Origin of the sequence: Pseudomonas sp. PDM19, assembly GCF_014852215.1 — a bacterium.
Taxonomy (GTDB): domain Bacteria; phylum Pseudomonadota; class Gammaproteobacteria; order Pseudomonadales; family Pseudomonadaceae; genus Pseudomonas.
In genome coordinates this window covers 221569-277862 of sequence record NZ_JACVBG010000003.1, presented here as the reverse complement: position 1 = coordinate 277862, position 56294 = coordinate 221569, and the positions used below count along the sequence as shown (strand labels likewise).

Genomic DNA, 56294 nt, shown 5'->3' with positions numbered 1-56294 from the left:
GGTCCACCTCGCCGGCCTTCACCGCTGCCAGCACCTCTTCCCAGGTGTTGTAGAGCACCGGCTGAACCTTCATCCCCAGGCGCTCGGACAGCAACTGCAGGTAATCGGCGCTGATGCCGTGGAACTGGTCGAACTCGTCGATCACCTCGAACGGCGGCCAGCCGGCGCGGAACAGGCCGACGCGGATCGGCTCGTGGGCTGAGATGAAGGCTCGCTCCTGTTCGCTCAGCGCCAGGCTCGCGGCACGGGCCTGGGCGCTCAGCGCGAGCAGCAGCAGAAGGCAGCACAGACAGAATCGGCGCAAGGACATGGGGTCTTCTTCAGGGAATACCCAGCAAGCGTAGCCCCTGCCGCCGCGCTTCGAGTTTGAAAACGCGATGCGGATTGCTGCACTTCGTGTCGGGACGGACAATCGCCCCAACAGTCATTGCCCCGGAGAGCTGCCATGACGACCACCCGACTTGACCCCGAGCGCTGCTGGCAGGCGGTCTGCGAGCGCGATGAGCGCTACGAAGGGCGCTTCGTCTTCAGCGTGCGCTCCACCGGTGTGTACTGCCGGCCGAACTGCCCGGCGCGCCGGCCATCAAGGGAGAACGTGGCCTTCCACGCGGCCCCCGAAGCCGCCGAAGCCGCCGGCTTCCGCCCCTGCAAGCGTTGTTCGCCGCGCGGCCCGAGCCCGCGCGAACAACTGGATGCGCTGGTCGCCGCGGCCTGCGAGCTGCTCGACAAGGCCGAGAAACCGCTGACGCTGGAGGAGCTGGCCGGACGCATCGGCCTGTCCGCCTCGCACCTGGCCCGCGCCTTCAAGGCCCGCACCGGCCTCACGCCACGGGCCTGGGCGGAATCCCGCCGCGAGCAGCGCCTGGCCGCTGCCCTGCCGCAAGCGCGCTCGGTGCTCGACGCCGCGCTGGAAGCCGGCTACTCCGGGACCCGCGCCCTCTATGAAAACGCCACACCGCTGAGCCCCGCGCAACGCCGGCAGAAAGGCGCCGGTGAGCGGCTGCGCTATGCCATCGCGCCCTGCCCGCTCGGACTGGTGCTGCTGGCGGCTACCGACAAGGGCGTGTGCGCCCTGCTCTTCGCCGACGATGCAGGCGAACTGGAGCGCCAGCTGGCAGAACGCTTCACTGCCGCCGAACGCAGCCGCGACGACGCCGGCCTGGGCGACTGGTTGCGCAAGGTGATCACCCAGCTGGAGGAACCCGAACAGGCCGCGCACCTGCCGCTGGACCTGCACGGCAGCGCCTTCCAGCTGCGCGTCTGGCGCGCCCTCACGCGCATTCCCAGTGGCGAGACGCGGCGCTATGGCGAACTGGCCGAACAGTTGGGCACGCACCCACGCGCCATCGCCCGTGCCTGCGCCAGCAATAATGTCGGCCTGCTGGTGCCCTGCCACCGCGTGGTTGGCGGCACTGGCGAAGGAGGTTATCGCTGGGGCCTGCCGCGCAAGCGCGAACTGCTGCGCCGCGAAGGTGGCTCAGGCGACGCCGGCGAACTCCGCCACCGAGCCAATCACGATCAGCACCCAAAGTAGGCCGCCGACGATCAGGAACGGCACGTTGTAGCGGGTGATCGAGGCATTGCCCTGGCCCAGCGGATCACCGCTGGCCTCATTGGCGCGGCGCTGGATGTTCGTCAGCGGAATGAGCGGCACCAGCCCCAGGACGATGAACGGCAGGCTGTAGTGGCTGAGCTCGGGAATGCGGCTGGTCAGCTTGTCGGCGACATTGGAGACGATCAGCAGCACGACCGCCCAGGTGGCATCGCTGCTGTAGCTCCAGCCCTTGCGCTGCTCTTCGGGCAAGGCCTCGTGCACGCGCCGGGCGAGGGAGTGGATATAGAAGATCATGAACAGGCTGCGCAGCGGCGGGTTGATCTTGCCCGGCATGTGCGGCTTCTGGATCGACCAGTGCTTGTACATCCAGTACAGGTTGAACAGCCCCAGCGTCGCCACGTAGAGCACGATCATCTTGGTGATGGAGATGACGAAGAATCGATTGGCCTGCGCGGCACCGGTACGCTCCTCGACCAGCGGGGCTTCCGGGGCGCGGTAGGGGTTTTCCATTTCCATGGCAGGCATTCCTGAGGGCTGAGGCCGACATTGTGGGCCAGCACCCGGATCACGGCCAAGGGGCACATCCCGTCGCCTGGAGACCAGTGACGGTGCCGGCCTGTGCTACCGTTGCCAGCCTTCGTCCCCCCATCCGACGCCCCATGACCTTCTGGCCCCTGATCACCCGCCTCGGCGACAGCTCCCTGCTGGCGCCCGCCGCCGTGTTCGTCTTCTGCTGGCTGCTGTACCGCCGCGAGACCGCCAAGGCCGGGCTGTGGGCGCTGCTGTTCGGATTCTCGACCGCGCTGGTGGTGGGTTCGAAGCTGGCCTTCATGGGCTGGGGAATCGGAATTCCGAACCTCAACTTCACCGGCATCTCCGGCCACAGCATGATGGCCGGCGCCGTGCTGCCGACCCTGGCCGCGCAGTTGTTCAGCTCGCGGCGCGCCGGCCTCGCCGCCGCCGGGCTGGCGGCGCTGGTCGCGGTGCTGGTGGGTCTCTCGCGGCTGGCGATCAACGTTCACTCGCCGACCGAGGTCTACGCCGGCCTGGCGCTGGGCCTGGGCACCAGCGCAGCCTTCCTCGGCGCCACGCGCATCCACCTGCCGGCCTTCCAGCCCGCGCTTCTGCTGCTGGTCATCGCGCTGGGGCTGGGCCAGGCGGTCACCGGCGTGCGCGCCCCCACGCACCAGCTGCTGGAGCGCATCGCCGCGCACCTGGCCGATCGCGACCAGCCGTATCAGCGCGGCCAGTGGGCCGGCCAGCCGGACGTCTGAGCGGGCGATTCGTTCGGATTTCCGAACGAGAATTCCACGAATATCCGGATGACCGAACGAGGCGTTGCTTCACTACGCCCAAAGAAAAACAATTAATCCTTATAATTCAATAAGTTACCAAAACAGGAAAAGCTTGGCACGGAGCCTGCTCTGCTCCACCTCGAACATGCGACCGGCCTGGAGTGAGCCTCGTCGGCGCAGGACTGAATAACAAACACAACCAGTCGAGGTAGTCTCCATGCGTTTCGCACCCCGTGCGTTGGGCGTCGCCATTGTCGCGGCCCTGCTCGCCACTCCCGTCGTCGCCGAAGAACTCACCGGTACCCTGAAGAAGATCAAGGACTCCGGCACCATCGTCCTCGGCCACCGTGACGCCTCCATCCCCTTCTCCTACCTCGGCAGCGATCCGCGTCAGCCGGAAGGTTATTCCCACGACCTGCAGATCAAGGTCGTCGAAGCCCTGAAGAAAGAGCTGAACGCTCCCGACCTCAAGGTCCGCTACAACCTGGTGACCTCCCAGACCCGTATCCCGCTGGTGCAGAACGGCACCGTGGACATCGAGTGCGGCTCCACCACCAACAACCTCGAGCGCCAGAAGCAGGTCGACTTCTCCGTCGGCATCTTCGAGGTCGGCACCCGCCTGCTGACCAAGACCAGCTCGGGCATCAACGACTTCCCGGACCTCAAGGGCAAGAACGTGGTGACCACCGCCGGCACCACCTCCGAGCGCCTGCTCAAGCAGATGAACGCCGACCAGAAGATGGGCATGAACATCATCTCGGCCAAGGACCATGGCGAGTCCTTCCTGATGCTCGAATCCGGCCGCGCCGTGGCCTTCATGATGGACGACGCGCTGCTCTACGGCGAAATGGCCAAGGCCAAGAAGCCCGACGACTGGCACGTGGTCGGCAAGCCGCAGTCCTACGAGATCTACGCGTGCATGGTTCGCAAGGGCGACGCACCGTTCAAGAAGGTGGTCGACAAGGCCATCTCCGACACCTTCGCCTCGGGTGAAGTGAACAAGATCTATGACAAGTGGTTCATGCAGCCCATCCCGCCGAAGAACCTGAACCTCAACTTCCCGATGAGTGATGAGCTCAAGAAGCTGATCGCCAATCCGACCGACAAGTCTGCCGAGCAGATGTAACGGTCGCGCGCGGCTGCGCCCACAAGGCGTAGCCACGCGGGGGATCGGGAGCGCAAGCCAGCGCTCCCGAGCCCACTACTCCTGATGACGATGCCGGAACACCCGCTACCCGCGGGTGGCGGGCGGCCTTGCGCCCGCGTCCGGCCCCGTAGCGTATCAAGCAACCGTGCAAAGCAATCGAGGGGAAACCCGTCATGGATTACAACTGGGACTGGGGCGTGTTCTTCAAGTCCACCGGGATTGGCGACGAACGCTACCTGGACTGGTACATCACCGGCCTTGGCTGGACCATCGCCGTCTCGCTCGCGGCCTGGGTCATCGCCCTGGCGCTCGGCTCGCTGCTGGGCGTGATGCGCACCCTGCCCAACCGCTGGTTGTCGGGCATCGCCACGGCCTACGTGGAGCTGTTCCGCAACGTGCCGCTGCTGGTGCAACTGTTCCTCTGGTACTTCTTCGTACCCGACTACCTGCCGCAGCCGATCCAGGACTGGTTCAAGCTGGGCATCGCCCCGGAAACCTCGGCCTTCATCAGCGTCGTCGTGTGCCTGGGTCTGTTCACTGCCGCGCGGGTCTGCGAACAGGTGCGAACCGGCATCCAGGCGCTGCCCAAGGGCCAGCTCGCCGCCGCCAGCGCCGTGGGTTTCCGCCTGCCGTCGATCTACCGTCACGTGCTGTTGCCGCAGGCCTTCCGGATCATCATTCCGCCGCTGACCTCGGAATTCCTCAACGTCTTCAAGAACTCCTCGGTGGCCTCGCTGATCGGCCTGATGGAGCTGCTGGCGCAGACCAAGCAGACCGCCGAATTCAGCGCCAACCTGTTCGAGGCCTTCACCCTCGCCACCGCGATCTACTTCACCCTGAACATGAGCCTGATGCTGATCATGCGCTTCGTCGAGCGCAAGGTAGCGGTGCCGGGCCTGATCTCCGTGGGAGGTAAATGATGGACTTCAGTCAGATCGTCCCCGCCCTCCCCGGCCTCTGGGAAGGCATGCTCACCACCCTGCAGCTGATGGTGCTGGGTGTGCTGGGCGGCGTGGTGCTGGGCACCATCCTCGCGCTGATGCGGCTGTCCAACAGCAAGCTGCTGTCGAACATCGCCGGCTTCTACGTGAACTACTTCCGTTCGATCCCGCTGCTGCTGGTGATCACCTGGTTCTACTTCGCGGTGCCGTTCATCCTGCGCTGGATCACCGGCCAGGACACCCCCGTGGGCGCGTTCACCTCGTGCCTGGTGGCCTTCATGATGTTCGAGGCGGCGTACTACTGCGAGATCGTCCGCGCCGGCATCCAGGCCATCCCCAAGGGCCAGATCGGCGCGTCCTACGCGCTGGGCATGACCTACGGCCAGTCCATGCGCCTGATCATCCTGCCCCAGGCATTCCGCAAGATGACCCCGCTGCTGCTGCAGCAGAGCATCATCCTGTTCCAGGACACCTCGCTGGTCTACAGCGTCGGCCTGATGGACTTCCTCAACGCCGCCCGCTCCCGTGGCGACATCATCGGCCAGCCCCATGAGTTCCTGATCTTCGCCGGACTCGTCTACTTCGTCATCAGCTTCGCCGCGTCCTTCGGCGTGAAGCGCCTGCAGAAAAGGTTAACCGTATGATCTCCATCGATAACGTCAGCAAGTGGTACGGCGACTTCCAGGTGCTCACCGACTGCAACACCAAGGTGTCCAAGGGTGAAGTGGTGGTGGTCTGCGGACCGTCCGGCTCGGGCAAGTCGACCCTGATCAAGTGCGTCAACGCGCTGGAGCCCTTCCAGAAGGGCGACATCACCGTCGACGGCACCTCCATCGCCAACCCCAAGACCGACCTGCCGAAACTGCGCTCGCGGGTCGGCATGGTGTTCCAGCACTTCGAGCTGTTCCCGCACCTGACCATCACCGAGAACCTCACCATCGCCCAGCGCAAGGTACTGGGGCGGAGCAAGGAAGAGGCGATGGACAAGGGCATGAAGCTGCTCGACCGCGTCGGCCTCAAGGCCCATGCGCACAAGCACCCCGGCCAGCTCTCCGGCGGCCAGCAGCAGCGCGTGGCGATCGCCCGCGCGCTGGCGATGGACCCGATCGTCATGCTGTTCGACGAACCGACCTCGGCGCTCGACCCGGAGATGGTCAACGAAGTGCTCGACGTGATGGTCCAGCTCGCCCAGGAAGGCATGACCATGATGTGCGTGACCCACGAGATGGGCTTCGCGCGCAAGGTCGCCGACCGGGTGATCTTCATGGACCGCGGACAGATCGTCGAGGACTGCCCGAAGGAGGAATTCTTCGGCGACCTGCAGAATCGCGCCGAGCGCACCCAGCAGTTCCTCGCCAAGATCCTGCCGCACTGATCCAGCCGTTCTGATTCACCCGAAGGCCCCGGTTCGCCGGGGCGTTCAACCTCACCGCAAGCACAAGAATAAATAAGGAAGTTCCATGCGCGTGTTCCACTTCAGCAAGCTGCCCCTGGGCGTCGCGATCCTCGCGGCGAGTTCTTCGGTGTTCGCCGTCACCCTCGACGGCGGCGCGGTCGCCTCCCCCGACCAGTACGGTGCGAAGGTCGCCGCCGAGATCCTCAAGAAAGGCGGCAATGCCGTCGACGCCGCGGTCGCCACCGCCTTCACCCTCGCGGTCACCTACCCCGAAGCCGGCAACATCGGCGGCGGCGGCTTCATGACCCTGTACGTCGACGGCAAGCCGTACTTCCTCGACTACCGCGAGATCGCCCCCAAGGCGGCGACCAAGACCATGTACCTGAACGACAAGGGCGAGGTGATCGAGAACCTCAGCCTGGTCGGCGCCAAGGCCGCCGGCGTGCCGGGTACCGTGATGGGCCTGTGGGAAGCGCACAAGCGCTTCGGCAAGCTGAAGTGGAGCGAGCTGCTGACCCCGGCCATCGGCTACGCGCAGAGCGGCTTCCGCGTCGCCGACCAGCAGTACCAGTACCGCCAGGACGCCATCGCGCTGTTCAACGGCAAGACCAACTTCGGCGACTACTTCGGCACCATGAAGCCGGGCGAGACCTTCAAGCAGCCCGAGCTGGCCAAGACCCTGGAGCGCATCGCCGACAAGGGCCCGGACGACTTCTACAAGGGCGAGACCGCCAAGCTGCTGATCGCGCAGATGAAGCAGGACGGCGGCCTGATCACCGCAGATGACCTCTCCACCTACCAAGCCAAGTGGCGCGAGCCGATGCGCATCGACTGGCAGGGCAACACCCTCTACACCGCGCCGCTGCCCAGCTCCGGCGGCATCGCCCTGGCCCAGCTGATCGGCATCAAGGAACAGCGCGCCGCCGACTTCAAGGGTGTGGAACTGAACTCCGCCAAGTACATCCACCTGCTCGCGGAAATCGAGAAGCGCGTGTTCGCCGACCGCGCCGACTACCTGGGCGACCCGCAGTTCTCCAAGGTGCCGGTGGCCCAGCTGACCGACCCCAAGTACATCGCCAAGCGCGCCAAAGAAGTGGACCCGGACGCCATCTCGGCCACCGAGAAAGTCCGTCCCGGCCTGGAGCCGCACCAGACCACGCACTTCTCCATCGTCGACAAGGACGGCAACGCCGTCAGCAACACCTACACCCTCAACTGGGACTTCGGCAGCGGCGTGGTGGTCAAGGGCGCCGGCTTCCTGCTCAACGACGAGATGGATGACTTCAGCTCCAAGCCGGGCGTGGCCAACGCCTTTGGCGTAGTGGGCAGCGACGCCAACGCCATCGAGCCGGGCAAGCGCATGCTCTCCTCCATGAGCCCGAGCATCGTCACCCGCGACGGCCACGTCAGCCTGGTGCTGGGCACCCCCGGCGGCTCGCGGATATTCACCTCGATCTTCCAGGTGCTGATCAACGTCTACGACTACAAGCTGCCCCTGGAAAAAGCCGTCGCCGCGCAGCGCGTGCATCACCAGTTGCTGCCCAAGGACACCATCTACTACGACGCATACGCGCCGCTCACCGGCAAGGTTGCCGACGAGCTCAAAGCCATGGGCTACACCCTGGAAGACCAGGGTTGGAACATGGGTGACATCCAGGCCATCCGTGTGAACGGCAAGGCGCTGGAAACCGCCTCCGATCCGCGCGGCCGCGGCGTCGGCATGGTGGTTAAACCCTAAGCCTGCGGACGCGCACCGTGTGGTACCCGAGCCAGTCCATCGCCGCCCCCCGGCGTTGGGCTGGTTCGGCCCCGGCGACTGTGCTGCAATGCGCTTCCAGCCCACTGCCGCCGCCGCTCACCGTGAAGCCACGCCTCGTGCGCAACTACCTGTTGCCCTTCCTCCTGCTCCTGCTCACCCTGGGCTTCGGCTATGGCGGCTACCTGATCAGCGAAGGCGCCGGCACCCGCACCCTGATCGAGACCGGCGAACGCCAGCTGGAACTGCACGCCCGTGGCGTGGAAAGCGAGATCAGCCGCTACACCTACCTGCCCAGCCTGCTGGAACTCGAAGGCAGCGTCAGCCGCCTGCTGGTGGACCCGACGCCGCTGCACCGCGACCGCGTCAACCATTACCTGGAAGGCCTCAACCGCCGCGCTGGCAGCCGCGCCGTGTACCTGCTGGATACCTCCGGCCGGGTGCTGGCCACCAGCAACTGGCAGGACGCCGACAGCTACCTGGGTGAAGACCTGTCCTTCCGCGCCTATTTCCAGGAAGCGGTGAACGGCCGCCCCGGACGCTTCTACGGCATCGGCAGCACCACCGGTGAGCCCGGTTACTACCTCGCCCACGGCCTGGTTCACGGCGGCAGGATCGTCGGCGTGGCGGTGGTCAAGGTGCGCATGGAATCCCTCGAAGAACGCTGGGAGAAGGCGCGCCTGCAAGCCTTCGTCAGCGACGAGAACGGCATCATCATCCTCTCCAGCGATCCGGCCCTGCGCCTGAAGGCCGTGCGCCCGCTCAGCGACCAGGACAAGGAACGCCTCGCCCGCAGCCTGCAGTACTACTGGTGGGCGCTCAACGAATGGCAGCCACTGTCACGCCAGACACTGGGCGAGGGCGTCGAGGAAATCAGCTTCCCGCCCGGCGAGCACGCCGACAGCCACAAGCCGCTCAGCTACCTGATGCAGACGCGCAGCCTGAGCGACACGCCATGGAACTTCACCCTGCTCACTCCACTGGCCGACCTGCGCCGCGAAGCACTGATGCACGGCGTGCTGGCCGCCGTCGGCTTCGCCCTGTTCGCCTTCCTGCTGATCGCCTGGAACGAGCGGCGCAAGGTCATCGCCACCCGCCTCGCCGCCCGTGAGGCACTGGAGCAGGCCAACAACGCCCTGGAGCGGCGCATCGCCGACCGCACCGCCGACCTGCGCGCCAGCAACCAGCACCTGCGCGAGCAGATCCGCGAACGCCGGCAGGCCGAGGACACCCTGCGCAAGGCCCAGGACCGCCTGGTCCAGGCCGGCAAGCTGGCGGTGATCGGGCAGATGTCCACCAGCATCGCCCATGAACTCAACCAGCCGCTGGCGGCGCTGCGCACCCTGTCGAGCAACAGCGTGCGCTTCCTCGAACGCGGCAAGCTGGACGTCGCCAGCAGCAACCTCGAAGCCATCGCCGAAATGGTCGACCGCATGGGCCGCATCACCGCCAGCCTGCGCGCCTTCGCCCGACGCGCCGACGACCACGGCCAGGCGACCCTGAGCAAGGCGGTGGACGCCGCCGTGATGGTGCTGCAGGGGCGGCTCTCCGAAGTGCCGGTGACCCTGCACCGCGACTACCCCGACGCGCAACTGGCCATCGACCAGACGCGCCTGGAACAGATCCTGGTCAACCTGATCGCCAACGCCCTCGACGCCATGGGCCCGCAGGTCGACCGCCAGCTCTGGCTGGAAGGCCGCAGCGAAGGCGACGGCCACTACCGTCTGGTGGTCCGCGACAACGGCCCCGGCATCCCGCAGGATGCGCGCCAGCACCTGTTCGAACCCTTCTTCACCACCAAGCCCGGCGAACTCGGCCTGGGCCTGGGCCTGACCCTATCGGCCAGCCTCGCCACCGCCGCCGGCGGCAGCCTCGGCGTGGCCTACCCGGAGGCCGGCGGCACCGCCTTCGAGCTGAACCTGCCGCTGCTGCCCGCCATGGAGACACCCGCATGAGCGACCCTTCCCTGCGCGTATTGATCGTCGAGGACGACCCCCACGTGCGCCTCGGCTGCCAGCAGGCGCTGGCCCTGGAAGACATCGAGACCGACAGTGTGGGCAGCGCCGAGGAAGCGCTGAAGAAGGTCGGCGTCGACTTCCCCGGCATCGTCGTCAGCGACATCCGCATGCCCGGCATGGACGGCCTGCAACTGCTGGAGAAACTCAAGGCGCTCGACCCCAGCCTGCCGGTGGTGCTGATCACCGGCCACGGCGACATCGCCATGGCGGTCAAGGCCATGCGCGACGGCGCCTACGACTTCATGGAGAAACCCTTCTCCCCCGAGAAGCTGGTGGACACCGCGCGCCGCGCCCTCGCCCAGCGCGCGCTGACCCGTGAAGTCAGCCAGCTGCGGCGCCAGCTCGCCGGCAAGCAGGCCCTGGAGAGCCGGCTGATCGGCCGCTCGCCGGCCATGCAGGCGCTGCGCGAACTGATCGCCAATGTCGCCGACACCTCCGCCAACGTGCTCATCGAAGGCGAGACCGGCACCGGCAAGGAACTGGTCGCGCGCTGCCTGCACGACTCCAGCCGGCGCCAGCCCAAACCCTTCGTCGCGCTCAACTGCGGTGGCCTGCCGGAAAGCCTGATCGACAGCGAAATCTTCGGCCACGAGGCCCATGCCTTCACCGGCGCCGGCAAGCGCCGGATCGGCAAGATCGAGCACGCCGACGGCGGCAGCCTGTTCCTCGACGAGATCGAGAGCATGCCGCTGAACCTGCAGATCAAGCTGCTGCGCGTGCTGCAGGAACAGCAGCTGGAACGCCTGGGCTCCAACGAACTGATCCGCGTGGACTGCCGGGTGATCGCCGCGACCAAATCCGACCTCGCCGCCATGGGCCGCGAAGGCAGCTTCCGCAGCGATCTCTACTACCGCCTCAACGTCATCACCCTGAACCTGCCGCCGCTGCGCGAACGCCGCGAAGACATCCTGATGCTCTTCGAGCATTTCCTGCAGCAGTCCTCCCTGCGCTTCGACCGGCCGGCTCCGGCCATCGACAACGCCACCGCCGCCACCCTGATGGCCCACGACTGGCCGGGCAACGTGCGCGAGCTGCGCAACGTCGCCGAACGTTTCGCCCTCGGCCTGCCGGTACTGGCCGGCGGCAACCTCGGCCCGGACTCCGGCGAGCCGCGCTTCGCCGAGGCCGTGGAAGCCTTCGAGAAGAGCCTGCTGTCCACCGCCCTCGAACGCCACGCCGGCAACCTCAGCCAGGCCGCGCACGCACTGGGCATGGCCAAGACCACGCTGTTCGACAAGGTGAAGAAGTACGGCCTGTGACGGCGCGCCTCGCACACAACTGACAGTCACTCGGAAAAGGATTGGCAATGACTGAAGACGCTCTGCTGCAAGACATCTGGAAGATTCTCGAACCCATCGAGATCGAGCACTTCGAAGTGGTGGCCGGCAAGGCCGAGCCCGCCGCCCTGGAGCGCTTTGAGGCGGAACTGGGCTTCGCCCTGCCGGAGGTCTTCCGCCTGCTGACCCTCTCCAGACTCGGTGGCCTGTACATCACCGCACGGGAGGAGTCCTGGCCTGCCGCCAAGGCCTTCGACGTCGGCCCGGCCTGGACCTTCTGGCGCGGCCTGCTGGTGTTCGGGCTGGCCGAGGACATCCCCGAGTGGCTGAGCCTGAGCGTGCAGCTGGCCGAAGTCCGCAGCCAGGGCATCGAGGACTTCGTGCCGGTGCTCAAGGTCCAGAGCGATCCGCGCTACTACGGCTTCCGCGCCGACGGCAGCCTCGCGCTGTACGACGGCTACGAGGTGGAAACCTGCGAGCCGACCGATTTCCTCGACCTGTTCAAGCAGGAAGTCGACAGCCTGATCGAACGCATGGACCAGATGCGCACCCGCATCAGCGCGCGCTGAGCGAATCGTGATGCGCCAGCACGACCTCGGTCGCGCTGACGCAGGGCGTTGATCTCTGCCCCGCCGTCCCGGACACTATCGGCCTTTGAACCGGCCGCACGAGCGGGAGCCATCATGTCCACCCAAGCCGAAACCCTCTGGAACCAGCTCTGCGCCGATGCCGGCGTCGACCCGCAGCAGCGCATGGCCTCGCGCCAGGCCATCCTCGCCGACAGCAACGCGCTGGACGCCACCGTCTACCGCCCGGACGACAACGACCCGGACGCCGAAGAACTGGACATGGGCGACGCCAAGGTACTGTTCCTCGGCCCCTTCGAAGCCCCCGTGGAATGGGACGCCGCCGAGTGCGAAGACTTCTTCGACGACGTCGACCCGGCGCTGTTCTTCAGCGTCCGCATCGAGTGCGAAGCCCAGCCGGGCACCTCCGCCTTCTTCGTCCCGGAAGTGGGCGACTACCTGGCGGTGATGGACGGCGGCAAGATCCAGATGTACTTCCTCCACGACTGGCGCGAAGACGAAGACGGCTGCACCTGCGTGCTGATCCGCGACGATATCCAGCTCTGAACCCACCCCTTGGCGGGCCGCGCCTGCCGCCGGTAGAGACGTAGAGCGCATAACCTGGAACAGGTTATGCGCCGAAGCCTCGCGGCGGATAACGCTGGCGCGTTATGCGCCCTACGGGGCAGCAGACCGTCAGCACCGGGATCAACCTGTAGGAGCGGGCCATGCCCGCGATCGCGCGCAAGGCGCGCTCCTACAGGCTGCGCCGCACGCTTCCCGGCGACACGCCAATGAACCGTTTGAACGCCCGGCTGAACGCCGCCTCGGACTGGTAGCCGAGGCGCTCGGCCAGTTCGGCCACAGAGATCTCCCGCTCCTGCAACCAGCTCAGCGCCACATGCATGCGCCAGCGAGTGACGTAGTGCATGGCCGGCATGCCGACCTTTTCGGCGAAGCGCGCAGCGAAGGCGGAGCGCGACATCGCCGCCGCGCCAGCCAGGGAGGCGAGACTCCAATCCCGCGCGGGGTCACGGTGGATCAGGCTCAGCGCGCGGCCCAACTGGCGGTCCTGCAGGGCGCCGAGCCAGCCGGTCTGTGCAGCCGGGTCCTGCTCGATCCAGGCGCGGATGGCCTGAATCACCAGGATGTCGGCCAGCCGGGTGATCACCGTTTCGCCGCCGGGGCGCATGGCCCGTGCCTCGTTCTCCATCAATTGCAGGGTGCTCATCAGCCAGTCGCGCTGGCCGGGATCGCGCACCTGCGCCTCCAGCACGCGCGGCAGCAGACGCACCAGTTGCAGCGCGGCGGGATGGTCGAAGCGCACGGCGCCGCAGATCATCGCCGTCGTCTCCCCGCCTCCGCCCTGGCGCAGCACTTCGTAGCGGTCGCTGGCGTAGGCGCGCGGCAGGTCGAACAATCCCGCCGCCGCGTCCCCCGGCGCGCTCACCAGCCGGTGGCCCTCGCCGTGGGGCACCAGCACCAGATCGCCCGGCGCCAGCCGGCGCGGCTCGTCGCCTTCGGCTTCCAGCCAGCACTCGCCGACGGTCAGCACATGGAACATCAGGCACTGTGGCATGGCCGGCAGGTCCAACCCCCAGGGCGCGCTGAACTCCGAGCGGCAATAGAAGGTGCCGCTCATGCGCAGGAAATGCAGGGCCTCGCCCAGGGGATCAGTGGAAGCCCAGGCGTCGGTCAGGTCTGGAATGGCGGTAGGAGTGTTCATGCTCCTGAGACTGGTCCGGCAGTTCGGCAACGTCCAGCACCTCTGGACGAATGAGCATGAAGCGGCGATTTTCAGGCATTAACCGTCCAGCGTTCTGGCAGGAGACTGCACCCAGGCCAACTAACCCACGGCGGGCGCCGCGGGACGGCCAACAGCGAGGACACCGCCATGATCACCGTAATGGGAGCCACCGGCCGCACCGGTTCGAGAATCTGCCAGACCCTGCTGGAAGCCGGCGTACCCGTCCGCGCCCTGGGCCGCAATGCCGAGCGCCTGGCGCCGCTGGCTGCCGCCGGCGCGCAGATCGCGGTGGGCGAGCCGCACGACGCCGCCTTCCTCAGCGAAGCCTTCCACGGCTCGGAAGCGATCTACACCCTGCTCGCCTACGGCCCGGATACCGAGGACTACCGCCAGCAGCAGGCTGCCCAGGGCGAGGCGATCCTCTCCGCGATCGGCACCAGCGGCGTGCGCCGGGTGGTGTTCCTGAGCAGCGTGGGCGCCGAGGTGCCCGCCGGCACCGGGCCGATCATCAGCATGCATGACCAGGAGCAGCGGCTGCGCCTGCTGCCGCCGGAGGTGGATGTGCTGATGCTGCGTTCCGGCGCGCTGTTCGAGAACCTGTATGGCGCACTGGAGATCGTCCGCGCCTACGACTGCTACAGCGATGCGGTGGCGCCGGATGTTCCGGTACCGATGGTCGCCAGCCGCGATGTCGCCGACGCCGCCAGCTGCGCCCTGCTGGAGCGCGACTGGCAGGGCCGCGTGACCCGCGAGGTACTCGGCCAGCGCGATATCAGCTACGCCCAGGCAACCCGGCTGCTGGGCTCCGCCATCGGCCGGCCTGACCTGCCGTACGTGCCGGTATCGCCGCCGGAGCTGGCCGCCGCGCTGCGGGAAGCCGGTTGTTCCGCCAGCGTCGCCGCGTGCTACGCAGAGCTGGGCGAGGCGATCAGCAGCGGACGGGTTCGGGCGCAGGAGGCGCGCTCGGCTCGCAACACCACGGCGACACGCTTCGAGGACTTCGCCCAAGCCTGGGCCGAAGCCTATCGGGCCTTGCCGTAAGCGGGGCCGTCAGTCAGCCAAAAATAAATTCCTACAAATATCTCGGAAGGCTCTGATGAATTTGGCGCTGGTCCGCTGTCTAGAGTACTCGCCCTTCTATTCAGCCGGATCATCCGCCATGAACCACGCTCCCGACAGTCTCTGGGTCGATGTGGAGACCTGGTCTCCCTACCGCCCGCAGCGCATCCTCCATGGCCGCATCAGCCGCGAGGACTACCTCGCCCTGCGCGATGGCCCCATGCCCTTCGAGGTGCGCCTGGGCAACTGCCGGAGCCGCCACTGCCCGGCCATCCCGGTGCAGGACATGTTCCTGCGCGGCACGCACATTCTCAACGTGACTCCGTCCGAGTGGGTGGCCTGAAGCACGCGGGCCGGACACTCGGGGGATAGTCCCACAGGCCATTCAGAACAACCTGACAGAGACCATTCAGGACGGACGTTAAGGTCTGCCACCTCTTTCCCCGCCGTGGAGTGACGTGGCAATGGACAATCAGCTCAAGGTCGAAGTCGTGGTTCGCGCGCACAACCGCGAGTCCTCTGTGCTCCAGGGCTGGATCAGCCAGGGGGACTACAGCGCGCTGTGCGACGGCGACGCGCCTTTCGTGGTGCGCATGAACGACTGCCAGTCGGACATGGGTTTGCTCGAACGCCCGGAAGACCTCTACGTGCGCAGCGCCTACATCCTCAGCATCGAGGTGCTCGACCGCCTGCCCGCGCGTCAGTCGGCCATGCCACGGTAAACGTAGGTCATCGGCCGCGGCCCCGGCAGGTAGTCCTGGATCAGTTCGCGCAGGTGGAAACCGCCGGACTCGATCAGCGCCGGCATATCGCGGTCCAGGTGGCAGCCGCCGGCCAACGGCTTCCAGACCGGCGTCAGGCGGTGCTGCCAGGCGCGCACGCCGGCATCCGGCGCCAGGCCATGCTCGCAGAAGAGAAACTCGCCGCCGGGCTTGAGTACCCGGCGCATTTCCCTCAGCGCCGCGACCGCATCGGGGATGCTGCACAGGGTGAAGGTGCAGACGATGCTGTCGAAGCTGCCGGCGTCGGCACGAATCTGCCCCAGCTCCAGCGCCACCATATCCACCGGAATGCCGATCGCCTCGGCACGACTGCGGGCGAGCTTCTGCATCTGCGCCGCCGGGTCGACGCCAACGATTGTCGACACTTTCGCCGGATCGTAGAACGACAGGTTCAGGCCGGTGCCCATGCCGATCTCCAGCACCCGCCCGCGCGCACGGGGCACCAGCAGCGAACGCTGCTTCATCACATCACCCATGCCACAGGCGAAGTCGATCAGTCGGGGCAGCACATAGCGGTCATAGAGTTGCATGGGCAGTTCTTCCGGCGTTTCCCCCGATCCTAGCGGGCCTGCAGCGTGCCGGCACAGCGGCCGACGAGGGGATATCCGCCATTCTCGCGCACCATTCTCCCGTACAGCGGCCCCCAGCGAGGCGCCCGCCTCGGCATAACCAACGGTCCCCATTAGACGATTGTCGACAATTCATCAGTTCTTGATTGACCGAAGGCTTTTCCAGGGGTAGCTTTCGCCGCACATCAAGAAGATTGTCGACACCATGAGCGATAGCCTGATTCTCCCCACTCCTGCCAGCGACGACGGCGAGACCCTGTCGGAACACGTGTTCCGCAAGATCCAGTCGGCCATCGTCAAGGGCGAGATCGCCCCCGGCAGCAAGATTTCCGAGCCGGAGCTGGCGCGCACCTACGGCATCAGCCGCGGCCCGCTGCGCGAGGCGATCCACCGCCTGGAAGGCCAGAAGCTGCTGGTGCGCGTGCCGCACGTCGGCGCGCGGGTGGTTTCGCTCAGTCACGAGGAGCTGCTGGAGCTCTACGAGATCCGCGAATCCCTCGAAGGCATGGCCTGCCGTCTCGCCGCCGAGCGCATGAGCCAGGCCGAGATCGACGAGCTGCGCCGGGTGCTCGACACCCACGAGCGCGACGAGGCGTTCCAGGCCGGCCGTGGCTACTACCAGCAGGAAGGCGACTACGACTTCCACTACAGGATCATCCAGGGCAGCGGCAACCGCACCCTCACCCGCATGCTCTGCGGCGAGCTGTACCAGCTCGTGCGCATGTACCGCCTGCAGTTCTCGGCGACGCCCAACCGCCCGCGCCAGGCCTTCTCCGAGCACCACCGGATTCTCGATGCCATCGCCGATCGTGACGGCGAACTGGCCGAGTTGCTGATGCGCCGTCACATCGGCGCCTCGAAACGCAATATGGAGCGTCACTACCTGGACGCCCAAGCCAAGACAGCCAACGAACGAGGTGAACAATGAGCAACAAGACCGCCGGCCAACGTTTCCGTGAAGCCCTTGCCGAAGAAAAGCCGCTGCAGGTGATCGGCGCGATCAACGCCAACCACGCCCTGCTGGCCAAGCGCGCCGGCTTCAAGGCCATCTACCTCTCCGGTGGCGGCGTGGCGGCGGGCTCCCTCGGCCTGCCGGACCTGGGCATCAACACCCTGGACGACGTGCTCACCGACGTTCGCCGCATCACCGACGTCTGCGACCTGCCGCTGCTGGTGGACATCGACACCGGCTTCGGCCCCAGCGCCTTCAACATCGAGCGCACCGTCAAGAACCTGATCAAGGCCGGCGCCGCCGCTGCCCACATCGAAGACCAGGTTGGCGCCAAGCGCTGCGGTCACCGTCCGGGCAAGGAAATCGTCTCCGTCGAGGAAATGGCTGACCGCGTGAAAGCCGCCGCCGACGCCAAGACCGACCCGGACTTCTTCCTCATCGCCCGCACCGACGCCATCCAGGCCGAAGGCGTGGACGCCGCCATCGAGCGCTGCCTGCGCTACGTCGAGGCCGGCGCCGATGCGATCTTCGCCGAAGCCGCCTACGACCTGCCGACCTACAAGCGCTTCGTCGATGCGCTGAACGTGCCGATCCTGGCCAACATCACCGAGTTCGGCGCCACCCCGCTGTTCACCCGCGACGAGCTGGCCTCGGTCGGCGTGGCCATCCAGCTGTATCCGCTGTCGGCCTTCCGCGCCGCCAACAAGGCCGCCGAAGCCGTGTACACCGCGATCCGCCAGGAAGGTCACCAGCAGAACGTGATCGAACTGATGCAGACCCGTGCCGAGCTGTACGACCGCATCGGCTACCACGCCTTCGAGCAGAAGCTCGACGCGCTGTTCGCTGCTGGCAAGAAGTGAGCGCGCGAGCCTGAACCTTATGTAGGGTGCATAACGCCCCTGGCGTTATCCACCATGTGGCTGTGACGGCGGATAACGCTTCGCGTTATTCGCCCTACTCCAGACCTGATGCACCGTAGGGCGCATAACGCCGCAGGCGTTATCCGCCAACCAGATTCGAACCGAAACCTCGGCCCATGCCGGGGGACAAGAACAAGCAACCGGATTTGATGAGGAGACACGCGATGAGCGCTACCGCAGAAACCACCACCGGCTTCAAGCCGAAGAAGTCCGTGGCCCTGAGTGGCACCGCCGCTGGCAACACTGCCCTGTGCACCGTCGGCCGTACCGGCAACGACCTGCACTACCGTGGCTATGACGTCCTGGATTTCGCCAACCGCTGCGACTTCGAGGAAATCGCCCACCTGCTGGTCCACGGCAAGCTGCCCAACGCCGCCGAACTGGCCGGCTACAAGGCCAAGCTGAAAGCCCTGCGCGGCCTGCCGGCCGGCGTCAAGGCCGCCCTGGAAACCCTGCCGCCCTCGGCCCACCCGATGGACGTGATGCGCACCGCCGTATCCGTGCTCGGCTGCCTGTCGCCGGAGAAGGACGACCACAACCACCCGGGCGCCCGCGACATCGCCGACAAGCTGATGGCTTCCCTGGGCTCCGCGCTGCTCTACTGGTACCACTTCAGCCACAACGGCAAGCGCATCGACGTCGAGACCGACGACGACTCCATCGGCGGCCACTTCCTGCACCTGCTGCACGGTGAGAAGCCCCGCGAGTCGTGGGTGCGCGCCATGCACACCTCGCTCAACCTGTACGCCGAGCACGAGTTCAACGCCTCCACCTTCACCTCCCGCGTGATCGCCGGCACCGGCTCGGACATGTTCTCCTGCATCGCCGGCGCCATCGGCGCGCTGCGCGGCCCGAAACACGGCGGCGCCAACGAAGTGGCCTTCGAGATCCAGAAGCGCTACGACAACCCGGACGAAGCCGAGGCCGACATCCGCGCCCGCGTCGAGAAGAAGGAAGTCGTGATCGGCTTCGGCCACCCGGTCTACACCGTGTCCGACCCGCGCAACAAGGTGATCAAGGAAGTCGCTCACCAGCTGTCGAACGAGCAGTCCAACACCAAGATGTATGACATCGCCGAGCGCCTGGAAACCATCATGTGGGACATCAAGAAGATGTTCCCCAACCTCGATTGGTTCAGCGCCGTGAGCTACCACATGATGGGCGTGCCCACCGCGATGTTCACCCCGCTGTTCGTCATCGCCCGCACCGCCGGCTGGTCCGCCCACGTCATCGAGCAACGCATCGACGGCAAGATCATCCGCCCGAGCGCCAACTACACAGGCCCTGAAGACCTGAAGTTTGTGCCGCTCAAGGACCGTAAATAACTATGAACGCCACCGTGAACAGCCAATTCCGCAAGCGCCTGCCCGGCACCGCGCTGGATTACTTCGACGCCCGCGAGGCGGTCGAGGCGATCCAGGCCGGCGCCTGGGACAAGCTCCCCTACACCTCCCGCGTGCTGGCCGAACAGCTGGTGCGCCGCTGCGAGCCGGCGGACCTGACCGCCTCGCTGGAACAACTGGTCTACCGCAAGCGCGACCTCGACTTCCCCTGGTACCCTGCGCGCGTGGTCTGCCACGACATTCTCGGCCAGACCGCGCTGGTCGACCTCGCCGGCCTGCGTGACGCCATCGCCGAGAAAGGTGGCGATCCGTCCAAGGTCAACCCGGTGGTGCCGACCCAGCTGATCGTCGACCACTCGCTGGCCGTGGAAGCCGCAGGCTTCGACCCGGACGCGTTCGAAAAGAACCGCGCCATCGAGGATCGCCGCAACGAGGACCGCTTCCACTTCATCGACTGGACCAAGACCGCGTTCAAGAACGTCGATGTGATCCCGGCCGGCAACGGCATCATGCACCAGATCAACCTGGAGAAAATGAGCCCGGTGATCCAGGCGCGCGGCGGCATTGCGTTCCCCGACACCTGCGTCGGCACCGACTCGCACACCCCGCACGTGGATGCCCTGGGCGTGATCGCCATCGGCGTCGGCGGCCTCGAAGCCGAGACCGTGATGCTCGGCCACCCGTCGATGATGCGCCTGCCCGACATCGTCGGCGTCAAGCTCACCGGCAAGCGCAAGCCGGGCATCACCGCCACCGACATCGTCCTGGCGATCACCGAGTTCCTGCGCAAGGAGCGCGTGGTCGGCGCCTACGTCGAGTTCTTCGGCGAGGGGGCCGACAGCCTGACCATCGGCGACCGCGCGACCATCTCCAACATGTGCCCGGAATACGGCGCCACCGCCTCGATGTTCTACATCGACGGCCAGACCATCGACTACCTCAAGCTCACCGGCCGCGAGCCCGAGCAGGTGGAGCTGGTGGAGAACTACGCGAAGACCCTCGGCCTGTGGAGCAGCGCTCTGGAAACCGCCGAGTACGAACGCGTGCTGGAGTTCGACCTGGGCAGCGTCGTGCGCAACATGGCCGGCCCGTCCAACCCACACCGCCGCCTGCCGACTTCGGCACTGGCCGAGCGCGGCATCGCCGACGAAGCCAAGCTGCAGGAAGGCAAGGGTGAAGAAGCCCAGGGCCTGATGCCCGACGGCGCGGTGATCATCGCCGCCATCACCAGCTGCACCAACACCTCCAACCCGCGCAACGTCATCGCCGCCGGCCTGGTGGCGAAGAAGGCCAATGCGCTGGGCATGCTGCGCAAGCCGTGGGTGAAAACCTCCTTCGCGCCGGGTTCGAAAGTCGCCAAGCTGTACCTGGAAGAAGCCGGCCTGCTGCCGGAGCTGGAGAAGCTCGGCTTCGGCATCGTCGCCTATGCCTGCACCACCTGTAACGGCATGTCCGGCGCGCTGGACCCGGTGATCCAGAAAGAGATCATCGACCGCGACCTGTACGCCACTGCCGTGCTCTCGGGCAACCGCAACTTCGACGGGCGTATCCACCCGTACGCCAAGCAGGCCTTCCTCGCCTCGCCGCCGCTTGTGGTCGCCTACGCCATCGCCGGCACCGTGCGCTTCGACATCGAGCAGGACCCGCTGGGCACCGACAAGGACGGCAACCCCGTCACCCTGAAGGACCTCTGGCCGTCCGACGAAGAGATCGACGCCATCGTCGCCGCCAGCGTCAAGCCCGAGCAGTTCAAGCAGGTCTACATCCCGATGTTCGACCTGGGCAGCGTGCAGGAAGCCGAAAGCCCGCTGTACGACTGGCGTCCGATGTCCACCTACATCCGCCGCCCGCCGTACTGGGAAGGCGCACTCGCGGGTGAACGCACCCTCAAGGGCATGCTGCCGCTGGCGATCCTGCCGGACAACATCACCACCGACCACCTGTCGCCGTCCAACGCCATCCTGCTGGACAGCGCGGCCGGCGAATACCTGGCGAAAATGGGCCTGCCGGAGGAGGACTTCAACTCCTACGCCACCCACCGCGGCGACCACCTGACCGCCCAGCGCGCCACCTTCGCCAACCCGCAGCTGGTCAACGAAATGGCCGTGGTCAACGGGGAAGTGAAGAAGGGCTCGCTGGCCCGCGTGGAACCGGAAGGCAAGGTGATGCGCATGTGGGAAGCCATCGAAACCTACATGAACCGCAAGCAGAACCTGATCATCGTGGCCGGCGCCGACTACGGCCAGGGCTCGTCCCGCGACTGGGCGGCCAAGGGCGTTCGCCTGGCGGGCGTGGAAGTGATCGTGGCCGAAGGCTTCGAGCGCATCCACCGCACCAACCTGGTGGGCATGGGCGTGCTGCCGGTGGAGTTCAAGCCGGGCACCACCCGCCTGACCCTGGGCCTGGACGGCACCGAGACCTACGACATCAAAGGCGACGTCTCGCCGCGCTGCGACCTGACCCTGGTGGTCAATCGCCGCAATGGTGAAGTGGTCGAAGTCCCGGTCACCTGCCGCCTGGACACCGCCGCCGAAGTGAAGGTGTACAACGCCGGCGGCGTGCTGCAGCGCTTCGCCAAGGACTTCCTCGAGTCGTCCGTGGCGTGATGTGAAGGCTCCGGCACGCCTCGCGGCGTGCCGGATCGAACCCTGTAGGAGCGGGCCATGCCCGCGATCGGCCTCCGCGCGGGGATGTCGCGGGCATGGCCCGCTCCTGCAACTGATCTGTCAGGACCGTACCCCATGCCCCACGTACCCCAAGTGAAGATCCCCGCCACCTACATCCGCGGCGGCACCAGCAAGGGCGTGTTCTTCCGCCTGCAGGACCTGCCCGAGCGCTGCCAGGTGCCCGGCGCGGCGCGCGACCAGCTGTTCATGCGCGTGATCGGCAGCCCCGATCCGTACAGCGCGCACATCGACGGCATGGGCGGCGCGACCTCCAGCACCAGCAAGTGCGTGATCCTGTCGAAAAGCACCCAGCCGGACCACGACGTCGACTACCTCTACGGGCAGATTTCCATCGACAAGGCCTTCGTCGACTGGAGCGGCAACTGCGGCAACCTCTCCACCGCCGCCGGCTCCTTCGCCATCCACGCCGGCCTGGTCGACCCGTCGCGCATCCCGGACAACGGCACCTGCGTAGTGCGCATCTGGCAAGCGAATATCCAGAAGACCATCATCGCCCACGTGCCCGTCACCAACGGCCAGGTGCAGGAGACCGGCGACTTCGAGCTGGACGGCGTGACCTTCCCCGCCGCCGAAATCGTGCTGGAGTTCCTCGACCCGTCCGACGATGGTGAAGACGGCGGTGCCATGTTCCCCACCGGCAATCTGGTGGACGACCTGGAAGTCCCCGGCATCGGTACCTTCAAGGCGACCATGATCACCGCCGGCATCCCGACCATCTTCGTCAACGCCCAGGACATCGGCTACACCGGCGCCGAACTGCGCGAAGCGATCAATGGCGACCCCGAGCAACTCGCGCGCTTCGAGAAATTCCGCATCGCCGGCGCTCTGCGCATGGGCCTGATCAAGACCCCGGAAGAAGCCGCGACCCGCCAGCACACGCCGAAGATCGCCTTCGTCGCGCCGGCGAAGAACTACGTCACCTCCAGCGGCAAGGAAGTCCAGGCCGGCGACGTCGACCTGCTGGTGCGCGCGCTGTCCATGGGCAAGCTGCACCACGCCATGATGGGCACCGCCGCCGTGGCCATTGGCACCGCCGCGGCCATCCCCGGCACCCTGGTGAACCTCGCCGCCGGCGGTGGCGAGCGCAGCGCGGTACGCTTCGGCCACCCCTCCGGCACCCTGCGCGTGGGCGCCGAGGCCAAGCAGGTAAACGGCGAATGGACCGTGACCAAGGCCATCATGAGCCGCAGCTCGCGCATCCTGATGGAAGGCTGGGTACGGGTGCCGGGCGATTCGTTCTGATCGCTGGCCCTATCCGTAAAAACACCAGGCCCGCATTCGCGGGCCTTGTGCTTCTGCGGACCAATCGGCGCGCCGATGTATCCCTGTAGGAGCGGGCCATGCCCGCGATCGCGGACAAGGTCCGCGTTTCCATGATCACACCGCACCGACGGGTTGAATGGGCATTCCCGGCAACGGCGCCTGTCGGCGCCTTCGCGGGCATGGCCCGCTCCTACAGTGTGCGGCGGAGTGCAGGGTGAGCCGGCGCGTCAGGCAACGAAGTCGCCCTGCAACTGCTCCAGCAGTACCTGGATGCGCGCCAGGCGCACGGTGGGGTCGTCCATCTCCAGCAGCACCTGCTTCTGGTCGCGTTCGAAGGGCAGCAGGTAGGCGAGCTGGCAGGCCAGTGCCTGCTGGCCGTTGACCTCCCCGCCCATCTCCAGCGCGGAAACCATCGGGTGCATGGACAGCGCCTCGAGCAGCGCGGCGAGGTCGTCATGCTCCTTGGTCAGCGGCTGGTCGGGTTGCTCGTCCAGCCACTCCACTTCGGCCACCGTCAACTGGTCCGTCTGCACGTTGGCGGAGAGCACGCGGAAGCGCCGCCCACCTTCGACACGGATGCCCAGCAGGCCGTTGGGGCGTTGCTGCCAGTCACGGATATGCGCCTCGCAGCCGACCAGGCTGTAACGCTCCGGCGCATCGCCGACCTCCTCACCCTCGACGATGGCCACCACGCCGAATCCGCCGTTCTGCTTCATGCAGCGGCCGATCATGTCCAGGTAACGCGCCTCGAAGATCTGCAGGTCGAGGCGGCAGCCGGGAAACAGCACGGTGTTGAGGGGAAACAGCGGGAAACTCATGGACACTCCGTCGATTCGTCAGGCGATCAGCGCTACCGCCAACGGTAGCAGCACAGCGGTGGCCACGCCCATCAGGCTCATGGCCAGGGCGGCGAAGGCTCCGCATTCCTCGCCCTCCTGCAGGGCGCGGGAGGTGCCCACGGCGTGGGCAGTCATGCCCAGCGCCATACCCTGCGCAGCCGGGTGATGCACACCGCAGCGGCGCAGCAGCTCCGGGCCGAGGATGGCGCCGAGCACGCCGGTGATCAGCACGAACACCGCCGCCAGGGCCGCCACGCCGCCGATCTGGCTGGCCACCAGCATGGCGATCGGTGAGGTCACCGACTTGGGCGCCAGGCTCATCAGCAGCTCGTGGTCGACGCCGAACAGCCAGCCCAGGCCGATGCCCAGTGCGGTGGCGAACAGGCCGCCGACCAGCAGGGTGATCAGCGTCGGCCAGAACAGCTGGCGGATGCGCTTGAGGTTGAGGAACAGCGGCACCGCCAGCGCGACGGTAGCGGGACCGAGCAGGATGGTCAGCACCTTGGCGCTGTTGCTGTATTCCGCGTAGTCGATGCCGCAGGCCAGCAGTACCGCGATGACCATCAGCATCGACACCAGCACCGGCTGCAGGAACACCCAGCGCGTGCGCTCGTAGGCGGCCAGGGCCAGCTGGTAGGCACCCAGGGTGACGCCGACGCAGAACAGCGGATGGTGGATGACGGAGTTCAGCGCGCCTTGCCAGTCGAACATCACGCGCCCTCCTTCTGCTTGCGCTGGCGGTCGATGAGCTTCTGCATCAGCCAGCCGGCGAACACGAAGGACACCAGCAGCGACAGCGCCAGGGCGCCGGCGATGGCCCAGAAGTCCGCGGCGATCTGCTTCGCGTAGGCCATCACACCCACCGCCGCCGGCACCAGCAGCAACGGCAGGTAGCGCAGCAGCGAGGCGGCCGCCTCGTTCACCGGCTTGCTCACCTCGCCGTTCCACACCAGGAAGGCGAACAGCAGCACCAGCCCAATGATGGGGCCGGGAATCATGTGCAGGATGAGAGCATTCAGGCCCGTGCCGAGCAGTTGGAACAGCACCAGCCAGGTCAGGCCGCGTAGCAACATCAGGGAACATCTCCAGCGCAAGAAGCCGCCATTATGCCCGCCCGGCGACCGCTATGGCTCGGCATTCGCCCAAAGCATGAATGCCGCTGCGGCTTGACCGGCCGCGGACCCCATGCTGATCTGTTGTCGGACTCTTACGCAGGCCGCATTAGAAGAACAACGATATCCCCGGAGGAAACATGGCATTCGTACCCGTAAGCGCACTGAAGGACTACATCGGCAAGGACCTGGGTCATTCGCAGTGGATCACCGTCGATCAACAGCGCATCAACCAGTTCGCCGAGTGCACCGAGGACCACCAGTTCATCCACGTCGACCCGGAAAAGGCAAAGAAGACGCCCTTCGGCGGCACCATTGCCCACGGTTTCCTGTCGCTGTCGCTGATCCCCAAACTCTGCGAGGGCCTGCTGGTCCTGCCGGAGAACCCCAAGATGGTGGTCAACTACGGCCTCGACAGCGTGCGCTTCATCCAGCCGGTACCGGTGGATTCGCGCGTGCGCCTGCAGGTGACCATCACCGACATCACCGAGAAGAACCCCGGCCAATGGCTGATCAAGGCCCGCTGCACCCTGGAAATCGAAGGCCTGCCCAAGCCGGCCTACATCGCCGAATCGCTGAGCCTGTGCTTCGTCTGACGGCTCTGGCACAGCGCTGAGAAAAAAGCCCGCGTCCGCGGGCTTTTTTACGTCACACTCACTCTGCGCCCCACCGTCGATTCGAGAGTCCCGATGCCACGCCAACTCCTGCCCTTGAGCCTTGCCCTGCTCCTGACTGCCTGCGGCGAAGGCGAACCGCTGACGCCCCCGGACGCCCGCCTGCCCGACGGCGCGCGCTACCGTGGCGAGCTGGTGAACGGCCAGTTGCAAGGGCCCGGGCGGCTGGATTACAGCAACGGCGCCTGGTACGAGGGCGGCTTCGACAAGGGCCTGCAGAGCGGCCAGGGCAAGTGGAACGACGGCAACGGCACGAGCTATGAAGGCGAGTTCCGCGACGGCCTGTTCGAAGGGCGTGGCCGCCTGCAGTACGCCGACGGCAGCTTCTACGAGGGCCAGTTCAAGCGCGGCGAGTTCGACGGCGAAGGGCGGATTTCCCAGGGCGGCACCACCTACAGCGGCGGCTTCCGCAAGGGTCGCTACGAGGGCCTGGGCAGCCTCGAACAAGCCGATGGCACCCGCCACCAGGGCGCCTTCTCCCGTGGTGAAGCCAACGGTGAAGGGGCCCGCCGCGACAGCCTCGGCAACCAGTACAGCGGCCCGTTCAAGAACGGCGTGCTCGAAGGCAAGGGCATCTTCCGCGACGACGCGGGCGACCAGTACGCCGGCGAGTTCCGCAACGACCAGTTCGACGGCACCGGACGCTTCCAGAACGCTGACGGCGATGTCTGGTTCGGCCGCTTCAAGGCCGGCGCGCTGAGCGGGCCGGGCGAGTTCATCGGCGCCGATGGCAGCCGCTACAAGGGCGACTTCCGTTTCTGGCGCTTCGACGGCCAGGGCACCCTGACCAGGGCCGACGGCCAGACCTACAGCGGCGGCTTCGCCCGTGGCGAGTACTCCGGCGCCGGCACCCTCACCCGCCATGACGGCAGCGTGCAGAAAGGCACCTGGAGCGCCGGCCAGTTGCGCCAGGACGCCGCCGGCAAAACACTGCCCAACCCGCTGGAAGTCGGCTTGCTGGAACAGGGCGCCATGCTGGAGAAAGCCCTGGCCGCCGTCCCGCAGTCCACCCCGGCAATCGAGCTCTACGGCGTCAGCCTGGGCGGCGACGGCAAGCAGAGCGTGTTTCTGCGCGAGGCCGACTACGTCGCCAACCTGCTCGGTGACCGCTTTGGTGCGCGCGGCGTGGTACGCCTGGTGAACCACCGCGATCACCTCGCCGACCGTCCCATGGCCACCCGCGAAACCCTCGCCCGCACCCTGCGCACCATCGCGCAGCGCAGCGGCCCGGAAGACCTGGTGTTCATCTACCTGACCAGCCACGGCTCCCATGACCACCAGCTGGTGCTGGACATGCCCGGCCTGAAACTCGACGACCTGCCGGCCAGCGAACTGGCCAACCTGCTCGCTCCGCTCAAGGACCGCACCAAGGTGCTGGTGATCTCCGCCTGCTACAGCGGCGGCTTCATCCCCGCGCTCAAGGACGACAAGACCCTGATCATGACCGCCGCGCGCAGCGACCGGGTGTCCTTCGGTTGCTCCGAGGAGGCCGACTTCACCTACTTCGGCGATGCGCTCTTTGCCAAGGCCTTCCAGCAGACCGACGACCTCAGGCAGGCGTTCAAGCTGGCCAGCGCCACCGTGGCCAAGCGCGAGAAGGAGGAAGAGTTCGAGCCATCGGAACCGCAACTCTGGGCGCCGGATGCGGTCATTACTCGCTGGCAGGCCCTGCGTGCGCAACAGACGCACGGAGCCCTGGCGCTCGGCAGCAACGATGCGCAGGCAAAAGGACAGGGCGAGAACTAAGCTGGAAGGTGTGTCAGAGGGGAAACACAGATGTACTCGAAACCGACGAATATCCTGCTAGCTGGCGCCACCGGCCTGACCGGTGAGCATCTGCTCGACCGCATGCTCAACGAGCCCACGGTCAAGCGCGTCATCGCCCCGGCCCGAAGGAAGCTGGCGGAGCACCCACGCCTGGACAATCCCATCGGCCCGCTGGCTGAGCTCATCCCGCACCTGACCACGCCGGTGGACACCCTATTCTGCTGCCTGGGCACCACACTCAAGGAAGCGGGCTCCGAAGAGGCCTTCCGCAGCGTCGATTTCGACCTGCCGCTGGCCCTGGGCGAGCGCGGCCTGGCCCTGGGCGCCCGGCACTACATCGTGGTCAGCGCGCTGGGCGCGGACAGCAAGTCATCGATCTTCTACAGCCGGACCAAGGGCGAACTGGAAGATGCGCTGCGCCAGCAAGGCTGGCAGCAATTGACCATCGCGCGGCCGTCGCTGCTGCTGGGGCAGCGCGAGGAAGTCCGCTTGGCCGAACTGCTCGCCGCGCCGTTCTCGCGCATCCTGCCGGGCAAGCTCCACGGCATCGAAGCCATCGCCCTGGCCCGTGCGCTGTGGCGCCTGGCCCTGGAACCGGGCAAGGGCGTGCGCGTCGTCGAGTCGGACGAACTGCGCAAGCTGGGCAAGTAACCCGCCGTCCAGTGGAACACCCTGCAGGAGCGAGCCATGCCCGCGAAGGCGCCGGCAGGCGCCCTTGCAGTGGGATGCCCACCCCCCCGGTCAGCAATGTGCGCTCAAGTGAACGCGGACTTTGTCCGCGGTCGCGGGCGCGGCCCGCTCCTGCAGGCAAGCCCACCGTTCTGCGCGGGACAGCCCTGGATACGCATGCTCTCGTAGGATGGGTGGAGCGGAGCGATACCCATGCGGGCATTGCCACTATTGATGGGTATCGCTTCGCTCCACGCCATCCTACGTAGGGGTATCCCTTGACGTTCAGCAGTAGCGGATCAGTTCCCGCCCCACACCTGCAGGCCGACGCCCAGCTCTGCGGCAATCGACAGCGGCAGCAGCAAGGTATCCAGCAGCGCGCTGCCGGGCAGGTCGAGACCGGGGTAGGCCGGCGCGTCGGTGCCGAAGTGGTCCTTCGGGCAGCAGCCGCCATTGAGCGAATACCAGTCCAGCCGGGTGCCGGCATAGATCAGCGGATCGCCGGGGCGGCTGTCGTTGAGGGTCTTCACGGTGGCGCAACCGCCCAGTTGCAACAGCAACAGGGCGGCGAGGAGCTTATTCGTCGCTGACAAGATGGTGTTCGCCCCAGCGCGGCAGCATGTCCTGGGGAATACCCAGTTGGTTGAGGATGCGCGCGACGACGAAGTCGATCAGGTCGTCGACCGTCTGCGGCTGGTGATAGAAGCCCGGAGCGGCCGGCAGGATCACCGCGCCCAGGTTGGACAGCTTGAGCATGTTCTCCAGGTGGATGCTGGAGAACGGCGCCTCGCGCGGCACCAGGATCAGCTGGCGGCGCTCCTTCAGCGCCACGTCGGCGGCGCGTTCGATGAGGTTGTTGCAGGCGCCCGTGGCAATCGCCGAGAGCGTCCCCGTCGAGCAGGGCACCACCACCATCGCACTCGGCGCGCCGGAACCGGAGGCCACCGGGGCCATCCAGTCTTCCTTGCCGTACACGCGAATCTGCCCCGGCGCGGCGCCGGTGTATTCACTCAGGAAAGCCTGCATCGCCTGCGGCTTGCTCGGCAGGGTCACGTCGGTCTCGGTGGCCACCACCAGTTGCGCGGCCTTGGAGATCAGGAAGTGCACCTCGCGGTCTTCCTGCACCAGGCAGTCGAGCAGACGCAGGCCGTACTGGGCGCCCGAGGCGCCGGTCATGGCGAGGGTGACGCGTTCGGCTCCGGCCATGTTCAGCCCTCCAGCGCCTTGGCCAGCTTGCCGTGCAGGCCGCCGAATCCGCCGTTGCTCATGACCACTACCTGGGTGCCCGGCGTGGCGATGGCCTTCACGCCCTCGATGATGGCTTCCAGCGAATCGCACACTTGCGTGGGCACGGTGGAACTGGCGACGGTGGCCGCCAGGTCCCAGCCGAGGTTCGGCGGCGCGTACCAGAACACGTTGTCGGCCTGCACCACGGACTCCGGCAGGCCGTCGCGGTGGGCACCGAGCTTCATGGAGTTGGAGCGCGGTTCGACCACGGCGATCACCTTGGCATCGCCGACGCGCTTGCGCAGGCCGTCGAGGGTGGTGGCAATGGCAGTCGGATGGTGGGCGAAGTCGTCATAAATGGTCACGCCCTGCACTTCCGCAACCTTCTCCATGCGCCGCTTGACGCTCTTGAAGGCCGACAGCGCGGCGCAACCCAGCTCTGGCACCACGCCGACATGGCGTGCCGCCGCGAGGCAAGCCAGGGCGTTGGCAACGTTGTGCTGGCCGGTCAGTTCCCAGTCCACGGTGCCCTGGGCCTTGCCGTCGAACAGCACCTCGAAGTGCGAGCCGTCGTCGCTGAGCAGGCGCGCCTGCCACTGGCCGCCTTCGCCGGTGGTCTGCACCGACGTCCAGCAGCCCATGTCGATCACGCGCTTGAGTGCGGTCTCGGACGTCGGGTGGATGACCAGACCTTCGCCGGGGATGGTCCGCACCAGGTGGTGGAACTGTCGCTCGATGGCCGCGAGGTCGGGGAAGATGTCCGCGTGGTCGAACTCCAGGTTGTTCAGGATCGCCGTGCGCGGGTGGTAGTGGACGAACTTGGAGCGCTTGTCGAAGAAGGCGCTGTCGTACTCGTCGGCCTCGACCACGAAGAACGGGGTGCCGCCCAGGCGCGCGGAGACCCCGAAGTTCTGCGGCACGCCCCCGATCAGGAAGCCCGGGCTCATGCCGGCGTGCTCCAGGACCCAGGCCAGCATGCTGCTGGTGGTGGTCTTGCCGTGGGTGCCAGCGGCCGCCAGGACCCAGCGGCCCTGCAGCACGTGGTCGGCCAGCCACTGCGGGCCGGAGACGTAGGGCAGGCCCTTGTTCAGCACGTATTCCACTGCCGGGTTGCCGCGCGACAGCGCGTTGCCGACCACTACCAGGTCCGGTGCCGGCTCCAGGTGCGCAGGGTCGTAGCCCTGCATCAGCTCGATGCCCTGGGCTTGCAGCTGGGTGCTCATGGGCGGGTAGACGTTGGCGTCGGAGCCGGTCACGCGGTGGCCCAGTTCCTTGGCCAGGACGGCCAGCGACCCCATGAAGGTGCCGCAGATGCCGAGGATGTGGATATGCATGCAGACTCCTGCAATCAAGCCTTTGAAGGCACTTCGAATGGGCGGCAGAGTAGCACAGCGCACCCCGCGCGGCCCGCCGCCGGGGCATCAGACGACGAGGTGGGGAGGCGGTTCCCGCAGGCCGGGGAAAGTCGTCACGGGAACGATACGTAGGATGGCGTGGAGCGAAGCGATACCCATCGATTCCGGGAACCGGGTCAGCATGGGTATCGCTGCGCTCCACCCATCCTACGAGAGGCTTTTCCGGCTCAGGCCGTGGCGGTTGAGCTTGCGGTACAGGGTATTGCGGCTGATGCCCAGTTGCTGCGCGGCACGGCTGATGTGCCAACGCTGCGCTTCGAGCACCTCCAGCAGCGCGTTGCGTTCGGCAGTGCCAAGGGTGTCACCCTCCTCCCCGGCCAAGGCGACCGGAGCCGCAGCGGCAGCCGGCGCGCGGCGCAGGTCCGGCGGCAGGTCTGCCATCTGGATGCGGCCGCCGTCGCACAGTGCACAGAGCGTGCGCAGCACGTTGCGCAACTGGCGCACGTTGCCCGGCCAGGGGAAGTCCAGCAGGTGCCGACGCACGTCGTCGTCCAGGCGCACGCTGCGGCCCTTGCTCTCCTCGGCCAGCAAGTGGTCGAGCAGCGCGCCGCGGTCTTCGCGCTCGCGCAGCGGCGGCAGCGCAACCACCAGGCCGTTGAGGCGGTAGTAGAGGTCTTCGCGGAACTGCCCGGCGGCTACCAGTGCTTCCAGGTCACGGTGGCTGGCGCTGATCAGACGGATATCCACATCCTGCGGCTCACCACCGATGGGCACCACCTGGCGCTCTTCCAGTACACGCAGCAGGCGGGTCTGCAGCGCCAGCGGCATGTCGCCGATTTCGTCGAGGAACAGCGTGCCGCCGTCGGCCTGCTGCAGCTTGCCGCGCATGCCTTCCTTGCGCGCACCGGTGAAGCTGCCGCCGCGGTAGCCGAACAGTTCGCTCTCGATCAGGGTCTCGGGAATCGCCGCGCAGTTCAGCGCAACGAAGCTCTTGCCGGCGCGCTCGCCGCCCAGATGCACGGCGCGGGCGAAAGCCTCCTTGCCGGTGCCGGTCTCGCCCTGCAGCAGCAGCGGCACGTCGTGGGCGTAGACCTTCAGCGCACGGCGGAAATCGTGGGCCAGTTGCGGGTCGTCGATACACAAGCCTTTCGCCAGAGGCGCGCGTGGCAGGACCGGCGCGGCGGCGATGGGCCGCTTGCCGCGCAGCAGCGCATACAGGGTGCGCCCGGCGTGGGTGCGCAGCGGCCAGCTGGCGTTGGGATGCGGGTCGGCGCGACTGAACAGGTCGTCCAGCCGGCAATCGAAGCACTGCTCCAGCGAGCGGCCGATCAGGTTTTCCCGGCGGCTGCCGAGCAGGTTGATGGCGCTCTGGTTCGCCGCGCGGATGCGCCCGTCGCCGCCGAAGGCCAGCATGCCTTCGCTGAACAACCCGAGGCCGTCGGGTTGCAGGTGGAAGCGCAGCAGCCACTGGTCCTCGAAATGGCGCAGGAAGTAGCAGCTCTCGATGGCCTTGGCCGACAGGTTGACCAGTGCCATGGTGTGGAACTGGCTCTGCCGCGACACGTCGCGGCGCGCGGAGGAAACGTCGAGCACCGCCAGCAGTTCGCCCTGCGGGTCGAACACCGGGCTGGCCGAGCAGGTCAGCCCGGTGTGGCGGCTGCGGAAGTGTTCGTCCTGGTGAATGGTCAGCGCCTGGCGCTCCACCAGGCAGGTGCCGATGCCGTTGGTACCTTCGCGGGCTTCGCTCCAGTCGGCGCCGAGCCACAGCCCGGCCTGCTCGAAGGTGCGCCGCTCGGCGGCTTCGCTGACGCAGTTGAGGATCACCCCGCGGGAATCGGTGAGCAGCACCGCATGGCCGGCGCCGGACAGCTGCTGGTGCAGGCTGTTCATCTCGTCGCTGGCGATCTCCAGCACCTGCCGGTGGCGCTCGCGGACTTCGAGCATGCGCGCGTGTTCCAGCACGGCGGGCGCCATGGGTTGCGCCGGGTCGAGGTGGTACTGCTCCAGACAGCGCATCCAGGAGCGGGCGATCGACGGGTCCGCGCCGGGGGCACCGGCGGGGGCCTTGCCTTCGGCCACGGTCATGACCTGGCGGGCGTGGCGGCTCAAATCGTTGGCGCGCATTCTTGTTGTTCTCCGCTTGGGGACGGGGAGGCAGCCCCGAATTCCAACGAAGTCTTGTAGGACCTTTCTCTTCCTACAGAAAGCGATGGAACGCAGGACAGCATCCCCCACGCGCCAGCCCAATGCAACGCCTGGCCGACCGTCAGGTCACGACTGTCACGAAAACGGGACAAAGTGTCACGAGGCACTGTGCCAGAGGCGTAACAGCGCGCTTTCCGGAGCATCACCAGCCACCCGCCCAGCCCATGCGCGGCGTGCCTTTCACTGGCATGGCCCGGCCCTTGCTCTACGCTTGTTCAACGTCCTCCCCAACAAGCACAAGACCCAGGAGATCCGACCATGCGTTATGCCCATCCCGGTAGCGAAGGCGCCATCGTTTCGTTCAAGGCGCGCTACGGCAACTACATCGGCGGCGAATTCGTCCCGCCGGTGAAGGGTCAGTACTTCACCAACACCTCGCCGGTGAATGGCCAGCCCATCGCCGAGTTCCCCCGCTCCACCGCCGAGGACATCGACAAGGCGCTGGACGCCGCCCACGCCGCCGCCGATGCCTGGGGCCGCACCTCGGTGCAGGACCGCTCGCTGGTGCTGCTGAAGATCGCCGACCGCATCGAACAGAACCTGGAACTGCTGGCCGTCACGGAGACCTGGGACAACGGCAAGCCGATCCGCGAAACCCTGAATGCCGACATCCCGCTGGCCGCCGACCACTTCCGCTACTTCGCCGGTTGCATCCGCGCGCAGGAAGGCAGCGCCGCCGAGATCAACGACAGCACCGTCGCGTACCACATCCATGAGCCGCTGGGCGTGGTCGGGCAGATCATCCCGTGGAACTTCCCGCTGCTGATGGCCGCGTGGAAACTCGCCCCGGCCCTGGCCGCCGGCAACTGCATCGTGCTCAAGCCGGCCGAGCAGACCCCGCTGGGCATCTGCGTGCTGATGGAAGTGATCGGCGACCTGCTGCCCAAGGGCGTGCTCAACGTCGTCCAGGGCTTTGGTAAAGAAGCGGGAGAGGCGCTGGCCACCAGCAAGCGCATCGCCAAGATCGCCTTCACCGGCTCGACCCCGGTGGGCTCGCACATCCTCAAGTGCGCCGCCGAGAACATCATTCCGTCCACCGTGGAGCTGGGCGGCAAGAGCCCGAACATCTACTTCGAAGACATCATGCAGGCCGAGCCGACCTTCATCGAGAAGGCCGCCGAAGGCCTGGTGCTGGCCTTCTTCAACCAGGGCGAGGTGTGCACCTGCCCGTCCCGCGCGCTGGTGCAGGAGTCCATCTACCCGCAGTTCATGGACGTGGTGATGAAGAAGGTGAAGGCCATCAAGCGTGGCGACCCGCTGGACACCGACACCATGGTCGGCGCCCAGGCCTCGCAGCAGCAGTACGAGAAGATCCTCTCCTACCTCGACATCGCCCAGCAGGAAGGCGCACAGATCCTGGTTGGCGGCTCGGTCGAGAAGCTCGACGGCAATCTCTCCACCGGCTACTACATCCAGCCGACCCTGCTCAAGGGCAGCAACAAGATGCGCGTGTTCCAGGAGGAAATCTTCGGGCCGGTGGTGGGCGTCACCACCTTCAAGGACGAGGCTGAAGCACTGGCCATCGCCAACGACACCGAGTACGGCCTGGGCGCGGGCGTCTGGACCCGCGACATCAACCGTGCATACCGCATGGGCCGCGGCATCAAGGCTGGCCGCGTGTGGACCAACTGCTACCACCTGTACCCGGCGCATGCCGCCTTCGGTGGCTACAAGAAATCCGGCGTGGGCCGCGAGACCCACAAGATGATGCTCGACCACTACCAGCAGACCAAGAACCTGCTGGTCAGCTACGACATCAACCCGCTGGGCTTCTTCTGAGTTTGTTCTGAGCCACCCGCCCGCCGCGAGCCGGGCACCTCCTCACATCGATCCTTGCGCGGCCCTTGGGCCGCGCTTTTTTATGCCTGGAGAAAAGCTATCGGCGGTCGGCTTTTCATAGGAGCGGACTCCGTCCGCGATCGGCCCGCCGCGCGCCGGATGCCATCGCGGACGGAGTCCGCTCCTACGCAGGGTTTGAACATCGCACGGACCTGTAGGAGCGGGCCATGCCCGCGATCCGTATGCAGGCCGCCGGCATAGCCGGCGCCCCATGAAGAACGGGTCAGTGGGCGTCGCTACGCCACTGCCTCGGGCTCACGCCGAACCAGCGGCGGAAGGCGCGGGAGAAGGCGCTGGTCTCGGAATACCCCAGCAGCGGCGCCAGTTCGGAGATCGGCCGTTGCGGCTGCCGCAGGTAGTGCAGCGCCAGCTCGCGACGGGTGTTTTCCACCAGCTGGCTGAAGCTCAGCCCGGCCTCGCGCAAGCGTCGCTGCAGGCCGGCGGTGGTGAGCTCCAGTTGTTCGGCAATGATCTCCAGCGACGGCTCGCCATCCGCCAGCGCCAGGCGAATCTGGGTGCCGGCGTCCTCCACCAGATTCGGCGCACCGCCCTGCTCGCCCAGGCGACGGATCACGTCCTGCACCAGGAACAAGAGGTTGGCGTCGCGCTCGGGCATCTGCCGGCCGTAGAGGTCACGCTTGGGAATCAGCATCGAATTGCAGCCGCGCTGGAACAGTACCGGCGCATCGAACACCCGCCCATGTTCCTGCCAGCCTTCCGGCCGCGCGTGCTCGAAGCTTACCGCACGCGGCGCCCACTCGGGGCCGAGCGCGTGGCGCATCAGGTTCAGTGCCATGCCCAAGGTCAGCTCGGCGTCCTGGCGGCGGTCGAGGATCGCGCCGTGGCGAACCTGGTAGTCGAAGCGATAGCACTCGCCGCAATCCACCAGGCGGATCAGGGTGGCGTGCTGGTGGTAGGGGAAGGCGGCAGCGAAGTTCTTCAGCGCCTCTTCCAGCGTCTCCGAACACAGCCCGACGTAGCCCAGCAGGCCCAGCTCGCGGGGGCGGAACTGCTCGCCGTAGCGCAGCCCGAAGTTGTCGCAGCCCGACTGTCGCGCGGCCTCTTCCAGCACCTGGCAGTAGTTGGTCAGCGCCAGGCTCAGGGTCGGATGCAGCAGGCGCTCCGGGTCGATGCCGGCGCGACCGAAGACGCGGTCGATGTCGCCGCCCTGGTCGCCGATGAAGCGTCCCAGGCCGCTGGCGGCAGCGGACAGCACGCCGATGTTGCTGGCCAGGGGCAGGCTCAGGCCGGACGGGGAAAACAGAGGCTGGCTCATGTCGGTTACCGATCTTGTTATGAGGTGCTCGGGGCACATCGCACGCGGGAACAGGGAACGAGAAAACAAAGCAAATCCCGTGCCTCGCCGATCGCTACCAACAACCCCGACACCGCGCCGCGCCTGGCCTGCAGCTGCCACAGCGCGGGGCAGGCGGGCGATTTCCGGCACCAGAAGCGAGCATCGTGCGCACGGTGGGGCAATGGGTAACAACCAGTTGACCCTGCACGGCGAAAGCCGGTTCCAGCGGTCAAGTCTTGCGCGGCAGTGCGCCACTACCATCGAGTCTCAGGTATCCGTCCACGCCCCTGCGGCCCGCCCCACTTGCGGCCTACCCCTTGCGGAGAGAGGAATAACAACAATGAGCGCATCACAACTCAAACCAACGCTTGGCACCCTTCACCTCTGGGGGCTCGCCGTGGGCCTGGTGATCTCCGGCGAGTACTTCGGCTGGAGCTACGGCTGGGCCGCCGCCGGTACCCTGGGCTTCCTCGTCACCACGCTGATCGTCGCGGTGATGTACACCTGCTTCATCTTCAGCTACACCGAGCTGACCACCGCCATCCCCCACGCCGGCGGGCCCTTCGCCTACAGCCTGCGGGCCTTCGGCAAGACCGGCGGGATGATCGCCGGCATCGCCACCCTGATCGAATTCGTCTTCGCCCCGCCGGCCATCGCCATGGCCATCGGCGCCTACCTCAACGTGCAGTTCCCCAGCCTCGATCCGAAGTGGGCGGCCACCGGCGCCTATGTGATCTTCATGACCCTGAATATCCTCGGCGTAAGCATCGCCGCCACCTTCGAACTGGTGGTGACCGTGCTGGCAGTGGCCGAGTTGCTGGTGTTCATGGGCGTGGTCGCACCGGGCTTCAGCTTCAGCAACTTCGTGCTCAACGGCTGGGCCGGCTCGGATGTATTCGGCTCCACCGCCATGGCCGGCATCTTTGCCGCGATCCCCTTCGCCATCTGGTTCTTCCTCGCCATCGAGGGCGCGGCCATGGCCGCCGAGGAGGCGAAAGACCCGAAACGCACCATCCCGCGCGCCTACATCGCCGGCATCCTGACCCTGGTGACCCTGGCCATCGGCGTGATGATCTTCGCCGGCGGCGTGGGCGACTGGCGCGCCCTGTCGAACATCAACGACCCGCTGCCGCAGGCGATGAAAGCCGTGGTCGGCAACAACTCGACCTGGATGCACATGCTGGTGTGGATCGGCCTGTTCGGCCTGGTGGCGAGTTTCCACGGCATCATCCTGGGTTACTCGCGGCAGTTCTTCGCCCTGGCCCGCGCCGGCTTCCTGCCGCGTAGCCTGGCCAAGCTGTCGCGCTTCCAGACCCCGCACCGCGCCATCCTCGCCGGCGGCGCCGTGGGCATCGCGGCGATCTTCAGCGACGGCCTGATCAGCCTGCAGGGCATGACCCTGACCGCGGCGATGATCACCATGAGCGTGTTCGGCGCCATCGTCATGTACATCATGAGCATGTTCAGCCTGTTCAAGCTGCGCCGCAGTGAGCCGGACCTGGAGCGCAGCTTCCGCGCGCCGGGCTACCCGGTGGTGCCGGCCATCGCGCTGGTCCTGGCGCTGGTCTGCCTGGCCGCCATGCTCTGGTTCAACAGTGTCATCGCCTCGGTGTTCCTGGTGCTGATGATCGGCGGCTGCTCCATCTGCAGCATCGTCATCAGCCTCAATCGCGGCACCGACGCATCGTTCGCCAGCCAGGGCTGAGGAGTAGCGCCATGTCCGGATTCGTCCACAGCGTCGGTGGCCAGACCTGGCGCTTCGACAGCCTGCGCGAGGTGATGGCCAAGGCCAGCCCGGCACGCTCCGGCGACCGCCTCGCCGGGGTCGCCGCCGGCAGCGACGCCGAGCGCGTCGCCGCGCAGATGGCGCTGGCCGACATCCCGCTCAAGCACTTCCTCGACGAGGCGCTGATCCCCTACGAGAGCGACGAAGTCACCCGGCTGATCATCGACAGCCACGACCGCCAGGCCTTCGCGGCGGTCAGCCACCTCACGGTGGGCGGCCTGCGCGACTGGCTGCTCGGCGACGCCGCCGACGAAGCCAGCCTGCGCGCCCTTGCGCCCGGGCTGACACCGGAGATGGCAGCCGCGGTATCGAAGATCATGCGCGTGCAGGACCTGGTGCTGGTCGCGCAGAAAATCCGCGTGGTCACCCGCTTCCGCAACACCATGGGCCTGCGCGGGCGCATGTCCACGCGGCTGCAACCCAACCACCCCACGGACGACCCGGCCGGTATCGCCGCCAGCGTGCTCGACGGCCTGCTCTACGGCAACGGCGACGCCATGCTCGGCATCAACCCGGCCACCGACAGCCTGCAGTCGATCTGCACCCTGCTGGAGATGCTCGACGCGATCATCCAGCGCTACGAGATTCCCACCCAGTCCTGCGTGCTGACCCACGTCACCAGCTCCATCGAGGCAATCAACCGGGGCGCGCCGCTGGACCTGGTGTTCCAGTCCATCGCCGGCACCGAGGCGGCCAACGCCAGCTTCGGCGTGAGCCTGTCGATTCTCAAGGAAGGCTACGAAGCAGGGCTGTCGCAGAAGCGCGGGACGCTCGGCGACAACCTCATGTACTTCGAGACCGGCCAGGGCAGCGCGCTGTCGGCCAATGCCCACCACGGCGTCGACCAGCAGACCTGCGAGACCCGCGCCTACGCGGTGGCGCGGCACTTCAAGCCGTTCCTGGTGAACACCGTGGTCGGCTTCATCGGCCCGGAATACCTGTACAACGGCAAGCAGATCATCCGCGCCGGCCTGGAAGACCACTTCTGCGCCAAGCTGCTCGGCGTGCCCATGGGTTGCGACATCTGCTACACCAACCACGCCGAAGCCGACCAGGACGACATGGACATGCTCCTGACCCTGCTGGGCGTGGCCGGCATCAACTTCATCATGGGCATCCCCGGCTCCGACGACGTGATGCTCAACTACCAGACCACCTCCTTCCATGACGCGCTGTACGCGCGCCAGACGCTGGGCCTGCGGCCGGCGCCGGAGTTCGAGGCGTGGCTTGCGCGCATGGAGATCCTCCGCCAGCAGAATGGCCGCGTACAGATGGCCGACCAGCTTCCCGGCGCCTTCCGCCACGCACTCGCGCAACTGTCCTGAGGGTCACTCGCTTGAGGAATTGTCGATGAGCGACAGCTTCACCCCCAACCCCTGGCAGGAACTGCGCCGCCTGACCTCCGCGCGCATCGCCCTGGGCCGCGCCGGCACGAGCCTGCCGACCGGCGCGCAACTGGACTTCCAGTTCGCCCACGCCCAGGCGCGCGACGCCGTGCACCTGCCCTTCGAGCGTGACGGCCTCGCCGCGCAACTGGCCGAGCGCGGCCGCGACACCTTGCTGCTGCATAGTGCCGCCGCCGACCGCGACACCTACCTGCAACGCCCTGACCTGGGCCGCCGGCTGAACGAGGAATCGGTGGAGATTCTGCGTCGCCACGCTGACCGTCACCCACAGGGTTATGACCTCGCCGTGGTGATCGCCGACGGTCTCTCGTCGCTCGCGGTGCAACGTCACAGCCTGCCCTTCCTCGAACGCATGGAAGAACAGGCGCGCAACGAAGGCTGGAGCCTGTCGCCGGTCGCGCTGGTGCAACAAGGCCGGGTCGCCGTGGCCGACGAAGTCGCCGAGTTGCTGCGGGCGAAGATGGTGGTGATCCTGATCGGCGAGCGCCCCGGCCTGTCCTCGCCCGACAGCCTGGGCCTGTACTTCACCTGGGCGCCGAAGGTCGGCCTGAACGACGCCTACCGCAACTGCATCTCCAACGTGCGGCTGGAAGGCCTGAGCTACGGCCTCGCCACCCACCGCCTGCTCTACCTGATGCGCGAAGCCTGCCGCCGGCAGCTGTCGGGGGTGAACCTGAAGGACGAAGCAGAACTCCCGGCACTGGAGGGCGAAAGCGCCGGCAGAACTGGCAACTTTCTTATCGGTGGCTGAGTCATCGGCAAGCCGAGCCGGACAGCCCTGCATCGCCCGTAGCGTGAACGCGACCACATGCCGCGCAGCGGGCCGCCCTCTTTAAGAATCGTCTTAAATCACCCTCGCCAACCGTCACGATAAAAACCACGCCATCAAGGTCCGTGCCCGGCGCACCACAGGAAGCGCCAGCGCACGGCGTTTCATGACGATGGCGAGACGATGGATTCACCCAACACTCAGTTGCACGCTCCGGTCAGCCCCCGGCGAGCTCAGCGTGGCTTCACCCTGATCGAAGCGATGGTGACCATCGCGATCCTGGCGATCCTGCTGGGCATCGCGGTGCCCTCCTTCGACCTGCTGATCAATCGCAACCGCGCGCAGAGCACCGGCAAGCAGTTGGTCGCGGTGCTGCAGTACGCCCGCGCCCAGGCGCAGATCGGCCAGCAGCCGGTGCGAGTGACTCCGCAGAGCAGCGCAGACTGGACCTCCGAACTGAGCATCGGTCGACTGCGCGGCGGCGATCTGGAGGGCCATCGGGAGATCGAGTTGCGCAGGACCCGGCTCGATGATTCCGGCGCGGTGCTCATCACCCAGGAGCCGGCGGGAGCACTGGAGTTCGACGGCAACGGCGTCACCATGGGCAGCGCCAGCGGCAGCTTCCCGCGGGTCTTCACCCTGACCGCCGGCGGCTATTCGAGCAAGGTCTGCCTGCAGCGCGGCGGAGCGGTGGCTCCATGCGACTGACGCGCCGATCCCATGCGGCTCAGCGGGGCTTCTATCTGATCGAGGTCATGGTGGCGGTGATGCTTACCAGCGTCGCCCTGCTCGGCCTGCTGGCGCTGCAGAGCCGCAGCATCGCCTACAGCCACGACAGCCAGCAGCGGCAGAACGCCCTTCTGCTGGCCGCGGACCTTGCCCGCAGCATCCAGGCCAATCGCGAGGCGCTGGTCAGCAAGGGCAAGCTCAGTACCGACGCGGCCTACCTGGTCCCGGCCGGCAGCAGCTTTCCCAGCCTCGGCAGTGGCCAGAGCTGCGCTACCAGCGGCCTGGGCAAGGCGGACCGGGCCAGGCGCGAACTGGCCTGCTGGGTCGAACAGTTGCGCCTGAAGCTCAACACCGACGATGCGCTGTTGAGCGATGCCACCTTCATCTGCCCCAGCCGCGACGGCAAGGCCTGCGACGCCGGTTCGCGCCAGCCGCTGCTGCTGATCCAGCTGGCCTGGCACAGCCGCAATTGCCAGGCCGGCAGCCCGACCACCGCTGACGATGACGATGCGGCCTGCCTTTCCGGCAGCGATGCCGGCGGTGTCGAGCGCTACCGACTGAGTTTCCAGCCATGAGCCCGCAGCGCCAGACCGGCCTGTCCCTGATCGAGCTGATGGTCGCCATTGCGCTGGGCGTGATGGTGCTGCTGGGCGTGCTGCAGATCTACCTGTCGGGCAGTGATCACGCCGCCTTCAACCACGCCCAGCAGCAGAACCAGGCCAATGCCCGTTTCATCCTCGACCTGCTGCAGCGCGAGAGCGGGCATGCCGGCTACAGCGCCTGGGTGCGCCACGCCAGCGATGCCGACGAGCAGCAGTACGACTTCGTCATCGACCGCGAGGGGCCCTTCCCGGCGCTGACCGACACAGCCACCGGCTGCGTCTTCGGCGCCGGCAAGATCGCCAGCCTGGATGCCGGCGGCCGCGGCCTGTGCCTGCGCTACCAGCGCCCACAGCGCAGCGATGCGCAGGTACACCAGGACTGCACCGGCGCCTCGCTCTACAGCGATGACGACACGGGCAGTCCGCCGGTATTGGTCAGCCACCTGCGACTGGTCGACGGCGAGCTGCTGTGCAAGACCAACAACGCCTTGTCCGCCGGTGAGGTCGCCCTTGCCAGCGGCATCCACGACCTGATGTTCGCGGTCGGATCGACCAACCAGCTCCGCGCCGGCCTGGTGGTCACCTCCACCCGCGCATTGCTGCCCGAAAACTGCACCTACCAGGACCCGCTGAACCCCGCGACGACGAAAAACACCGGCGCGCGCGGCCTGTGCAGCGCCTTTGCGCAGACGCTCTACCTGAGGAACCAGCCATGAACCGGCAACGCGGCCAGACCCTGCTGATCGCCCTGCTCATGCTGCTGGCGCTGAGCATCCTGGCCCTGGGCAACCTGCGCAGCGGCCTGCTGCTGGACAACAGCCTGGCCGAGACGAGGGACTACCAGGCGGCGCTGGGTGGCGCCGATTCGGCAATCAGCGAAGCACTGGCGCGGACCCGCTACAGCCCATCGATGGCCGTGGGCGAGGCCGACACCTGCATCAGCACCGCGCAGAACCAGCAACAGGTCCTGCTGTGCGACCGACTCTGGCTCGAACCGGAGAATGCCGCCAGCAGCGCACTGCTGCCACGGGCGCGCACCTACCGGGGCAACGACCTGGCCAACCCCGACCAACTGGCGGAACTGAGCAGCGCACCGCGCTGGTACGTCGCCGCGCAATGCGAGAGCCGTTCCTCCAGTGCCATGGCCGACTGCCTGGCGGGCAATGGCACCCTGCTGCTGCAGATGAACGCCCTTTCCACCGGCATCACCGACCAGGCCCTGGTCCGACTACAGGAGTACGCCCGTGTCCAGCGCTGACCAGCTCCACTCGTCGTCCCACCTCGCCGTACTGGCCGGCCTGGCGATTCTGCTCACCTGCACGGATGCGCAAGCCGCAGCCCCGAGCCAGGCGCCGCTGTTCCTGGTGGAAGGCGTCTCGCCCAACCTGATCGTTACCCTCGACGACTCCGGCAGCATGACCAGCGCCTACACCCCGGATGGCATGAGCTCCTACAGCATCGCCAACCGTTCCACCGCCTACAACCCGATGTACTACAACCCGGACATCACCTACGAGGCGCCGTGGAAGGTCACCTTCAGCGGCGGCCGGATCGTCAGCGAGCGCTACGTCACCAGCTTCGACAAGGCTTACTACGACGGCTTTCTCACCATCCAGACCGGCACCGTCGACCTGAACCGCAATACCGGCAACGGCTATGGCCAGAACGCAATCCAACCGGTCAACAGCACGGACAGCTACCAGCGCTACGCCCACTACTACCAGTTCAACGCGTCCTGCCCGCACGCGCGCAATGTCGCCACCAGCAGCCTCAGTGCCGTGCAGAACTGCGCGGCGGACTCGTCGTTCACCAGCGCCAGCGCCTGCACCCGCACCTGCTTCACCCCGCACTGGGTCAGCACGGCGGAAGAGAAGCAGAACTACGCCAACTGGTTTTCCTTCTACCGTACCCGCCAACTCGCCACGCGCACCGCCGCCAACCTGGCGCTGTTCGACCTGCCCGAGCACATCCGGGTGACCTGGCAGGCGCTGAACAGCTGCTACAACACCAACTTCAACCTGAACTCCACGGCCTGCGGCAACCAGACCCTCGCGGCCTTCGCCGGCCAGCACAAGGCCGACTTCTTCAACTTCACCAGCCGCCTCGCCGCCAGCGGCGGCACGCCCCTGGGGACGGCGCAGAACCGGGTCAACAGCTACCTGAGCAACACCACCGCCTATAACCCCTACGCCCGTGCGCCGGGCAGCCCCCGCGACGTGAAGACCGAGTACGCCTGCCGGCCCAGCTACCACCTGCTGATGACCGATGGCTTCGGCGACGGTTCCGGCGGCAGCAACGCCGACGGCACTTCGCGCACCCTGCCCGACGGCACCGCCTTCACGGCGACGGCGCCCTATCAGGACAAATGGTCGAACACCCTGGCCGACAACATCTTCCTCGGCTGGGCCACCGACGCCCGCAGCGACCTGGAAAACAAGGTTCCACCGCGCTTTCGCGACGGCAACGACTACTGGAACCCGAAGAACGACCCGGCCACCTGGCAGCACATCACCACCTACACCGTAGGCCTGGGGCTCGGCCCGACGCTGAAGTACCTGCAGTGGGACGGCGACACCTATTCCGGCTCCTATCGGCAATTGCTCGACGGCACCCGGAGCTGGCCCAACCCGAGCGCCAGCACCAGCCTCGACGGCATGACCGTCACCGCCAACGAAGGCAAGGTGGCCGCGCTCTGGCACGGCGCGCTGAACTCCCGCGGCGAATTCTTCAGCGCCGACTCCACCAGCGAACTGGTGAAGGCCTTCCAGGCCATCGTCAGCAGCATCTCCAGCAACCAGCTGGCGGTGGCTGCCGCCGGCGCCAGCTCCACCTCGCTGAGCACCGACACCCACCTCTATCGCGCCAGCTACCAACCCACCGACTGGAGCGGCGACATCCTGCAGTACCGCCTCGACGCCCAGGGCAATACCCAGGCGAACTCCGCGCTGTCGTTCCGCAACCAGCTCAACCAGCGCTCACCGGCCAGCCGCAGCATCTACACCAATACCGCACCGGACAGTGCCAAGGGTCACCTGCAGGCCTTCACCTGGGGCAACCTCGCGGCCCAGCAGCAACAGCTGCTCAACCGCACTCCGGGTACCCAGCGTGAGGACCACCTGGGAGAGAAACGCGTCGCCTGGCTACGCGGCGATCGCAGTGACGAAGGCGACACCTTCCGCGCCCGCAACCATCTGCTGGGCGACATCATCTACTCCTCGCCCGTGGTCGTCGGCCCGCCATCCGCGGTCACCTACTACCTGGAGAAGGCCACCGGCGCGACCGGCTACGACGCCTTCCGGCAAGCCAATGCCGCTCGCGAGAGTCGTCTCTACGTCGGCGCCAACGACGGCATGCTGCACGCTTTCGACGAGACCGGTCGGGAACGCTGGGCCTTCATTCCCGCCGCCGTGTACGGACAGCTCAACTACCTCTCCGACACCCACTACGCCGCGCGCTCGGAAGAGGAAAACACCAACAGCCTGCACCGTTTCTATGTCGACGGCAGCGCGGTCACCCGTGATGTGCATTTCGATGGCAGCTGGCACACCGTGCTGGTCATGGCGCCCGGGCGCGGCGGGCGCGGCCTGTTCGCCCTGGACATCACCAACGCCGACCAGCCCCGCCTGCTCTGGGAGTACGCAGGCAGCGCCAGCAGCGAGGACGGCAAGGACATCGAGTTCGGCTACGTGCTCGATCGGCCGGTGATCACCTTCTCCGACGGGGTTGCCTATGTGCTCAGCGGAAACGGCTACGACACCGCCAAGGGCTACTCACTGTCGATCCGCCTGGAGGATGGACGCATCAGCGCTGCCAGCCAGTCCGCCGCTGGCGACGGCGAGGTCGGCAGCACGGTCGCCTGGACCCGCGCCGACAGTCCCGGCGAACTCGCCCAGCGCTACTACGGCAGCCTGCAGGGCCAGCTCTACCGGCAGGCCGGCCTCGACGTCGATTCCAGCGTGCTCGCCAGCATCCCCGGCAGCCGCGGCCAGCCGCTGAGCGCCGCCGGCGAAGTCACCCAGCATCCACGCGGAGGGCAGCTGGTGATCGCCGGCACCGGCAAGTACTTCGAGGGGGGCGACAAGGAAGGCGCGGTCAGCCGCCAGTCCCTGTACGGTTTCTGGGACCAGACCGACTACCTCGCCCACGTCGACGGAGCCGGCGCGCCTGCCGCGCTGAACAAGCTTTCCGATCTGCAGGCCCAGACACTGACCCAGGAAACCGTCACCCACAGCGGCGGCACCAGCGAGGTCCGCCAACTGAGCAGCACCCCCGTGGCCTGGGACAGCAGTGGCAAGCGCGGCGTTGGAATCCGTGGCTGGTACTTCGACCTGGCTGATGGCGAGCGGGTCCTCGACCAGCCCTTCATGCTCGGCGACGTACTGTTCGTCACCGTCGGCCAACCCAACGCCGACCCGTGCAGCGCGGGCATCACCTACTGGCTGCTGGCAGTGAACCCGAACACCGGCGGTGCACTGGACTTCAACGTGTTCGACCTGGTGGGCGACGGCTCCTTCAGCGAGACCGCCAGCGGCATGCGCATCGACGGACCGGTGACCCGCATCGGCGACAGCCTCTACACCCCGGATGGAAACCGTCTCCCCGTGCAGCTGTTCAACCCGGTGAACCAGGGCCGCTTCAACTGGCGGATCATGAACTACAACCTGCCCGTGAGTTACCCATGAGAGCCCTGCCTTCGGCACCTGCGCCGCACATCGCGAAAGCTGGCGGATTCACTCTGGTCGAACTGATGGTGGTGGTTTCCATCCTGGCCCTGCTCGCCGGTATCGCCATTCCCAGCTACCGCCAGTTCATCCTGCGGGCCAACCGCAGCGAGGCGCAGACCCTCCTGCGCGATGCCGCGGCCCAGCAGGAGCGCTACCTGGCGCAATACAGCAAGTACACCGACGATCCCGCGAAGCTGGCGTTCACCTACCCGCTGTCGGCGGACGGCAAGCGCCTTTCGACGCACCAGCTGTACGAACTGGCCGCTGAACATCCCCAAGGCGACACGCGCCGCTATCGCCTGACTGCCCTGCGACGGGGCACTCAGGCGGGCGACTCGGACTGCGGCGACTTCACCCTGGACGAGCGAGGCACCCGCGGCGTGAGCGCAGGAAGCGTCGACAGCTGCTGGCGCTGATCAAACGCTCGCTTGGATTGCGCTTTCAACAAATTCTGGTGCAGCATCGGACCAACGGCTATCCACTGGCATAGCCCCTGCATTGCCCTGCCAGCCCACTCACCTCCCGCCGAGGCCCGCTTATGCGCATCGTGCAAGCCACGCTCGACCACCTCGATCTGCTCGCGCCGCTGTTCGTCAAATACCGCGAGTTCTACGGCATGCTCCCCTACCCCGAGTCCTCGCGAAAATTCCTCGAGAAGCGCCTGCGCCGCAAGGAATCGGTGATCTACCTGGCCCTGCCGGATGACGATGACAGCAAGCTGCTGGGCTTCTGCCAGCTCTACCCGAGCTATTCCTCGCTGTCGCTCAAGCGCGTGTGGATCCTCAACGACATCTACGTCGCCGAAGAGGCCCGCCGCCAGCTGGTCGCCGACCATCTGCTGCAGACAGCCCGGCAGATGGCCCGCGAAACCCAGGCCGTGCGCATGCGCGTGTCCACCAGCGTCAACAACGAAGTGGCGCAGAAGGTCTACGAGTCCATCGGTTTCCGCGAGGACAGCGAGTTCAAGAACTACATCCTGCCGATCAGCGACGATCTCAACTGAGACCCTGCTGCAAGGTGTGGAGCGGCCCGCTGGCATCGGCGGGCCCGGCGCATTAGAGTGCAATCAGCGGAATCACCGCGGCCTCCGCATGAAGGGATCCCATGCGCATTTCCCTGCTTGTTCTGCGCACCGCCTGTCTCTGTCTCGCCTTCCTGGGCGCCAACGCACAGGCGCAGACCCTGCGCGTCGCCACCCTGGAGTGGGCGCCCTACGTCGGTAGCGACCTGCCGGGCAACGGGCTGGCCAGCCGCATCCTGAACGAAGCCCTGGCGCTCAATGGCGACAAGGCAGAACTGGTCTTCCTGCCCTGGCAACGGGCCCTGAACGAAACCCGCGAAGGCCGCTTCGACGCCCTGATGCCGGCCTACCTGTCGCCAGACCGCAGCCAGGACTTCTACACCTCGATGCCGCTGCTGGACTCCCAGCTCGGTTTCTTCCGCCGCCGCGACCGCGCCCTGCCGATCAACCCGCGCGACCTCGACACCCTGCGCCCGTACCGCATCGGCGTGGTGCGCGGTTACGTCAATCAGGAGAGCTTCGACGCCGCCGACTTCCTCAACAAGGACGTGGTGAGCAGCGACTGGCAGAACCTGGAAAAACTCCTGCGCGGGCGCATCGACCTGGCCGTGGTGGACCGCTATACCGGCTACCAGCTGCTGAGCCAGAACGCCCCGGCGCTGCACGAGCAACTGGAGTTCGTCGACCCGCCGCTGGAGGTCAAGCCGCTCTACGTGCTGGTGCCGAAGAAGCGCGCCGAAGGCGAGGCCCTGGCTGCCAGCCTCGACCGCGGCCTGCGCACCCTGCGCCGCAGCGGTCGTCTTCAGCAACTGATCGCCGAAGCTCATCTGGAAAGCGCGATGAACACCCGCGAAGTTGCCGCGCATCCGCTGGCCGAGCAATTGCCAGCGACCAGCGATCAGCACGGGGCCACCCTGACTCCCCGGACGACAACGGACCTGCTGAGCTGGCAGGCGAGCCTGCTCTAGGGCCGTGCGCCGGGCATTTGTCACAAGGCATTGCCGCGTTCACAGCGACAGGATTTTCACGCAGAAGCTGTAATATCCTCCCGCGGACCGCCGTCGCAGGATTCGACGGAGCGCGCCCCCGGCAGCCCGGCCGCGCCTTATAATGGGCGGCCCGGCCGTTCACCTTGTTGTCATACAGGCTTCTCATGGAATTCAACCCGATCGACCTGATTCTCCACCTCGACACCTACCTGTCGCTGGCGGTGGCCAACTATGGCACCTGGATCTACGCCATCCTCTTCCTGGTAATCTTCTGCGAGACCGGCCTGGTGGTGACGCCCTTCCTGCCGGGCGACTCCCTGCTCTTCATCGCCGGCGCCATCTGCGCCGCGGGCGGCATGGACCCATGGATGCTCGGCAGCCTGCTGCTGCTTGCGGCGATCAGCGGTGACAGCACCAACTACGTGATCGGCCGAACCCTGGGCAAACGCCTGTTCAGCAACCCGGACTCGAAAATCTTCCGCCGCGACTACCTGGACCAGACCCACGCCTTCTACGAACGCCACGGCGGCAAGACCGTGACCCTGGCGCGCTTCCTGCCCATCGTGCGGACCTTCGCCCCCTTCGTCGCCGGCATGGCCTACATGCCCTATGCGCGCTTCCTGTTCTTCAGCGTGGCCGGCAGCATCGCCTGGGTCGGCGGCCTGGTGACCCTGGGCTTCTTCTTCGGCAATGTGCCGTTCATCAAGCAGAACCTCTCGGTGATGATCGTCGCCATCATCGCCTTCTCCCTGGTGCCCATGCTGATCGGTTTCATCCGCCACAAGATGCGCCCCTCGGCCAAGGCCCAGCCCGGCGAGCACTGATCCGCCCATGTGGTCGTTCAGCGCCTGGCGCCGCCGGCGCTTCCTCGCCCGCTATCCGCTAGACGCAGCGCTGTGGGCGCAGGTGCGCCGACACCTGCCGATCCTCGACGGCCTGAGCGAAGAAGAGCTGCGCCGGCTCGGTGAGCGGGCGCTGCTGTTCCTGCGCGACAAGCGCCTCTCACCGCTGCCCGGCATCGAGCTGGACGACTACCGCCGCCTGCTGCTGGCCACCCAGGCAGAATTGCCGCTGCTGCACCTGCCGGACCTGAACTGGTACGGCGGCTTCCATGAGCTGGTCCTCTACCCCGACGACTTCGTCAGCCCGCAGAAGCACCGCGACCCGGCGGGCGTCCTGCACGAGTTCGACGACGAGCGCGCCGGCGAGACCTCGCTGCAGGGCCCGGTGATCCTCGCCTGGCCCGGCGTGGAAAGCGGCGGCGGCTGGGATGCCTACAACCTGGTGATCCACGAACTGGCACACAAGCTCGACATGCTCAATGGCGATGCCAACGGCCTGCCGCCGCTGCACCGCGACATGCGCGTCGCCGACTGGGCCGGCGCCATGCAGGCTGCCTACGACGACCTGAACCGCCAGCTGGACCACGACCCGCAGGCGCACACCGCCATCGACCCGTACGCGGCGGAGAATCCGGCCGAGTTCTTCGCCGTCACCAGCGAGTACTTCTTTACCGCTCCGGACCTCCTTTGGGGGGCCTATCCCAAAGTCTATGAACAGCTTTCGCTGTTCTACCGGCAAGATCCGCTCTCGCGCCTGCACAAGCTTCAGGCCGATCACCCCGAATATCAGGAAACTCAGGCGCACTAGGCGATGTCTGTGGCTTGGACACGGCAATCTGCCTATAATCCGCCGCACTTTTTCGGCCCGACCACTATCTGGAGTCGTCCATGAGCTACAGCAGCATCCCGGCTGGCAAAGACCTGCCGAACGACATTTACGTCGCCATCGAGATCCCGGCCAACCACGCGCCGATCAAGTACGAAATCGACAAGGACACCGACTGCCTGTTCGTCGACCGTTTCATGGCCACCCCGATGTTCTACCCGGCCAACTACGGCTTCATCCCGAACACCCTGGCCGACGACGGTGACCCCCTGGACGTGCTGGTCGTGACCCCGTACCCGGTCGCTCCGGGTTCCGTGATCCGCGCCCGTCCGGTTGGCGTACTGAACATGAGCGACGAAGCCGGCGGCGACGCCAAGCTGATCGCCGTGCCGCACGACAAGCTGAGCGTGCTGTACCACGACGTGAAGGAATACACCGACCTGCCGGCCCTGCTGCTGGAGCAGATCAAGCACTTCTTCGAGAACTACAAGGATCTCGAGAAGGGCAAGTGGGTGAAGGTCGAAGGCTGGGGCGACACCGCCCAGGCTCACGACTACATCAACAAGGCCGTCGCTGCCTTCCAGGCCAAGTGATGGCGGCGCGGGTGACCGCGCCGTGAAGAGCCCCGCCCAGGCGGGGCTTTTTCATGACCGGGATTAGGCTTTTCGTCCCGACTTTGCTACCATCTTCGCCCCCGCACGCAGCTCGCTGCGTTGCCACAGAATCAAGGCGGTCCGCCCTACCAGAAGTAAGGTTGGACCACCCCCTGAAAGCCGGCCACAAGCCGGCTTTTTTAATGCCTGCGATTTGCACTCGCGCAGCCTGCGCAATCCCCCGCCAGACCGCTCGCCGGCCAATGCGCCGCTGTCACGGGCCAGGCATAAGATCGGACTATTCCCCCGCCGGTCCGCTGTCATGAAACGCTCGCCATACCTGCTGCTTGCCCTCCTGCTGACAGGCCCTGCGCTTGTCCATGCGCAGGCGGCGGAGTGGAAGCTTGCCAAGGACAAGGACGGCGTGCGGGTCTACCTGAGCGAAGTGCCCGGCTCGCACTACAAGAGTTTCCGTGGCGTGACGCTGGTGAACGCCGACGTTGCCACCCTCGGCCACCTGCAGGAGAACCTGCGCGTTTCCTGCGCGTGGCTCTATGCCTGCGCGCAGATGCGCCTGCTCAAGTACAGCGACGAAGCCATCTGGGTCTACCTCGACACCAAGCTCCCCTGGCCCGCCGCCCCACGCGACCTGGTGCTGAGGGTGAGCACCGAGGAAACCCCCGACGGCGGCATGATCCGCCACCTGCAGGCCGCTCCGGACTATATCCCGCCGGTGAAGGACCGCATCCGTGTGCCCAGCGTCTCCGGCACCTGGCAGATGGTCCCCAAGGGCCCGAAGCTCACCGAGGTCACCTACGAAATGCGCGGCGAACCCGGCGGCAGCGTGCCGTCCTGGCTGGCGAACCAGTTCGTGGTCGACGCGCCCTTCGAGTCGCTGCGCATGCTGAAGGTGGTGGAGGAACACCAGGGCGTCCGCGACGGCGGCTACTAGAAAAACAGGCCGAAAGTACCGCTGGCTGCACTTGCACACTCGCCGGCAGCCTGGCCGAAGATTTGCCCGCAAGCCCCGTCTCTGCTAGTGTCGCGAGGTTTCCGAATACCCCCGCCGAGATGTCCGCATGGCCCGCAAGAAAGCTTCCCTCGACTTCGAACAGTCCCTCGCCGAGCTGCAAACGCTGGTGGAGCGCCTGGAAAGCGGCGAGCTGTCGCTGGAGGACTCGCTGGGTGCCTTCGAGCAGGGCATCCGCCTGACCCGCGACTGCCAAGCAGCGCTGACCCAGGCGGAGCAGAAGGTGCAGATCCTGCTGGAACGCGACGGCGAGCTGAGCGAAGCGCCCTTCGATCCGGAAGGCGACGACGCATGATCGCTGCGTACCAGGCGCGCTGCACGGCGCGTGTCGATGCTGCGCTGGAAAAACTCTTCGTCGCCCCTCGTGAAGAACTCAACCGCATCTACGCCGCCATGCGCTACAGCGTGGTCAACGGCGGCAAGCGCGTGCGTCCGTTGCTGGCCTACGCGGCCTGCGAAGCCCTGGGTGGCGAAGCCGAACGCGCCGATGGCGCGGCCTGCGCAGTGGAACTGATCCACGCCTATTCCCTGGTGCATGACGACCTGCCGGCCATGGACGACGACGACCTGCGCCGCGGCCAGCCGACCACCCACATCGCCTTCGACGAAGCCTGCGCGATCCTCGCCGGCGACGGCCTGCAGGCGCTGGCGTTCGAGGTGATCGGTAACGCACAACTCAATCCGCAGGATGCCCAGACTCGCCTGGACATGCTGCTGGCCCTGACCCGAGCCGCCGGTTCCGCCGGCATGGTGGGCGGCCAGGCCATCGACCTGGAGTCCGTCGGCCGCAAGATCGACCAGGCAGCGCTGGAGACCATGCACCGGCACAAGACCGGCGCGCTGATCGAAGCCAGCGTGCAGCTCGGCGCCCTCGCCAGCGGCCGCGCCACGACCGAGGCGCTGGAAGCCCTGCGCCGCTATGCCGAGGCCGTGGGCCTGGCGTTCCAGGTGCAGGACGACATCCTCGACGTGGAAAGCGATACCGCCACCCTCGGCAAAACCCAGGGCAAGGATCAGGCCCACGACAAGCCGACCTACCCCGCCCTGCTCGGCCTCGACGCCGCCAAGGCCTACGCCCTGGCCCTGCGCGATCAGGCGCTGGCCGCGCTGGAAGGTTTCGGCGACAACGCCGAACCGCTGCGTGCCCTCGCCCGCTACATCGTCGAACGCCGCCACTGATTTCCCGGCACGCGCATTGCGTGTGCAAATCCCGTGAGTCACCCATTGCGATGACCGCTTGCCGGTGCTTCACTGCATGGCAGGGATTTCGTATACCATATCCGACAACAGCCACCTGACCGGACTGCATCGTGCCGCTACGCAACGCTCCCAACCTGGGTATCGTCCCCTCCGCCTCGGAGACCATCGCCAAGCACCTGCGCGAAGCGATCATTTCCGGCCAGATGGCGGAACACGAGCCGATCCGCCAGGACGACATCGCGCAGATCTTCAACGTCAGCAAGATCCCCGTGCGCGAGGCGCTCAAGCGCCTGGAAGCCGAAGGCCTGGTGGAGTTCCAGCGCAACAAGGGCGCGCTGGTGACGAAGATTTCCGAGCCGGAACTGGCGCAGATGTTCGAGGTGCGCGTGGTGCTGGAAGTCCAGGCGCTGCGCCTGGCGATCCCCAACATGAGCGCGCAGACCTTCGCCCGCGCCGAGAGCATCTGTGCCGAGTTCGTCGGCGAGGATGACATCGGCCGCTGGGCCGAACTGAACTGGGAACTGCATGCCTGCCTCTACGAACCGGCGCAGCGGCCGTACCTGGTCGGCCTGATCCGCTCGATCCACGACAAGGTGGAACGCTACCTGCGCCTGCAGATGAGCATGTCCGACGGCAAGGAACGCGCCGACCACGAGCACCACGACATCCTCGACGCCTGCCGCGCCGGCGACGCCGACCGCGCCGCACGTCTGCTGGAAGAGCACATCAACGGCGTCTGCCGCACGCTCTACGAGCACCTGCCGAACCGGCCGACGCCGAGTTAGACAAAACTGCCCGCTGTGCCGATTTCATCATCGGCCCGGCGGAAAACCCTCAAGCTGCAATCCCCGCGCCGCGCCACCCTAGGGTCAATCACAAGACCACCCCAGGGGGCAGCATGAAACGCATCCAGGTTCTCGATTCCCACACCGGCGGCGAACCCACTCGCCTGGTGCTCGACGGCTTCCCCGATCTGGGCAAGGGCAGCATGGCCGAGCGCCGCGCGCTGCTGGCCGAGCAGCACGACAGCTGGCGCGCCGCGACCGTGCTGGAGCCGCGCGGCAGTGACGTGCTGGTCGGCGCGCTGCTCTGCGAGCCGGTGGACCCGAGCGCCTGCGCCGGGGTGATCTTCTTCAACAACACCGGCTACCTGGGCATGTGCGGCCACGGCACCATCGGCCTGGTGGTCTCGCTGGCGCACCTGGGTCGCATCGGTCCCGGCACGCACAGGATCGAGACGCCGGTGGGCACCGTCGAAGCGACCCTGCACGATGACCGCTCGGTGAGCGTGCGCAACGTCCCCTCCTACCGCTACCGCAAACAGGTTCCGGTGGAAGTGCCCGGTCATGGGCTGGTGCACGGCGACATCGCCTGGGGCGGCAACTGGTTCTTCCTGATCTCCGATCACGGCCTGCGCGTCGCCGGCGACAACCTCGATGAGCTGACCGCCTACACCGTCGCCGTGCAGAAGGCGCTGGAAGACCAGGGCATCCGTGGCGAAGACGGCGGGCTGATCGACCACATCGAACTGTTCGCCGACGACCCGGAAGCGGACAGCCGCAACTACGTGCTCTGCCCCGGCAAGGCCTACGACCGCTCGCCCTGCGGCACCGGCACCAGCGCCAAGCTGGCGTGCCTGGCCGCCGACGGCAAACTCGCTGCCGGCGACGCCTGGCGCCAGGCCAGCGTGATCGGCAGCCAGTTCGAAGGGCGCTTCGAGTGGATTGGAGAACCCGCCGAGGGCCGCATCATCCCGACCATCCGTGGGCGCGCCAACCTCAGCGCCGAGGCCACCCTGCTGCTGGAAGGGGACGATCCCTTCGCCTGGGGCATCCGCCCGTGAGCGATGCCGATATCATCGTCATCGGCGCCGGCATAGTCGGTGCCGCCTGCGCCCACGCCCTCGCCCGCCGCGGCCTGGACGTATTGGTGCTGGATGCGCTCCTGCCCGGCGCCACCGCCGTCGGCATGGGGCACCTGCTGGTGCTCGACGACAACGCCGCCGAACTGGCGCTGAGCAACTACTCGCTGCAGCGCTGGCGCGAATGGGGCCACGACATGCCCGCCGAGTGCGCCTACCGCAGCAACGGCACGATGTGGCTGGCCGCCAATGATGAAGAGATGGCCGAAGCGGAACGCAAGTTCGCCGTCCTCCGCGAGCACGGCGTCGCCGCCAGACTACTGAACAACGCCGAGCTGCAGCAGGAGGAACCCGAGCTGCGCAGCGACCTGCACGGCGGGCTGGAGATCACCAGCGACGGCATTCTCTACGCGCCGCGCGCCGCCGCCTGGCTGCTGGAATCGGCCCTGAAACCGATCCGCCAGCGCCAGGCGAAAGTGGTGGAGATCGACGAACCCCGCGTGCGCCTCGACAGCGGCCAGTGGCTGAGCGCCAGGGCCGTGGTGCTGGCCAACGGCATCCAGGCCGGCGAGCTGTGCCCCGGCCTGCCCATTGAGCCGAAGAAGGGCCACCTGCTGATCACCGACCGCTACCCCGGCAAGGTGCGCCGCACCCTGGTCGAGCTGGGCTACGTGACCAGCGCACACAATGCCAGCGGCCCCTCGGTGGCCTGCAACATCCAGCCGCGCCCCACCGGCCAGCTGTTCATCGGAGCTTCGCGGCAGTTCGGCACCACCGACCCGCAGGTGGAAGGCTGGATGCTGGCGAAGATGCTGCGCCGCGCCGTGGACTACATGCCCGGCCTGGCCAACCTCAATGTGATTCGCAGTTGGGCCGGGTTCCGCGCCGCCAGCCCCGACGGCATGCCTCTGGTGGGCGAACACCCGCAGCGCCCCGGCCTGTGGCTGGCGGTCGGCCATGAAGGCCTGGGTGTGACCACCGCCCCCGGCACCGCCGACCTGCTCGCCGCGCAGCTGTGCGATGAGCCGCTGCCGCTGCCGGCCGAGCCCTATTCCCCGCACCGCTTCCTCGGAGCCAACGCCCATGCCTGAGCTGATCCTCGACGGCCGCCCGCTGCGGGTCGCCGCCGGCACCACGGTCGCCGCTGCGCTCGCCCTGGGCGGTGACGGCACCACACGGACCTCGGTCAGCGGCCAGCGCCGCGCGCCGCTGTGCGGCATGGGCGTCTGCCAGGAATGCCGGGTGAGCATCGACGGCCAGCGTCGCCTGGCCTGCCAGACCCTGTGCCGCGACGGCATGCAGGTGGAGACCCGCCCATGAACGCTGCGGCCGATATCGTCATCATCGGCGCCGGCCCGGCCGGGCTGTCCGCCGCCCTCGCTGCCGCGCCCAGCGGCGCGAGCATCGTCATCCTCGACGACAACCCGCTGCCCGGTGGGCAGATCTGGCGCGACGGGCCCAATGCACACCTGCCGCGTGCCGCCACCGAGCTACGCGAGCAAGTGGCTGCCTGCGCAAATATCAGGATTCACAACGGCACGCGCGTGGTCGCGCTGGCCGGCGAGCGCGGCCTGCTGCTGGAGGACTACGAGCGCGGCTGGCGGCTGGACTACCGCAAGCTGATCCTCTGCACCGGCGCCCGCGAATTGCTGCTGCCCT

Annotated in this window: 57 protein-coding genes (2 of these 57 only partly in view); 45 read left to right on the top strand and 12 right to left on the bottom strand. The window is 66.9% G+C overall.

Annotated features, from left to right (window positions below; genetic code table 11):
• Positions 1–310, bottom strand: partial view of an ATP-binding protein gene (locus tag IB273_RS17310; RefSeq protein ID WP_192224629.1) — the beginning only. It extends 2042 nt beyond the left edge of the window; 310 of the gene's 2352 nt are visible here — the first part of the coding sequence; the start codon lies at positions 308–310; its stop codon lies off the left edge, out of view.
• A 135-nt stretch (positions 311–445) separates the two neighbouring features.
• Here IB273_RS17310 and ada point away from each other — a divergent pair, with 135 nt between their 5' ends.
• Positions 446–1534, top strand: coding sequence for a bifunctional DNA-binding transcriptional regulator/O6-methylguanine-DNA methyltransferase Ada (ada, locus tag IB273_RS17305; protein WP_192224628.1), 1089 nt, complete (start codon positions 446–448; stop codon positions 1532–1534).
• Here the strand turns inward: ada and IB273_RS17300 are convergent.
• A complete protein-coding gene (locus IB273_RS17300) occupies positions 1478–2071 on the bottom strand; it encodes an MFS transporter permease (protein WP_192224627.1) in 594 nt (197 codons plus the stop codon). The genes ada and IB273_RS17300 overlap by 57 nt on opposite strands.
• 143 nt (positions 2072–2214) lie before the next feature.
• On the opposite strand from IB273_RS17300, the gene IB273_RS17295 reads away from it, so the two are divergent.
• The 10 genes from IB273_RS17295 (at position 2215) to IB273_RS17250 (ending at position 12518) form a co-directional block, all read left to right on the top strand.
• A complete protein-coding gene (locus tag IB273_RS17295; protein ID WP_192224626.1) occupies positions 2215–2829 on the top strand; it encodes a phosphatase PAP2 family protein in 615 nt (204 codons plus the stop codon).
• A 238-nt stretch (positions 2830–3067) separates the two neighbouring features.
• On the top strand, positions 3068–3976 hold the full coding sequence (locus IB273_RS17290) for a glutamate/aspartate ABC transporter substrate-binding protein (RefSeq protein ID WP_065084484.1): 909 nt from the start codon (positions 3068–3070) through the stop codon (positions 3974–3976).
• Between the two features lie 194 nt (positions 3977–4170).
• Positions 4171–4917 carry an amino acid ABC transporter permease gene (locus IB273_RS17285; RefSeq protein WP_081517282.1) on the top strand — a complete coding sequence of 249 codons (747 nt, stop codon included), beginning with the start codon at positions 4171–4173 and terminating at the stop codon, positions 4915–4917.
• Complete coding sequence (locus IB273_RS17280; protein WP_138520248.1) at positions 4914–5582, top strand: amino acid ABC transporter permease; 669 nt, start codon at positions 4914–4916, stop codon at positions 5580–5582. The genes IB273_RS17285 and IB273_RS17280 overlap by 4 nt, the downstream gene beginning before the upstream one ends.
• Complete coding sequence (locus IB273_RS17275) at positions 5579–6313, top strand: amino acid ABC transporter ATP-binding protein (RefSeq protein WP_081517280.1); 735 nt, start codon at positions 5579–5581, stop codon at positions 6311–6313. Before IB273_RS17280 ends, IB273_RS17275 begins: the two co-directional genes overlap by 4 nt.
• 85 nt (positions 6314–6398) lie before the next feature.
• Positions 6399–8072, top strand: coding sequence for a gamma-glutamyltransferase (gene ggt, locus IB273_RS17270; protein WP_192224625.1), 1674 nt, complete (start codon positions 6399–6401; stop codon positions 8070–8072).
• 80 nt (positions 8073–8152) lie between these two features.
• Positions 8153–10045: a sensor histidine kinase gene (locus tag IB273_RS17265; protein WP_192225048.1), complete on the top strand. Its 1893-nt coding sequence runs from the start codon at positions 8153–8155 to the stop codon at positions 10043–10045.
• Positions 10042–11367, top strand: coding sequence for a sigma-54-dependent transcriptional regulator (locus IB273_RS17260; RefSeq protein ID WP_081517278.1), 1326 nt, complete (start codon positions 10042–10044; stop codon positions 11365–11367). The genes IB273_RS17265 and IB273_RS17260 overlap by 4 nt, the downstream gene beginning before the upstream one ends.
• Before the next feature lie 47 nt (positions 11368–11414).
• Positions 11415–11954 carry an SMI1/KNR4 family protein gene (locus tag IB273_RS17255; RefSeq protein WP_192224624.1) on the top strand — a complete coding sequence of 180 codons (540 nt, stop codon included), beginning with the start codon at positions 11415–11417 and terminating at the stop codon, positions 11952–11954.
• 114 nt (positions 11955–12068) lie between these two features.
• Positions 12069–12518 carry a hypothetical protein gene (locus tag IB273_RS17250; protein WP_192224623.1) on the top strand — a complete coding sequence of 150 codons (450 nt, stop codon included), beginning with the start codon at positions 12069–12071 and terminating at the stop codon, positions 12516–12518.
• Between the two features lie 190 nt (positions 12519–12708).
• Here the strand turns inward: IB273_RS17250 and IB273_RS17245 are convergent, their stop codons facing one another.
• Positions 12709–13677: an AraC family transcriptional regulator gene (locus IB273_RS17245; RefSeq protein WP_192224622.1), complete on the bottom strand. Its 969-nt coding sequence runs from the start codon at positions 13675–13677 to the stop codon at positions 12709–12711.
• A gap of 168 nt (positions 13678–13845) precedes the next feature.
• On the opposite strand from IB273_RS17245, the gene IB273_RS17240 reads away from it, so the two are divergent.
• The 3 genes from IB273_RS17240 to IB273_RS17230 all read left to right on the top strand — a co-directional run bounded on the left by IB273_RS17240 (position 13846) and on the right by IB273_RS17230 (position 15479).
• A complete protein-coding gene (locus IB273_RS17240; protein WP_192224621.1) occupies positions 13846–14739 on the top strand; it encodes an NAD(P)H-binding protein in 894 nt (297 codons plus the stop codon).
• Positions 14740–14857: 118 nt separating this feature from the next.
• Entirely contained in the window at positions 14858–15100 is a 243-nt protein-coding gene (locus IB273_RS17235; RefSeq protein ID WP_081517272.1) for a hypothetical protein, read from the top strand.
• A 121-nt stretch (positions 15101–15221) separates the two neighbouring features.
• Entirely contained in the window at positions 15222–15479 is a 258-nt protein-coding gene (locus tag IB273_RS17230) for a hypothetical protein (RefSeq protein WP_081517271.1), read from the top strand.
• Here IB273_RS17230 and IB273_RS17225 read toward each other — a convergent pair.
• Positions 15458–16069: a class I SAM-dependent methyltransferase gene (locus tag IB273_RS17225; protein WP_192224620.1), complete on the bottom strand. Its 612-nt coding sequence runs from the start codon at positions 16067–16069 to the stop codon at positions 15458–15460. The two genes, IB273_RS17230 and IB273_RS17225, sit on opposite strands and share 22 nt — an antisense overlap.
• Before the next feature lie 244 nt (positions 16070–16313).
• On the opposite strand from IB273_RS17225, the gene IB273_RS17220 reads away from it, so the two are divergent.
• From IB273_RS17220 to prpF, 5 genes are all read left to right on the top strand, one after another.
• Positions 16314–17036 carry a GntR family transcriptional regulator gene (locus IB273_RS17220; protein ID WP_081517269.1) on the top strand — a complete coding sequence of 241 codons (723 nt, stop codon included), beginning with the start codon at positions 16314–16316 and terminating at the stop codon, positions 17034–17036.
• The gene (prpB, locus tag IB273_RS17215; protein ID WP_081517268.1) at positions 17033–17920 is read left to right on the top strand and encodes a methylisocitrate lyase; all 888 of its coding nucleotides are present in this window, start codon (positions 17033–17035) and stop codon (positions 17918–17920) included. Before IB273_RS17220 ends, prpB begins: the two co-directional genes overlap by 4 nt.
• 224 nt (positions 17921–18144) lie before the next feature.
• Positions 18145–19305: a 2-methylcitrate synthase gene (gene prpC, locus IB273_RS17210; RefSeq protein ID WP_081517267.1), complete on the top strand. Its 1161-nt coding sequence runs from the start codon at positions 18145–18147 to the stop codon at positions 19303–19305.
• A gap of 14 nt (positions 19306–19319) precedes the next feature.
• Positions 19320–21929: a Fe/S-dependent 2-methylisocitrate dehydratase AcnD gene (acnD, locus tag IB273_RS17205; RefSeq protein WP_167523258.1), complete on the top strand. Its 2610-nt coding sequence runs from the start codon at positions 19320–19322 to the stop codon at positions 21927–21929.
• Between the two features lie 135 nt (positions 21930–22064).
• Entirely contained in the window at positions 22065–23252 is a 1188-nt protein-coding gene (gene prpF / locus IB273_RS17200) for a 2-methylaconitate cis-trans isomerase PrpF (RefSeq protein WP_192224619.1), read from the top strand.
• Positions 23253–23500: 248 nt separating this feature from the next.
• Here the strand turns inward: prpF and IB273_RS17195 are convergent, their stop codons facing one another.
• The 3 genes from IB273_RS17195 to IB273_RS17185 are packed head-to-tail and all read right to left on the bottom strand — an operon-like array spanning position 23501 to position 25185.
• Positions 23501–24091, bottom strand: coding sequence for an LON peptidase substrate-binding domain-containing protein (locus IB273_RS17195; RefSeq protein WP_081517264.1), 591 nt, complete (start codon positions 24089–24091; stop codon positions 23501–23503).
• 18 nt (positions 24092–24109) lie between these two features.
• Positions 24110–24823, bottom strand: a complete 714-nt coding sequence (locus IB273_RS17190) for an LrgB family protein (protein ID WP_081517263.1) — start codon at positions 24821–24823, stop codon at positions 24110–24112.
• The gene (locus IB273_RS17185) at positions 24823–25185 is read right to left on the bottom strand and encodes a CidA/LrgA family protein (RefSeq protein WP_045217069.1); all 363 of its coding nucleotides are present in this window, start codon (positions 25183–25185) and stop codon (positions 24823–24825) included. The genes IB273_RS17190 and IB273_RS17185 overlap by 1 nt, the downstream gene beginning before the upstream one ends.
• A gap of 179 nt (positions 25186–25364) precedes the next feature.
• Here IB273_RS17185 and IB273_RS17180 point away from each other — a divergent pair, with 179 nt between their 5' ends.
• From IB273_RS17180 to IB273_RS17170, 3 genes are all read left to right on the top strand, one after another.
• Positions 25365–25820: a MaoC family dehydratase gene (locus IB273_RS17180; RefSeq protein WP_045217066.1), complete on the top strand. Its 456-nt coding sequence runs from the start codon at positions 25365–25367 to the stop codon at positions 25818–25820.
• Positions 25821–25913: 93 nt separating this feature from the next.
• Entirely contained in the window at positions 25914–27644 is a 1731-nt protein-coding gene (locus IB273_RS17175; RefSeq protein WP_192224618.1) for a C13 family peptidase, read from the top strand.
• A gap of 30 nt (positions 27645–27674) precedes the next feature.
• Complete coding sequence (locus IB273_RS17170; protein WP_081517261.1) at positions 27675–28316, top strand: oxidoreductase; 642 nt, start codon at positions 27675–27677, stop codon at positions 28314–28316.
• Positions 28317–28633: 317 nt separating this feature from the next.
• Here the strand turns inward: IB273_RS17170 and IB273_RS17165 are convergent, their stop codons facing one another.
• From IB273_RS17165 to IB273_RS17150, 4 genes are all read right to left on the bottom strand, one after another.
• Entirely contained in the window at positions 28634–28927 is a 294-nt protein-coding gene (locus IB273_RS17165) for a YceK/YidQ family lipoprotein (protein ID WP_081517260.1), read from the bottom strand.
• Positions 28911–29540: a flavin prenyltransferase UbiX gene (ubiX, locus tag IB273_RS17160; protein WP_081517259.1), complete on the bottom strand. Its 630-nt coding sequence runs from the start codon at positions 29538–29540 to the stop codon at positions 28911–28913. Before ubiX ends, IB273_RS17165 begins: the two co-directional genes overlap by 17 nt.
• A 2-nt stretch (positions 29541–29542) precedes the next feature.
• Positions 29543–30895 carry a UDP-N-acetylmuramate:L-alanyl-gamma-D-glutamyl-meso-diaminopimelate ligase gene (mpl, locus tag IB273_RS17155; RefSeq protein ID WP_192224617.1) on the bottom strand — a complete coding sequence of 451 codons (1353 nt, stop codon included), beginning with the start codon at positions 30893–30895 and terminating at the stop codon, positions 29543–29545.
• Positions 30896–31123: 228 nt separating this feature from the next.
• Positions 31124–33040 (bottom strand): sigma-54-dependent Fis family transcriptional regulator, encoded by a 1917-nt coding sequence (locus IB273_RS17150; RefSeq protein ID WP_192224616.1) that lies wholly within the window; start codon positions 33038–33040, stop codon positions 31124–31126.
• A 339-nt stretch (positions 33041–33379) separates the two neighbouring features.
• Between IB273_RS17150 and IB273_RS17145 the strand changes: the two genes are divergently transcribed.
• Entirely contained in the window at positions 33380–34900 is a 1521-nt protein-coding gene (locus IB273_RS17145) for an aldehyde dehydrogenase family protein (RefSeq protein ID WP_081517256.1), read from the top strand.
• Between the two features lie 283 nt (positions 34901–35183).
• Here IB273_RS17145 and IB273_RS17140 read toward each other — a convergent pair whose 3' ends face one another.
• Positions 35184–36236, bottom strand: coding sequence for an AraC family transcriptional regulator (locus tag IB273_RS17140; RefSeq protein WP_192224615.1), 1053 nt, complete (start codon positions 36234–36236; stop codon positions 35184–35186).
• A gap of 361 nt (positions 36237–36597) precedes the next feature.
• Here IB273_RS17140 and eat point away from each other — a divergent pair, with 361 nt between their 5' ends.
• The 22 genes from eat to IB273_RS17030 form a co-directional block, all read left to right on the top strand.
• Positions 36598–37962: an ethanolamine permease gene (gene eat / locus IB273_RS17135; protein ID WP_192224614.1), complete on the top strand. Its 1365-nt coding sequence runs from the start codon at positions 36598–36600 to the stop codon at positions 37960–37962.
• Between the two features lie 11 nt (positions 37963–37973).
• On the top strand, positions 37974–39368 hold the full coding sequence (locus IB273_RS17130; protein WP_192224613.1) for an ethanolamine ammonia-lyase subunit EutB: 1395 nt from the start codon (positions 37974–37976) through the stop codon (positions 39366–39368).
• Positions 39369–39393: 25 nt separating this feature from the next.
• Complete coding sequence (eutC, locus tag IB273_RS17125; protein WP_192211152.1) at positions 39394–40200, top strand: ethanolamine ammonia-lyase subunit EutC; 807 nt, start codon at positions 39394–39396, stop codon at positions 40198–40200.
• Positions 40201–40401: 201 nt separating this feature from the next.
• On the top strand, positions 40402–40926 hold the full coding sequence (locus IB273_RS17120) for a GspH/FimT family pseudopilin (protein WP_192224612.1): 525 nt from the start codon (positions 40402–40404) through the stop codon (positions 40924–40926).
• Complete coding sequence (gene pilV / locus IB273_RS17115; protein ID WP_081517250.1) at positions 40917–41522, top strand: type IV pilus modification protein PilV; 606 nt, start codon at positions 40917–40919, stop codon at positions 41520–41522. Before IB273_RS17120 ends, pilV begins: the two co-directional genes overlap by 10 nt.
• Positions 41519–42265 (top strand): PilW family protein, encoded by a 747-nt coding sequence (locus tag IB273_RS17110; protein ID WP_192224611.1) that lies wholly within the window; start codon positions 41519–41521, stop codon positions 42263–42265. The genes pilV and IB273_RS17110 overlap by 4 nt, the downstream gene beginning before the upstream one ends.
• Complete coding sequence (locus IB273_RS17105) at positions 42262–42807, top strand: hypothetical protein (RefSeq protein ID WP_151189357.1); 546 nt, start codon at positions 42262–42264, stop codon at positions 42805–42807. The genes IB273_RS17110 and IB273_RS17105 overlap by 4 nt, the downstream gene beginning before the upstream one ends.
• Positions 42794–46231 (top strand): pilus assembly protein, encoded by a 3438-nt coding sequence (locus IB273_RS31770; RefSeq protein WP_192224610.1) that lies wholly within the window; start codon positions 42794–42796, stop codon positions 46229–46231. Before IB273_RS17105 ends, IB273_RS31770 begins: the two co-directional genes overlap by 14 nt.
• On the top strand, positions 46228–46689 hold the full coding sequence (locus IB273_RS17095) for a type IV pilin protein (RefSeq protein ID WP_081517246.1): 462 nt from the start codon (positions 46228–46230) through the stop codon (positions 46687–46689). The genes IB273_RS31770 and IB273_RS17095 overlap by 4 nt, the downstream gene beginning before the upstream one ends.
• A 122-nt stretch (positions 46690–46811) precedes the next feature.
• Positions 46812–47276, top strand: coding sequence for a GNAT family N-acetyltransferase (locus IB273_RS17090; RefSeq protein WP_081517245.1), 465 nt, complete (start codon positions 46812–46814; stop codon positions 47274–47276).
• Between the two features lie 101 nt (positions 47277–47377).
• The gene (locus IB273_RS17085; protein WP_192224609.1) at positions 47378–48262 is read left to right on the top strand and encodes a substrate-binding periplasmic protein; all 885 of its coding nucleotides are present in this window, start codon (positions 47378–47380) and stop codon (positions 48260–48262) included.
• 185 nt (positions 48263–48447) lie between these two features.
• Positions 48448–49107 (top strand): DedA family protein, encoded by a 660-nt coding sequence (locus IB273_RS17080; protein ID WP_151189355.1) that lies wholly within the window; start codon positions 48448–48450, stop codon positions 49105–49107.
• 7 nt (positions 49108–49114) lie between these two features.
• Positions 49115–49933: a zinc-dependent peptidase gene (locus IB273_RS17075; protein WP_192224608.1), complete on the top strand. Its 819-nt coding sequence runs from the start codon at positions 49115–49117 to the stop codon at positions 49931–49933.
• Between the two features lie 80 nt (positions 49934–50013).
• Complete coding sequence (ppa, locus tag IB273_RS17070; RefSeq protein WP_081517241.1) at positions 50014–50544, top strand: inorganic diphosphatase; 531 nt, start codon at positions 50014–50016, stop codon at positions 50542–50544.
• A gap of 322 nt (positions 50545–50866) precedes the next feature.
• On the top strand, positions 50867–51496 hold the full coding sequence (locus IB273_RS17065) for an START domain-containing protein (RefSeq protein ID WP_192224607.1): 630 nt from the start codon (positions 50867–50869) through the stop codon (positions 51494–51496).
• A gap of 127 nt (positions 51497–51623) precedes the next feature.
• Positions 51624–51869 (top strand): exodeoxyribonuclease VII small subunit, encoded by a 246-nt coding sequence (locus IB273_RS17060; RefSeq protein ID WP_081517239.1) that lies wholly within the window; start codon positions 51624–51626, stop codon positions 51867–51869.
• Entirely contained in the window at positions 51866–52753 is an 888-nt protein-coding gene (gene ispA / locus IB273_RS17055) for a (2E,6E)-farnesyl diphosphate synthase (protein WP_192224606.1), read from the top strand. The genes IB273_RS17060 and ispA overlap by 4 nt, the downstream gene beginning before the upstream one ends.
• A gap of 131 nt (positions 52754–52884) precedes the next feature.
• A complete protein-coding gene (locus IB273_RS17050; protein ID WP_081517237.1) occupies positions 52885–53559 on the top strand; it encodes a GntR family transcriptional regulator in 675 nt (224 codons plus the stop codon).
• 113 nt (positions 53560–53672) lie between these two features.
• Positions 53673–54617 (top strand): 4-hydroxyproline epimerase, encoded by a 945-nt coding sequence (locus tag IB273_RS17045; RefSeq protein WP_192224605.1) that lies wholly within the window; start codon positions 53673–53675, stop codon positions 54615–54617.
• Complete coding sequence (locus tag IB273_RS17040) at positions 54614–55726, top strand: NAD(P)/FAD-dependent oxidoreductase (RefSeq protein WP_192224604.1); 1113 nt, start codon at positions 54614–54616, stop codon at positions 55724–55726. The genes IB273_RS17045 and IB273_RS17040 overlap by 4 nt, the downstream gene beginning before the upstream one ends.
• A complete protein-coding gene (locus tag IB273_RS17035; RefSeq protein WP_081517234.1) occupies positions 55719–55955 on the top strand; it encodes a 2Fe-2S iron-sulfur cluster-binding protein in 237 nt (78 codons plus the stop codon). Before IB273_RS17040 ends, IB273_RS17035 begins: the two co-directional genes overlap by 8 nt.
• Positions 55952–56294, top strand: the 5' portion of a protein-coding gene (locus tag IB273_RS17030) for an FAD/NAD(P)-binding oxidoreductase (RefSeq protein ID WP_192224603.1). Its footprint extends 905 nt past the window's final position; only the first 343 of its 1248 coding nucleotides appear in the window; it begins with the start codon at positions 55952–55954; its stop codon lies off the right edge, out of view. Before IB273_RS17035 ends, IB273_RS17030 begins: the two co-directional genes overlap by 4 nt.

Excerpts from the sequence above, each read along its gene's own strand:
- IB273_RS17170 (WP_081517261.1), top strand. The coding sequence starts at position 27,675 with ATGTACTCGAAACCGACGAATATCCTGCTAGCTGGCGCCACCGGCCTG.
- IB273_RS17300 (WP_192224627.1), bottom strand. The coding sequence starts at position 2,071 with ATGGAAATGGAAAACCCCTACCGCGCCCCGGAAGCCCCGCTGGTCGAG.
- ppa (WP_081517241.1), top strand. The coding sequence starts at position 50,014 with ATGAGCTACAGCAGCATCCCGGCTGGCAAAGACCTGCCGAACGACATT.
- IB273_RS17240 (WP_192224621.1), top strand. The coding sequence starts at position 13,846 with ATGATCACCGTAATGGGAGCCACCGGCCGCACCGGTTCGAGAATCTGC.
- mpl (WP_192224617.1), bottom strand. The coding sequence starts at position 30,895 with ATGCATATCCACATCCTCGGCATCTGCGGCACCTTCATGGGGTCGCTG.
- IB273_RS17140 (WP_192224615.1), bottom strand. The coding sequence starts at position 36,236 with ATGAGCCAGCCTCTGTTTTCCCCGTCCGGCCTGAGCCTGCCCCTGGCC.
- IB273_RS17235 (WP_081517272.1), top strand. The coding sequence starts at position 14,858 with ATGAACCACGCTCCCGACAGTCTCTGGGTCGATGTGGAGACCTGGTCT.
- IB273_RS17090 (WP_081517245.1), top strand. The coding sequence starts at position 46,812 with ATGCGCATCGTGCAAGCCACGCTCGACCACCTCGATCTGCTCGCGCCG.
- IB273_RS17110 (WP_192224611.1), top strand. The coding sequence starts at position 41,519 with ATGAGCCCGCAGCGCCAGACCGGCCTGTCCCTGATCGAGCTGATGGTC.
- IB273_RS17250 (WP_192224623.1), top strand. The coding sequence starts at position 12,069 with ATGTCCACCCAAGCCGAAACCCTCTGGAACCAGCTCTGCGCCGATGCC.
- IB273_RS17095 (WP_081517246.1), top strand. The coding sequence starts at position 46,228 with ATGAGAGCCCTGCCTTCGGCACCTGCGCCGCACATCGCGAAAGCTGGC.
- IB273_RS17245 (WP_192224622.1), bottom strand. The coding sequence starts at position 13,677 with ATGAACACTCCTACCGCCATTCCAGACCTGACCGACGCCTGGGCTTCC.
- IB273_RS17175 (WP_192224618.1), top strand. The coding sequence starts at position 25,914 with ATGCCACGCCAACTCCTGCCCTTGAGCCTTGCCCTGCTCCTGACTGCC.
- ada (WP_192224628.1), top strand. The coding sequence starts at position 446 with ATGACGACCACCCGACTTGACCCCGAGCGCTGCTGGCAGGCGGTCTGC.
- prpC (WP_081517267.1), top strand. The coding sequence starts at position 18,145 with ATGAGCGCTACCGCAGAAACCACCACCGGCTTCAAGCCGAAGAAGTCC.
- IB273_RS17130 (WP_192224613.1), top strand. The coding sequence starts at position 37,974 with ATGTCCGGATTCGTCCACAGCGTCGGTGGCCAGACCTGGCGCTTCGAC.
- IB273_RS17295 (WP_192224626.1), top strand. The coding sequence starts at position 2,215 with ATGACCTTCTGGCCCCTGATCACCCGCCTCGGCGACAGCTCCCTGCTG.
- IB273_RS17065 (WP_192224607.1), top strand. The coding sequence starts at position 50,867 with ATGAAACGCTCGCCATACCTGCTGCTTGCCCTCCTGCTGACAGGCCCT.
- IB273_RS17280 (WP_138520248.1), top strand. The coding sequence starts at position 4,914 with ATGATGGACTTCAGTCAGATCGTCCCCGCCCTCCCCGGCCTCTGGGAA.
- IB273_RS17180 (WP_045217066.1), top strand. The coding sequence starts at position 25,365 with ATGGCATTCGTACCCGTAAGCGCACTGAAGGACTACATCGGCAAGGAC.
- eutC (WP_192211152.1), top strand. The coding sequence starts at position 39,394 with ATGAGCGACAGCTTCACCCCCAACCCCTGGCAGGAACTGCGCCGCCTG.
- IB273_RS17045 (WP_192224605.1), top strand. The coding sequence starts at position 53,673 with ATGAAACGCATCCAGGTTCTCGATTCCCACACCGGCGGCGAACCCACT.
- IB273_RS17195 (WP_081517264.1), bottom strand. The coding sequence starts at position 24,091 with ATGAGTTTCCCGCTGTTTCCCCTCAACACCGTGCTGTTTCCCGGCTGC.
- IB273_RS17230 (WP_081517271.1), top strand. The coding sequence starts at position 15,222 with ATGGACAATCAGCTCAAGGTCGAAGTCGTGGTTCGCGCGCACAACCGC.
- IB273_RS17145 (WP_081517256.1), top strand. The coding sequence starts at position 33,380 with ATGCGTTATGCCCATCCCGGTAGCGAAGGCGCCATCGTTTCGTTCAAG.
- IB273_RS17120 (WP_192224612.1), top strand. The coding sequence starts at position 40,402 with ATGGATTCACCCAACACTCAGTTGCACGCTCCGGTCAGCCCCCGGCGA.
- IB273_RS17105 (WP_151189357.1), top strand. The coding sequence starts at position 42,262 with ATGAACCGGCAACGCGGCCAGACCCTGCTGATCGCCCTGCTCATGCTG.
- IB273_RS17275 (WP_081517280.1), top strand. The coding sequence starts at position 5,579 with ATGATCTCCATCGATAACGTCAGCAAGTGGTACGGCGACTTCCAGGTG.
- ggt (WP_192224625.1), top strand. The coding sequence starts at position 6,399 with ATGCGCGTGTTCCACTTCAGCAAGCTGCCCCTGGGCGTCGCGATCCTC.
- IB273_RS17285 (WP_081517282.1), top strand. The coding sequence starts at position 4,171 with ATGGATTACAACTGGGACTGGGGCGTGTTCTTCAAGTCCACCGGGATT.
- IB273_RS17080 (WP_151189355.1), top strand. The coding sequence starts at position 48,448 with ATGGAATTCAACCCGATCGACCTGATTCTCCACCTCGACACCTACCTG.
- IB273_RS17150 (WP_192224616.1), bottom strand. The coding sequence starts at position 33,040 with ATGCGCGCCAACGATTTGAGCCGCCACGCCCGCCAGGTCATGACCGTG.
- IB273_RS17060 (WP_081517239.1), top strand. The coding sequence starts at position 51,624 with ATGGCCCGCAAGAAAGCTTCCCTCGACTTCGAACAGTCCCTCGCCGAG.
- IB273_RS17185 (WP_045217069.1), bottom strand. The coding sequence starts at position 25,185 with ATGTTGCTACGCGGCCTGACCTGGCTGGTGCTGTTCCAACTGCTCGGC.
- eat (WP_192224614.1), top strand. The coding sequence starts at position 36,598 with ATGAGCGCATCACAACTCAAACCAACGCTTGGCACCCTTCACCTCTGG.
- ispA (WP_192224606.1), top strand. The coding sequence starts at position 51,866 with ATGATCGCTGCGTACCAGGCGCGCTGCACGGCGCGTGTCGATGCTGCG.
- IB273_RS17255 (WP_192224624.1), top strand. The coding sequence starts at position 11,415 with ATGACTGAAGACGCTCTGCTGCAAGACATCTGGAAGATTCTCGAACCC.
- prpF (WP_192224619.1), top strand. The coding sequence starts at position 22,065 with ATGCCCCACGTACCCCAAGTGAAGATCCCCGCCACCTACATCCGCGGC.
- IB273_RS17220 (WP_081517269.1), top strand. The coding sequence starts at position 16,314 with ATGAGCGATAGCCTGATTCTCCCCACTCCTGCCAGCGACGACGGCGAG.
- IB273_RS17075 (WP_192224608.1), top strand. The coding sequence starts at position 49,115 with ATGTGGTCGTTCAGCGCCTGGCGCCGCCGGCGCTTCCTCGCCCGCTAT.
- IB273_RS17260 (WP_081517278.1), top strand. The coding sequence starts at position 10,042 with ATGAGCGACCCTTCCCTGCGCGTATTGATCGTCGAGGACGACCCCCAC.
- IB273_RS17225 (WP_192224620.1), bottom strand. The coding sequence starts at position 16,069 with ATGCAACTCTATGACCGCTATGTGCTGCCCCGACTGATCGACTTCGCC.
- IB273_RS17290 (WP_065084484.1), top strand. The coding sequence starts at position 3,068 with ATGCGTTTCGCACCCCGTGCGTTGGGCGTCGCCATTGTCGCGGCCCTG.
- prpB (WP_081517268.1), top strand. The coding sequence starts at position 17,033 with ATGAGCAACAAGACCGCCGGCCAACGTTTCCGTGAAGCCCTTGCCGAA.
- pilV (WP_081517250.1), top strand. The coding sequence starts at position 40,917 with ATGCGACTGACGCGCCGATCCCATGCGGCTCAGCGGGGCTTCTATCTG.
- IB273_RS17190 (WP_081517263.1), bottom strand. The coding sequence starts at position 24,823 with ATGTTCGACTGGCAAGGCGCGCTGAACTCCGTCATCCACCATCCGCTG.
- IB273_RS17035 (WP_081517234.1), top strand. The coding sequence starts at position 55,719 with ATGCCTGAGCTGATCCTCGACGGCCGCCCGCTGCGGGTCGCCGCCGGC.
- IB273_RS17085 (WP_192224609.1), top strand. The coding sequence starts at position 47,378 with ATGCGCATTTCCCTGCTTGTTCTGCGCACCGCCTGTCTCTGTCTCGCC.
- ubiX (WP_081517259.1), bottom strand. The coding sequence starts at position 29,540 with ATGGCCGGAGCCGAACGCGTCACCCTCGCCATGACCGGCGCCTCGGGC.